Raw genomic sequence first — 56,124 nt, forward strand, 5'->3', positions numbered from 1 at the left:
ATGCCGCTCGTCGCACAGCAGGCACGCCGGCTTCGCAGGGCTTTCGCTCCGCTTGCCCGCATACCTTCTCTGCTCGATCCGGCCTGCCCGGACCCTGAACCGCCCGGCTTGCGCCGGTTCCTTTCGACCGCACCGAAGGACAGGACGGCAAGGGGCCGCACGCTTCGGACGAACCGAAAGGAAACCATTATGGCAAAGCCCGCAACCTCTTCCCGAAATGCTGCTCGCCCCTCCGCTCGTGTCGTGCAGCTCCGCAAGGGCGCCACGATCGAAATGGTCCGCCTGACATGCCCGGATGAAGCCCAGGCGCTGCGCATCGCCGAAAGCTTCGGGACCGCCATCCTCGACAGCGACGGCATCCGCGACATGCACGAACGCCTCATCGTCGAGACGGCCACCGGCCTAAGCGACGGCCTTGGCGAACGGGCGATGCAGATCCATCTCCAGCGCATTGTCGGAGCCTATGTCGGCTCGGCCCACGGCGCCGGCCAGTTCTACAGCAAGGCCGTCACGGAGGCGCGCGACGCCACCGCCAAGAGTGCCGCTGACGCCCGCGACGAGGATCTCGACGGACCCGTCGGATATGACAGCGCCGCCCAGCGAAAGCGCGAATTCGCAGCCGACATGGGCATTCAGGCGCACGCGCTCAGGATGGCCGCTGAAGGCGCCGTCGCCGCATACGAGCAGGTCGTCGGTGAGGCGTGGAAGCCGTTCGATCGCCCGGTCGACAATCCCGGCCAGACGCTCGACCGCAAGGCCGCCGCAGCGCAGATGTCGGCCTTCGACTGAAATCGATCAATCATGGCGGGGTTCCGGCCCCGCCTTCATTCCGTCCATACGAAGCCACTTCCACATGGGGGTGGCTTTTTCCCGTGTCGATGCCACGACGAAGTGACAGGTGGGGAAAAGAACGAGGAAAGCAAATCGGGACCGAGACAGCCGCAATCGCGGCCGTCCCGTTCGTCGGTCCTGCAGGAGCCGGCGGCAGACGCAACAGCTGCGCCGTCCTTCTCTCCGTTCCGGCCGTGCCGGTGCGTCTGTCCGCCCTGCTGCTCCTGCTTTTGGCCCTCCGCGACGGGGCCGCGATTGGCGCGGCCTCATGACAAGGAGGTTTGGAAATGAACAGGAAGAAAGAAGGCGAACGCGCCGACATCTACGCGCGGATCACCGACAGTATCATCGCGGATCTGGAAAAGGACGTGCGCCCGTGGGTTCAGCCATGGAGTCCCTCCAACGCGAATGACCGGATTACCCGGCCGCTACGCCATAGTGGCGAACCCTATACGGGGATGAACACCCTGCTTTTATGGTCGGAAGGTATTGCCCGGGGTTTTGCCTCGCCGATGTGGATGACATTCAGGCAGGCGTTGCAGCTGAATGCCTCGGTGCGCAAGGGCGAGAGCGGTGCCACTGTCGTTTTCGCCAGCCGTTTCACCAAGTCAGAGACCGACGGAAATGGCAGCGAGGTCGATCGGCAAATCCCGTTTCTGAAAGCGTATACAGTCTTTAACGTGGATCAAATAGACGGTCTGCCGGAGCTCTATTACCACCGGCCTGAACCTGTCATCGATCCGGTCGAGCGGATCGCCCATGCCGACCGGTTCTTTCGCAACACCGGTGCGGTCATTCGGCATGGCGGCGACAAGGCATTCTATTCGCCGGCGACCGACCACATTCAAATGCCTGCGTTTGAAAGCTTTCGGGACGCTGCGTCCTATGTTGCTGTTTTAGCACATGAAAGCGCCCATTGGACAGCGCATCCGAACAGGGTCGGCCGCGATCTCAGCCGCTATTCGAAGGATCGAACCGAACGCGCACGCGAGGAACTCGTCGCGGAAATTTCAGCAGCACTGGTTTGCGCAGACCTGAATATTACGCCGGAGCTGGAGCCGCGTCCAGACCACACCGCCTATATTCAGACGTGGCTATCGGTCCTTTCCAATGACCGCCGCGCCATCTTCCAGGCAGCGGCGCATGCGCAGCGGGCGGTCAATTATCTGCACAGCCTTCAGCCGCAGGCGGATGCCGGCGAGAAGTGACACCGCCTGTTCTTGTAATGGTCGCTCTGGTCCCTCGGGTTGCCCGCGACCGGGAGGGCCGGGAAGACCCACCTGCCGAAAGGGGCAGCGATCATCGATAGGCATCGCGCTTCGGGCGGTTCCAGAACAACATGTATGCATCTTCGCTTCCATTGGCTCGGATCGCATTGGTCGGAGCAGGGACCAGGATGGCCGCCAGCATTGCCGTGCGCAGAGGGATCCATCGCCGGGAACTGCTGGCATGAATACCGCCCCATCAGCTCGCAGATTGCCCATGACCGTCGTGAGGAAGCAAAAAGGCAGCGCATTCGGCCGGAAGTCGGCAGGCCTCCGGATGGAGAACGAGAGAGTGCGGACAGCGGCAGGGGTGTTTATCGTTGGACGGCAAATTCCACCGATAACCGATGGCCGCATTGCGAGATCATCCGTCTGAACACGGGCGCGGCCAACGCGGCCTCGATTTGACATGTCTGATCGAAGAACGGCTGCGCCTCGATCGTTTTTCCGCAACGGCCGTCCGCAACTTTCTTCCCCTGTCGGCTGCGCCGCCATTCCGCGCGGAACAAGAAAGTCGCTCCCGTCCGCCCTCCACTTTGTTCCGGCCCGACAAGCCACCCCATTGCGCAGGCGCAATGGAGACCCCGGGGGTGCGGCCCGATCGTCTCCGATCAATTCGACAGTCATCGAGGACGCGATGGTCGCGCCCCGATCAACCCGAAAGGATCTCGAAAATGGCAGTCATCGGCGAATTCACCACCAACGGCAACACCATCCTCGGCCACGTGCGCACTTTGACGGTCTCCATGAAGGCCCGCTTGAACCCGATCGAACGCACCTCCCGCGACGCTCCTGACTTCCGGATCATGTCCGGTGCAGCGGAAGTAGGCGCGGCATGGAGCCAGGTTTCGGGCGATGGCGAACCCTACATCTCCGTCAAGCTCGACGATCCGAGCTTCCCGGCTCCGATCAACGCGGCCCTGTGGCCGACCGAGAAGGACGGCGATTACACGCTGGTCTGGAACCGCCCGAAGCGCGATGCCTGATCGAAGACGGGCCCTGCCGGAAACGGCGGGGCTCTTCCCCTGTTGAAATCAAAGAAGGAACCGGCATCGAGCCCGCTTCCTTCTTCCGGTCGCGATACGGAGAGGTGGGGTCTGCTCAGAGTGACCAATCGTGCCGTGAGGAAATGCCGGCCTCAAGGACTTCGCGGCACCTCCAATTTTCAGGAGCCGCCCTGAAAGGCGCCACCGGAAAATCGGCTCCTCCGCTCGCCGCCTCAAGCGGTCGCTGTCGCGATCCTTGACCCCGTCATTTCCTCACGCCCCGCGGCGTCATCTTTTTCAAACGTCAAGGAGATGACGATGCTGCTGGAACAACACATCGAAGAACTGCGCCGCGAGATGAACCATTGCCATCCGGACGAGCGTCGCCAGGTTGCCGCGGAGCTGGAACTGGCTCAGGCTGAACTGGCGGTCATCATGGCCGAGCAGGACGGTTCCATCGACGCCGAGCCGCCCTTCTGAGGGCGGCAATCACCCGCACTGGCAACCGCCGCTATCCGGTCCGCATGATGGCGGGACGTTTCATCCCCTTGTCGAGGACGGTCATCGACTATCGGGGATCGTGCATCCCGCGCAGTCAGGCCGCAACCTTTCGCCACCGGAATGTTCCCCGCCGCAAGCGGCTCCTCGCGGTCCAAAATTCAGGTGTTCAAAAGGTCCTCCACTCTCGTTCCGGCCAGCCGGTGCAGCCTGCCTTTCCGGTCTGCATCCTCTCCCCGCGATAACCGCAATCGACAAGGAGAAACCGTATGAAACGCCTCGCTCAATTCCTCAGCGCCACCGGCCGCCGGCTCCGCATCCTCAGTAAGGTGATCTGTCACTTCTTCCGGGGTGGCAAGTTCGCCCTGAAGTTCGCAATCAAGATCCCGTTCTTCGTCGAGATCGAGATCAGTTTCGAGCGTGACGGTAAGCGGCGCCAATGACGCTCGGCAGGGAGCCGCTCCGGCGGCTCTTCGTGGCTATTCCGCCCACCCTGGCGCGGATCACTTGTTCAGTGCATCCTTCAGGGCTTTCGCAGGCTGGAAGGTCAGCTTCTTCGCAGCGGCCACGTTGATGGTGGCGCCTGTCGCCGGATTGCGAGCCTCGCGCTCCGGTGTGTCCTTGATTTTGAACTTGCCGAAGCCGGGGATCGACGTTTCCGCGCCAGAGGTGGCTGCCGCCGCGATCGATGCGAACACGGCCTCGACAATCTTCTTGGCTTGCGCCTTGGTCAGGCTCTGTTCGGATGCGATCTTGTCGGCGATTTCATTGGTGGTGGTCATGATGGTTTCCTCGTTAAAGACGGAAAACCTTCTCAGCCGATCTGGATATTGTCATGGGGCGATGTCCGCAGAATGGCGCTGCTGTTGGGGTTTCCACAGCTTCTTGCTGGTCTGTAGCCCCTTTTTCGCTTCTGCAGCACCAGTTCGAGAAAGCGCGAGACAGCATCCTTCTCCGCACTGAAGACCTCGGTCATCTCCCCGCCCGCCTTGCCGATACGTCCCCATGCCCGCACCACGGCTGTTTCCCCGAAGAGAGTGGGCTGGATCGCAAGCATGTAGTAGCGCGCCATGTTTCTCTTGGCGTCGATCTTCTGGCAATAGAACTGGTAGTGGTAATTACCCATGCCGCATCGTCGCCGATGTTCATAATATGGTCCAACGACACTTATGAATCGAAGGGCAGCTTCCGATTCATTTCTGTGATGGGTATCAGTGACTGGCCGAGAGATGTGCGGGCGAGACAGCTTCGCCGCACGGCTCTATGCGCAAGCGCACCGGACCCGCTGATCGCAGTTTCGTTCCAGTCGGATGACGATCCTCTCGCTGGTGTTGGGGAAAGGAGACATCTTATAACACAGCGCAAGATCAAGTACATCGACGGTGGCAGCCCGGAATACCCGTGATCACGTACTGACCGTCGCGCTGGCAGCAGGAGCATCGTTCCCCTCTTCCCGTCGCCTGCGCTTGCCGGTCGTCGAGCGAATCCGGTTGAGCAGGGGCGGCAGGAACGGCACATCTTCCCAGACGACATCGCCTTCGAAAAGCGTTTCCGTGTTGCGGTTACGCCATCTGACCTCTTCCCTGGTCACGAATGGCGGGGCGATCTCAGCGAGGGTCGCCAACGGCACAAACGCAGCCGTACAGATCAAAGCAACGATCCTCAGCAACAAATCCGCATGCTGCGGGAATACGTCGAGGCTGATGATCGCTTCGACAAGGATGATAGGCGTGATGGCCATGAACGCGGCCCAGATGATCAGCGGTCCCCTCAGGGAATACCAGTCTTTTTTCCAATGCATTCTTTGTTGCCCCTTTCGAACTTGTGAACGGCGGGGAGTGTCGAAGTGATCCCCACGCCACGTTACGTCAACTATTCTTTCAGATGAAACCTGTTCTGTCCGACACAGGCCTTCATGTCGTCACGCCGGAACCAGATGGCGCGCCCGCATCTGAGCGGCGGATTGCCTGCCGTGAAGACGATCTGTTCGTCACCGCGCATGCGCAGGACCTCGTGCGGCATGATCAGCGGCCGACGGCTGAGTTGCTTCGATCGTGAGCGCGATGATCCCTTCATTCCCGTGGAGCGGTTTGTCTGGTCAACCTCGACCGTGGTGTCGCCGCAGCGCTTCGAGATGTAGTCCGCCGTATCCGGGTCATTGATCGCCGCGAACGATATCCATGATGCGGACTCGAACCATTTGCTTGTCGCGTCACGGCCGCCATAGGCTTCGCGCGTCTGGCCGATCGACTGGAAGATCATGGTGAGCGTGATGCCGTATTTCCGGCCGGCGTCGCGGGCGGTCTCAAGGATGCGCAGATAACCGAGGCGGGCGACCTCATCGAGCAGGAAGAGCGTGCGTCCCTTGACCTTGCCATTGCGATTGTAGATCGCGTTCAGCAGCGAGCCGATGACGACGCGCGCCAGACCCGGATGCGCTTCCAGTACCTTGAGATCGAGCGCTATAAACACGTCCGCGTCGCCTTCCGCGAGATCGTCGGTCGAGAAACTGTCGCCCGACACGAGCGCCGCATAGTTCGGATAGGACAGCCAGTGCGTTTCCTTCACCGCATTGGCGTAGACGCCGGAAAAGGTCTCCGGCGTCATGTTGACGAAGACGGCAACATTCTCTTTCACGAAGTCGGACTCGGACTGTTCATAGATCCGCGTCAGCCGCTCGCGCAGCTTCGGCTCCGGTTCGGAGAGATTGGCTCGAACGCGGCGCAAGGTCTGGTCTTTCTCGTCCGTGTGCCCGGACAGGCAGACGTCGGCGATCAACGCCGTCAGGAGCTGCATGGCCGATGCCCGGAAGAAGTCGTCGCGGGCCGACGCGGTGCGCGCATTGTCGGTCATGATCCACGTCGCCACCGCGACGATGTCCTCTTCCTTCGTGTTGCCGTGGCGGCCGATCCAGTCGAGCGCGTTGAAGCCGATCGCGGGCGTGGCGGGATCGAGCACGATCACGTTTCGGCCGGCCTTGCGCCGATGATCGATGACCATCGGCGCGACCTCGCTCGACGGATCGAGCACCACCATCCCGCCGCCCCATTTGAGCGCCGTCGGGACCGTCACGGATGTGGTCTTGAAACCGCCGGAACCGGCAAAGACGATACCGTGCGACGAACCGAACGAGCCGTCGAAACACAACAATGGAGACCTGCCGCCGGCGCCCCAGCTCTTCGTCTCACCGGCGCGAAAAGACAGGCCCGCCACGCCGTCCTTGTCGACGCGATACCGTTCGCCGATCACGATGCCGCCGGTATGGGGAAACAGCTTGGCAGCGTCGGCCATCTTCATCCAGTCGGCCTCGCCGTGCACGGCCCGCTTCCCCGCGATCCGCCGTGGCGCTGATTTCGCGAAGGCGGCATTTCCCCTGATCGCGACTCGCAGTGCGAAGATGCCGGCAAGGACGGCGGCGCATGCGCCAAGCATCGCCGACGGGTCCGTGTAGGCGAACACCGACTGGCTGTGAGGCACCCGGTCGGCAAGAGCATACAGCCGCCACCCTTCGCGTGCGATCGCTGCGATGCAGGCGACTGAAGCACCAGCCAATACGCTTAGACCGGCAGCCTTGATGTTTGCCGCGCCCGCCGTCGCGAACAGGAAGATAACGCCGATCGCCGCCGCCGCGGTGTAGGGCAGGGCGAGGCCGACCCGTCCGAGCAACAGCTTCGCCTGAGGCGACGTTCCAAAACCCGAGAGCCAGTTCTCGATGCCTGATATCGCCAACATGGTGGCGATCATGAATGCCGCGGGCAGGATTGTGAGGAGGAGCCTATTCATTGTCGCGACCGAACGCCTCCACGCCGATTGCGGTCAGGCGCGAGCGCTCCGTTTCGTCACCACGGAGACGTCCGGCGGCATCGATCAACAGGCCGAGCAGCAGCGCCCTTTTTTCATAGCGCAGGCCGGCCTTCACGATCAGGCCGCCAAGTTCGATCTTCTCGCGCGTGTCTTTCTTGCGGGCATCGGTCGATGTGGTTCGCCGCATCCGCTCAAGCCTCGCCAGCGCCGCCCGCATCCGCGCCAGGCGCGAGCGCCGCGGATGTCTCGCCGCCGGTCCTGCCGTCACCGGCATTCTTCTTTCCGGTCGTCTGCCCCTTGCCTCCGCGAAACCGCCCGGCGATGTCCTCGAACGCCGCCTGAAGTGCGGCTTCCTCGATCTCGATTTCGCCGAGACCGGCCTTGAGCGCGATCCGGCCGATGCGCTCGGCCTCGCGCGTCTCGGCTGCTTTGAGCTGATCCTGGAGCCTGGCGATTTCTTCCCTGATCTTCGACGACGGTTTCTTCATTCCGGTGGCACTCCTTTGTGGTTTTGGCGCTGCAGGTGCGACGCCAAAACTCCTCCGGATGCATGCTCAAGGAAATGTGCAGATTTGCACGTCGGCAAAGCCGACACTTTGGAGGATCATCCCGGCCGTTCCGAAGGAGCGGTTCCAAGGGCGCAATTATACGTCGCTGATGCGACGCCTTGCGTAGAGGCCCTGGCAAGGGGCCGGGTTGGCCTGCCGCTCCCGACGAACGAGGTTCGAACCAGGAGCTTTTGTCGCCGTGGCCATCGCCCATTTCTCAGCCAGCATCGTCAGCCGCGGCGACGGCCGCAGTACGGTGCTGTCCGCGGCCTACCGGCACTGCGCGAGGATGGAATATGAGCGCGAGGCCCGCACCATCGACTAGGTGAGGACGCCGTCGCGCTGCAGCAGGGCGTAATCGTCGACCCGCATGCCATTGGCATACATGTACTGGCCGATCACATAGGGCTTGCGGATAAACTCGCGCACCCGCTCGAAATGCCCCGTCATCCAGAGGATGGCGAAGAATGGCACGACCAGTGCCACCTTCGGCAGCCGGTTGGGCCGCGAGATCGCGAATTGCACGACGAGCAGGATGGTGACGACGGTGATGACGGCGATCTGGAGGAACTTGGTCTGCCAGTCGACGAATTCCAGTGTCGCCAACGAAACGCCGAGATTGTCCTTCATCGCGTCGGGAACGGAGGTGTAGTACCACCAGCCGGCGACGGGCACGAACGGGGCAAAGGCCAGCGTCCATAAACCCACGGCCCGCAGCGCATCGTGTCGGAAGCCATCTTGTCTCTTCGTGAAGAAGAGGATCAGGAACACCGCGATGATGCCGGCCATGGCGGCGGCAAGCGGCGTGCGGAACGCGAGTTGGGGGACGTAGAGCGGGTTCATTACGCCCGTCCAGAAGCTGCGGTCCGTCATCCAGTTACCTGGATCCATCATGAAGCCGAGGATCGCGACGATGATCGCCATTGTCACCCAGGAGGCGAACGCTAACGCAAAGCCGAGCCGGATGTGCCGCTTCTTCGCTTCCGGGCCTTGGCTGCTCCACTTCTTCCAGGTCAGAGTGTAGGCGAGGATCAGGCAGACCTCGGTGACGAACACCAGCCATTCGGTGAACCAGGCCCAGAAAAAGACGCGGATCAGGCTGGCGATAGAATAGGGATTAACCAGCGAGACCGAGAACCAGATGCCGACGCCGGTAAGCGCGCCGACCGTCGTGGTGATCAGGAAGCAGAAAAACAGAATTTTATAGGCGAGCCTGTCCCAGCGCGGATCTTGTTTCTTGTGTCCGTACCACTCCATGGCGGCGACGAGCGGCATCATGCCGACGGCTAGGCCGTGATTGATCAGCACATGCAGGATGGCGATCGTGGCGATCAGCCAGCGATTGCCGAAGAAATCTAGATGAAAGACCGGAAAATCCATCAGGCGGTCTCCACCGTTTTGGCTGAGGTCCCGACAAGGTCGGCGCCGGCAATGGCGAGCATGGCCACCTCGGTCCCGAACAGGGTCAAGCCAAGAACATAACCAAGGCTCAGTGGTTCGCTGCTGGTGACGAGGTAGAGGCCGACTACAGCGAGACCGAGGGCAAGAATGCCGGGTATCCAGATCAGCGCGATCTGGTACAAATTGGCGCCAGCCCAGGACCGAACGGTCAAGCTGATCGCGCGAACGAGGAAATAGGCACCTGCGATCGCGACGGCACAGCCGCCCACCACCTTGAACAGACCGGCACTACCGGCCATCGCGAGCACTCCAGTCAACATCAGAATATTGATGACTGTAGTTCGATGATTCTTGGCGCTAAGCCAACGTGATATAGCATTCATTTTACCTCACCAGCCGAACAGTGGAATTTTCCACTTTTGATAGTCGGCATGGTGCCCGATAGGGGATTGGACAATCGGTCCAAGGCCACGACGGCCTTCAGGTAGCTATGACGATGTCGGGCACTCAAATCCTTGATACTCGCTGGCGCAATCGGCTCGACGGCCGCTTTCGCACACGCCACGCTGGCGAACCAGCAGGCGCCGGTCTCGTTGAGCTATAGGGCCGTCTTCCGCGTCGGCCATAATTGCGATGGCAAGCCGACGATCAAGGTGCGGGTACAGCTCCCCGAAAGCGCATCTCCGTGAAACCGCAGCCGAAGGCCAGTTGGATGCTGGAGAAGGTCAATTGCAGCGACACAAGCGCGAGAATTACCACGGCCAGCTGACTTCGCAGAGACGAGATGGCACGGCTGCGTCGGCGGTTGTCCTTCGGCGTCAAACGGCCATAGAAACGCCAAGGTCAGGACGAAGTTGAAGGTACCATTGGCCGAACAGCCGCCTCGGATTTGGCCGAGACGACTTCCTTTGTAGCCTCATCTCCAAAGTCAGGCGGAGACGTCGTCCAGCCATTTTTCGACGCTGCGTGGTGATAGACCGAGAAGCCGCTGTGCGCTCGTTTCTTCAACGATCACATTTTTATCGAGCTTTGAGAGGGCTTGATAGAAGGCCGCAACATTGGCGGCGGCTGGGCCAAACATTGGTTCCAGCAATTTGCGGAATTCTTCCGGCGACTGTGCTTCGAATTGAACTGGCCGGTTGAACCGCGCCGAGAACCCATCAGCCAGTGCCGCACCGTTCATTCCGGGCAGGTGTCCGACACCGACGATACCGGTGACCGTATGGTCCGCCAGTAGTCTTTCGACAACTTCCGCGATGTCCAGATGGGAGCTCCAGGATACCGGGAGGTCCGCGCGGATCGGATATAACAGAACACCGTCTTGTTTTACCCTGCCCACCACCATGGGCAACAGCAGATTTTCCAAGTATAGGCGAGGGGCCACGACGGCGTAGGATATCTTGCTGTCGCTGATGCCGCGCACAAGCATTCCCATGGCACTGTCTTCGGACACCTGAACTGATGATCCGGGCTGATCAATGACGGCGCCGCTGGTCGAAAGCACCACACGCTTGGGTTTTGCTATCTTGATCGCTTCCAAGAAGTTGAGGGCATATTCCACCCGTACAGGCTCCGGGGTCTGCGGTAGATGAAAGAAGACCCCGTCCGAGCCATTGTAGGCGGATATCAGGGAATCCAGGGAACTGTTGTCGACAGCGATACATGGTTTCCCATCGGACTTGGCCGGATCGCGAACCGCTGCGAGTACAGCTTCCCCTTTGGATAGCAGGAGATCAAAAAGCGGGCCGCCTTGTGCCCCCGTCGCGCCGTGAATGATGAAAGACATAAACTGCTCCATTTCCGTTGAAGGTCGGAACCCATTGGTGCATGATGTGCATCAGTTACGTCAAATGCACTAATGGAAGAAAATTCAGTGACCGTAAAAAAACTGCCGTGCTGCGGGGTCGAGCGATTTCTGCTTCTTCTCGACGGCCCCTGGGCTACATTGATCGTCCGTGAGCTGCTGGGCGGGCCGCGTCGCTTTACCGAATTGCGCGGCAGGCTGCCTGGGATCAGCGCACACACACTGACCTATCGCCTCAGGCGTTTTGAAGAGCACGGTTTGGTGACGCGCATGGCATACGCCGAAACGCCTCCGCGTGTAGTCTACGAACTGACCGAACTTGGACTGTCTTTGCACGACATTTTATATGCCATGAAAGACTGGGGTGATGCGCTTCCAGATGAGATCCTCAAGCACAGCACTATCTCATCCGTCGACCAACAGCGCGGAGAGCTTGGTCGTTGACTTGACGAAACGAAGCTTCCCCTGGGGCGGGTCAACCGGCAAAGGAGCACAATCTTCATATGAAAGGCTAATCCCTTGGCATTCCTGCAGCCACCGAAGGCTTCGTGCCTCCGCGAAAGTCACAGCTATGCCCGGAATCGCTGGCGATATGCTCCCGACGTCAAGTCGACAATTGGTGACGAGCGCATCGCGATAGTGGAAGGGATACGTTCTGGCAGTATAGACGCGATCAAGAGGATCGGGCAACGCCGCCGACGGTCGTTCGGCCATCGCCGCCCCGCAGCAGGTGCTCGCCGCCGGTCGCGTCGCAAGGACTTCGCGGGAGCTGGCCGGGGCTGCCAATGGGTGCGCAGAACGAGCAGCGCCAGCAGATTCTCCGGCAGGCGGAACAGGAGCGCCAGTGCAGCAATGATCGCGATGGCGCGGAGCGGTAAGCTAGGTCCTATTCTTCCATCAGGCTATCGAAGACGGGCGCCATAGCGATCCATAGTTGTCGCTGGTTAGCGACCGCGCCGATTCGGCTCAATCCACCAGCGCATCTAGGCCTCCCTGCCTTCGCCAGGAGAAGGTAAACGTGAACCTATTTTCGGCGTCAGGACGCTCTTCTTGATTTCCCCAAACACGAAATTCGTCTCCCAGGATCCGATACCCGGCAGCTCTGAGAGTTTGTTGCGCACGAATTCCTCATAACTATCCAATGAGGCGGTGAACACCTGAAGTAGATAATCCTGCCGTCCCGACATGAGATAACAGGCGGTGATTTCGGATGTTCGGCGAATACCCAGCTCGAATTCTGCCATGGCGTTTTTGCTCTGCGCCGCGAGCCGGACAAGAATGAAGGCGATGATCGGCATTCCGAGAGCCCTATGGCTGAGCCGCGCACCATAACCTTCGATCACACCGGCTTCTTCCAAAAGCCGGACGCGCCTGTGGCACGGGGAGGGTGACAGATTCACGCGTTCGCTTAACTCTTGATTGGTAAGCCGGCCGTCTTTTTGCAGCTCGATGAGTATCTTGAAATCAATCTCGTCCATTTCGTCGTTCCTTAGTGGAATCTGCCACTGATTCGCAGCATCAGCTAGAACATTAGTAAGAATTGTAGCAGCTTGTAGATTAAACTGCTTTCAACGCAACGATGTCCAGCGCAATCCACTCACGTTTCCTGGTTAGTCTCCAATGCACCACGATTTCGACCGCCTGATTTCCCGTCTCGATAGCAATGCGTCCGCAGTGGAAGGATATGAGAAATATCTCTTCCCGCAGGGTACCGTGCCGGTCGTGCTCGATCGGCCGAAAGAGGAGATCATCCAGATGTGGGTGGCCGATATGCAGTTCGCTGCCCCGCAAGCCGCACTGGATGCCATGTCGGATCGGTTGAAGCATCCGATCTTCGGCTATACGATGAACTACGATGACCACCTTTATGATGTCTTCCACGCCTGGTGTCAGCGCCGGCACGGTTGGAGCTTCCCGCGCGAGCAGCTGGTCCTGTCGCTCGGTGTCATTCCTGCACTGTTCGGCCTCGTCAACTATCTCTGCGGACCGCATGACAAGGTGCTGACTCTCAGCCCGTCCTACGGTTATTTCAAGCACGCTACGGTGAAGAGCGGCCGAACATTGGTCACATCGCCACTCATCAACAATGACGGCTACTACGAAGTCGATTTCAAAGATTTCGAAGAAAAGGCGGCGGACGGCTCGGTCAAGGTCTTCTTCCTATGTCACCCACACAATCCCACCGGGCGGCTGTGGAGCGAAGCCGAGTTGCGGCGCCTCGCGGAAGTCTGCTTCAAACACGGCGTGAAGATCATTTCCGACGAAATCCATTGCGACCTGCTTCGCAGCGGGCTCAAACACACGCCACTCGCCAAGCTTTTCCCGGAAAGCCGCGATGTCGTCACATGCATGGCGGTGAGTAAGACCTTCAATCTCGCCGGCATGATGATTGCCACAATCGTCATCCCCGATGAGGCGCTAAGAGCGGTTTGGAACGAACTGCACTATCCGTTCATCAATCCGATCAGCCTTGCGGCTGCCATCGGTTCCTATCGCGGGGGCGAAGCTTGGTTGGACGACCTACGGGTCTACCTGGATGGGAACTTTGCGCTCGCAGATGAGTTTGTGCGGACGCATCTCCCGGATGCAAGGTTGCGTATTCCCGAGGCGACCTATCTTGCCTGGATCGACATGCGCGCCTATTTCTCAGGTTCGATCGACCTGACGCGCTTCTTCCTCGAACGGGCCGGTGTTGTCATCGAGGGTGGCGAAATGTTCGTAGACAGCGGCGAGGGCCATATCCGGCTGAACCTTGCTTGCCCCCGTTCCGTCTTGCAGGAAGGACTCGACCGGATTCGAAACGCAATTTCAGCTAATCGATAGTTCGGGGTCGGTTTGGTAGCGCGCTAACCGGGAAAATCCGCAGTTGAAGTCTTAGGTCACGCGAGGAGTGTTGCATGCATTGCGCGGTTGTTCACCGCGTAGTACGCGAATGACCTCCTCGCAAGCTCGTGTGCGCAGTTCCACCATTGCAGCAGTCGATGCGTAAGCGACATGCGGTGTGATGATCACATCCGTTCGGTTGAGGAGCGATTGCGGGGGAGAGGGCTCGCCATCAACGACGTCGAGGGCGGCACCTCTGATCATCCCGGCGTCGAGCGCCACGGCAAGAGCTGCGTTGTCCACCAGCCCGCCTCGGCTCACATTTATAAGCAGCGGGCGCTTTGCGCATTTCGACAGGAAACGTGTGTCGATCATCCCGGACGTCTCGGCGTTCAAGGGCGCGTGCAGGATAATCACATCTGCCAATCTAGCGAAATTATCTGGGTCGACCGGCTCCGCCAAGCTGCTGTCGTGGCTTCCAGTGCGTGCCATGGCGATGACCCGGCACCCAAACGCCTTCAGCTTGCGTGCGGTCTCCGATCCGATCCTTCCAAGACCGACGATGCCGACGGTTAGATCCGAGACACGTTGCAAGCCGGCCCCATCAGAGCGCCAGCCGGTTCGCTTCACCTCGGCATCGAGTCGGACGATGCCGCGACAATGGGCCAGCATAAGCGCGACCGCGTGGTCGGACACTTCCCCGACGCAATAGTCCGGGACGTTGGTTACCCAAATTCCGCGATCGGTGGCAGCTTCGACGGCCACGTTGTCCACGCCAGCGCCAAGCCGGGCGATAACCCTGAGCTTTTCTGCTTCATGGATCATACCAGGCGAGATTAATGCCCAACAGGTAATGATGGCCGCCGGCTCGACGGAGGCTAGAAGTCGGGCAAGGGTCTCTTCCTCGGCCGGCGCGCGAATAAACTCCAACCCGGCGCTGCGAAAGATATTTTCCTCCAGTTCCGTATCAACCCAAGGAGCATCGGTCAGCAGCACACATGTATCTGAGCTTAGCGTCATTGGCATCCGGTTCCGTCAAGTTGGCATGCGAGGCCCGTGGTCGCCGCCACGTCCAGCAAGCTACCAAGGGCGGCGTCGAGTCCAGCCTTTACCCCCTCATATGGCATGAATCCACGCGCTATCATCTTATACCGCGTTTCACTCTGCTTCAGGAGCAGTGCGGGAAAGCCCTGTACGCCAACATCGCTCACCCATCGAACACCATTTAAGACGGTGGACAGAGTTGCCTTATCCACTAGCAGAGACTTGAACTGTTCAAAGTCGATCGTCTTCATGCAGTCGAGCGCACGGTAGCTTTCGGGTAGAAGAAGGTCGAGTCCGTCGTCGTAGTGGGCGCGCTGCATCTGCGAGGAAACCGCCAGTGAATCTGTTACGCCGAGCATTTGCATTACTGCCATCGCCCTTGCGGGAACGAGCGAATTCAACTTGCGCTTCGAGGTTGCATGATTGCGGATATGTTCGAGATAAGGTTCACCGAAATCCTGACCGGACACCTCGCTCACACGCTGATGCAGGCCGATAGGATCCGGAAAGCGTCCGAAGAATTCTCCGAGCTGCATCTCCTGCGGAATCATGCAGCCGTTGACCAGCCGCAAGTCGACGCGGTCGGCATATTCCGTAGCTATACGATCGATTGTTCTTCTGAAGCCATAGCACCAGAGGCAGTAGATATCGGTAACGTAATACAGTTCGGATTTCATGGATTTATACCGCTCGGTTGAGTTTTGGTGACGAACATGAATTGGTGTGCCGGCGAGGAGGGGCTCCCCGCCGGCCACGATCGGTCAAACCAGACGCGCTGCAATCTTGACCGGATTGGCCAGCGTGTCGTGGATCGGGGAATTGTTCGGCAGTTCGCGTACCAACTCCTCGAGCTGCTCGCGGTTTGCCGCGTCGCTGGTTAGCTTGACGTCGACATTGATCGCCTGCGCACCCTTGCGGACCGTCTCGTCAAGACCCAGGAAGCCGTTGAGATCGATATCGAAGCCCAGGTCGAGTTCGAGTCCGCTGAGATCGATCCCTTTGCTGGCAGCCATGGAGGCCAGGGTTACGATATAGCAGCCGGCAAGTGCCTGAAGGACGTATTCAGCGGGGCTGACACCGGTGTCGGTGCCCAGCAGTGCCACAGGCTCATCGCCAATAAGAGAAAACTTTCCGTCACGCGTATTGTCTGCCAGCCCGTTTTGAATGAGGGGACCGGTCTGCGAAGCGATTGCAAGACCGCCGTTGGACCTGCCTTTGACTTTGAACGTGACTTTTCCGAGTTCCGGCTGGTTGCGGACGACGTCCTGCGTTTCACGGATCGCCTTGATGTCGGCGAAGGGCTTCTTCGTAGCAGTCAATTGAGCCTCCTTGGAGTCATTGGTCGATGTTCCGCAGACGGATCTTTCCAGCCTGGGACGTAAGGCCTGCGTTCCGCCTTCTGATGAAAGGTGCGGACGATTGCGATCAATACGTGATTGACAACCTAACACTCTACTAGTAGATAGGCAAGTAATATCGGCATCCAATTTAGTTCTGGGAGGAATGCGGGATGAAGATCGAACGGGTGGAGACGCTTGCCTGTGACGCGGGCTGGCGAAATTACAACTTCCTGAAAATAACGACGGATACAGGGCTCGTCGGCTGGAGCGAGTACGATGAAGCTTACGGTCCGCCGGGATTAACCGATGTGATCCGCCGGTTTGGACAGCGTGTCATCGGCAGTTCGGTCACCGATCACGAGCGGATCTATGGGGTTCTCGCTGCGTCGATCAGGCCCGCACCATACGGTCTGGCGGCAGAAGCACTCGGAGCCATCGAGAATGCTCTCTTGGATATTAAGGCCAAGGATTTCGGGGTTCCGTGCTATGAGCTTCTTGGCGGCAAGCACCGTGACGCCATCCCAATTTACTGGTCGCATTGCGCGACCTGGCGCATTTCACATCCATCGTTTTATTCGCCGAAGATCGATACGCTGGACGATGTGAAGCAAGCGGGGCTTGATGCGCGCAACAGCGGTATCGGTGCGGCCAAGACGAACCTGTTTCTTCACGGAGAGGGGCGACCCAAACAATGGCATGCGGGTTTCGGCGCGCCCTATAAACCCGAACTCAATATCGACAAGACGCTGATCCGCAACGTGCGCGCTCACCTCGAAGCGCTCAAGGATGGTCTCGGTCCCGATGTTGAGCTGCTTGTCGATTTCAATTTCAACGCCAGAACGGAGGGGTATGTCCGCTTGATCCGCGCACTGTCGGATTTCGATTTCCTCTGGTGCGAGTTGGACATCTACAATCCTGAGGCTCTCGCCTACATTCGCCAGCAAAGCCATGCCCCCATCAGTTCCCTCGAAACCCTGTTCGGGGTGCGGCAGTACTTGCCTTACTTCCAGTCACAGGCTGTCGACGTTGCGATCATTGATGTCGTCTGGAACGGTGTTTGGCAGTCGATGAAGATTGCCAATACGGCCGAAGCCTTCGATGTGAACGTGGCACCGCACAATTTCTATAGCCATCTCGCAACGATGATGAACGTCCACTTCGCGGCGGCGGTGCCGAATCTGCGGATTATGGAACATGACGTCGATCGTCTCGCCTGGGACGACGCGCTCTTCACCAACGCACCGATCATCGAGAACGGCGCGATCGTCGTACCGGACCGGCCAGGTTGGGGCTGCGAGCCGATCGAGACGGCACTTGCCGCGCATCCGGCCAAGGAGCGGGGGGGCTATCTCGGCCTGTAACCCTGGGCCGCCATCAGTTCATCAACAATTCGACTCTGGGAGGAAGTAGAATGACATCGTACGATTCCGCGGCGACGGCCTTGCCATCGACAGACACTGACAATCTCTACAAACGGGTAGCATGGAAAATTTTGCCACTGCTGTTCGTAAGCTACATCGTGGCCTATCTGGATCGCGTTAATATCGGCTTTGCTGCGTTGCGCATGCAGCAGGATCTCAGTTTCAGCGATGCTGTCTACGGCTTGGGCGCTGGAATTTTCTTCGCAGGCTATGTCCTGTTCGAAGTCCCGAGCAACCTGCTCCTGACTAAGATCGGAGCGCGTAAGACGATCATGCGGATTATGATCTGCTGGGGTCTGGTCTCCTCCGCCATGATGTTCGTGCAGACGCCGATGCAGTTTTACATCGCGCGCTTCCTGCTCGGCGCTTTTGAAGCGGGCTTCTTCCCCGGCATCATCCTGTACCTCACCTATTGGTTTCCAGCACGCATGCGTGGTGGTATCATCGCCATCTTCATGTCCGCAATCGCCATTGCCGGTGTCGTCGGCGGTCCATTGTCTGGCTGGATCATGAGCCACATGGAGGGCGTGAACGGGTGGCATGGTTGGCAATGGATGTTTCTCATCGAAGGCCTTCCGGCCGTGGTGTTGGGTATCGTTGCGGGTCTGATGCTTATTGACGGGCCGTCGAAGGCAAGCTGGTTGTCCGACCGGGAACGCACGCAAATCACCGAAGACATCAAGAGCCCGACCGATCAATCCGGCCGGCACTCGATGAAAGATGCCATTCGTGATCCGCGGATCTACGCGCTTGCGGCCGTCTACTTCGCCGTGGCGTCCGGTATCTATGTCCTCGGTTTCTGGTTGCCAGGTATGGTGAAGGGCTATGGCATTGCCGACCCGTTCCATATCGGCCTCCTAACAGCAATCCCCTATCTTGCGAGCACTATAGGCATGGTCGTCATTAGCCGGCGTTCTGATGCGACTGGCGAGCGGCGTTGGCATCTCGCGACATGCATGGTGATCAGCGCGACCGCGCTTGTCGCCAGCACGTTCTTTACGACAAATCTGATCATTGGGCTTGCGTGCCTTACGGTCGCCGCGGTTGGTGTTTTCGCGGCGATGCCGGTATTCTGGACCATTCCCACGCGTTATTTGTCTGGGACCGCGGCGGCGGGTGGCATCGCTCTGATTAACTCGCTCGCTCTGATCGGCGGTTTCGTTAGCCCGACGGTGATCGGTGCGATCAAGGCGCAGACGGGAAGCACTGACATCGGCTTGTATGTTTTTGCCGGGGTTCTAATTGCCGGAGCGGCACTTCTGCTGTTGGCGATGCCAGCACGTCTTATTCAAGCGAAGTGCTGAAGCAAGATTCCTAGAGCCGCCAAAAAGGCTTCGCGGATCGGCTGCTAACGCGGCCGATCCTTTCTATAAGATATCAGAATCAAGGATGAACGTTGATGAGCATGACCCGCCAAAGGCTGCGAGACGATTTCCCGCATTTTCCTCTCCTCGATGGTCCAACCCCGATTCAACGGCTACGCAGGCTTGAGAAGGCACTCGGCACAAGCGTTCGGATCTATGTCAAACGCGACGACCTCATAGGGATCGGCATGGGGGGAAACAAGCTGAGGAAGCTTGAGTTTTTGATCGGTGATGCTCTGAAAAATGGATGCGACACGATCATTACGACCGGCGGACTGCAATCAAATCACGCACGTATTACCGCTGCCGCAGCTGCAAAAGCAGGCTTGGCATGTGAACTGATGCTCTCGACCCTGGTACCGAACGAAACACAAGCCTACCAGTCGAATGGCAACCAGTTGCTCAACAAACTGTTTGGCGCAACGGTTCACACCTTCTCAAAGGATACGGACACGTTGGCCATGGCGCACGAACGTGCCCGGGTGTTGCAACGCCAGGGGCGTAAAGCGTACTCTGTCGGCCTTGGAGGCTCGTCTCCTTGCGGCAGCCTTGGATATGTCGATTGCGCCGGCGAAATACTAGAGCAGGAACGATCGAACGACATTAGATTTGATCGGATCTTTACCGCAACGGGCAGCAGCGGCACGCATGCCGGCCTGCTTGCAGGTTTCCGGGCACTCAGCGGCAACAACCGAAATGTCGTTGGATACTGCGTCTTTGATTCTGCGGCGGCGACTGAAGCTCGAACGTTAGATTTGACAGACAGACTACTATCGATGCTCGGTTTCGAGGAGGGTATCCCGCAGGCGGAAATCCACGTTGATGACAGCCAACTCGGAGATAGCTACGGTGTCATGTCGAAGCATGGGAGGGACGCGATCAGCACTCTCGCGCAGACCGAGGGCTTGCTCGTCGATCCCGTTTATACCGGCAAGGCTTTCGCAGGCATGCTTCACGCGATTCGCTCCGGAGTAGTGAAGGACAACGAGAATGTACTTTTCCTTATGACGGGCGGGGCGCCGGGATTGTTCGCTTATCGAGAGTCGTTTGAGTAACTAATCCCTGCGGCTACAGGCGCCCGCGGTTGAGCGGCTCCATATAACCGACGTTTTCGTTGCAATTCGTCGTCCGGTTGCCTATCTACTTATCGATAGCTTGCTTGGAAAGGAGATACGGCGTGTCTGAAATGCGCGATGAACTGCTGAGACATGCAGAAAACCTTGTACGCCGCAGGGGGTATTCCGGCTTCAGCTATGCAGACGTATCAGAACGGGTGGGAATTCGGAAGGCGAGTATTCATTATCATTTCCCGACAAAAGAAATAATGGTCTCTACGGTTCTTGATAGTTACAGGCAGCGTTACAAAAATGCCCTGACAAGAATAGAGGCACATTCGGACAACGCACTGGATCGAATAGATGCCTATGGTCGGCTTTATCTTACCGGAGTGGACAAAGGTTTGGGTTGCCTCTGTGCGGCCCTTACAGCCGAACTCGAGATTTTGCCAGAAGAGTTGCGGGCAGGGACTGAAGCATTTTTCCGTGAACATCTTGAGTGGGTACAAAAAGTATACGAAGAGGGTTTGCGAAATCGTCAGGTGAACAGCAATCTTGAAGGCCGCGCTGCAGCGCGCCTTGTTGTCACCTCACTTGAGGGGGCACTCATGATGGAGCGAATGCTGGATGGTGCATCCGGATTCGAATTGACACTTTCCAGTCTGCGGTCAAGCTTGGGGACCGGGGCAAACCCTACGAGCTGATCGGCGTGAGTTCTCGCAAAAGGCCGATCGATCGTGATGAGAATCAGACTGGTCGTTGACTATATTTATTCACCCAATCGCTTCCCCTTGAGCTATATGCTCAAGCAGCAACAGTCGACGAGGGTGCCCCGGTGTCTTCGCCAAGTCTGCCGGAGCGCAGTACCGATCGAGCGAGATCCCGCTGGTATCCCCTGGACTTCTAGTAACGATAGCCAAACGACCCCTGCTCGGTTGTCCATCGCCTGCGGCGGACATCTCCTGTCAGCAATTCAACGTGTCGATACTCGTTAGACATAAGCCTATACCCAAGCCTGTGCTTGAGCCTTCTGCTTATGCCGACTGTCCGGTCGAAATGGGGTGCAGTTCAGGTGGGCACAATGTTGCCCAAAATCGGACAACGGTGACGCCCTCTTTACCTAATACGTAGGTCTGAAAATTGTCGTCATCGGTAGCGGGAATGTTGTTCACCTGTTTAATCCGCCCTATTGAGAGCTTAGCTGCTTCTGCAAATTGCGAGAGCAAGAAAGCGTTCTGCATCAACTGCGGCAATGGCGCCCTGATCGGCCCCAGTGGCTGCTTGTCGGGAAACGTCGTCTATCACGTCGCCTGCTGAAGTCGTGCTAGGCGTTAATCGCCTCTGGAGGAAAGTTCAATGGCAGGTCACTCCGCAAGTGATCAGCTAGAACTTCCCGCATGACGGTCACCACGTCATCTTTTCGATGATCTCGCCCGTGTAGACTGATCGTCGCCAGCGGGAGCGCCTCCAGATCGTGCATTCGTCGAGATGGCCGTAATCCCGCCCCCAAGCACGAAGCTCCCAGCACGCTGATCCCTAAGCCAGAAATCACTGCGCTGCGGACGGACTGAACACTGTTTCCGGTCATGACTTCACGGTGGTTTGTATTCGTTCGCAACAGCGCTTCAAGCGCCGCCTGACGATAGATGCAAGGTGCCTGCATGAGACAAAGATCCAGGGGCTCCTCTGTACTCGTATAGATTTGTTGCCGAAGCTCACTTTGTTGATTTCCACTGAGAACTGACCCGGTATTTCCACCGAGATTTGACCCGCCTTTTAGATATGTTTCGGGTCTGGTGTAGAGGTCAAGTTCCTGTTTTTCTCCTTCGTGTTTTTCGGTTCATGAGCTGAGCTATTCTTGAAGCGGAAGCTGTCGTTTCCGGTTTCGAGGATGTGGCAGTGGTGGGTCAGGCGGTCGAGCAGCGCCGTGGTCATCTTGGCATCGCCAAAGACGCTGGCCCATTCGCTGAAGCTCAGGTTGGTGGTGATGACGACACTGGTACGTTCGTAGAGCCTGCTCAGGAGATGGAACAGCAAAGCTCCTCCCGACGCGCTGAACGGCAGGTAGCCCAATTCGTCGAGGATGACGAGATCGGAATGGACAAGCCGATTGGCGATCTGCCCTGAGCGACCTTGCGTCTTCTCCTGTTCAAGCGCGTTGACCAGTTCGACTGTTGAGAAGAACCGGACGCGTTTGTGATGATGCTCGATTGCCTGGATACCGAGAGCGGTGGCAATATGGGTTTTGCCTGTCCCAGGTCCGCCGACCAGCACGATGTTGTTGGCATCATCGAGGAAGTCGCAGCGATGGAGTTGGCGCACGAGCGCCTCGTTGATCTCGCTGCTGGAGAAGTCGAAGCCGTTGAGATCGCGATAGGCCGGGAAGCGGGCAATTTTGAGCTGATAGGCGGTTGATCTAACCTCCCGCTCTGCCGTTTCCGCTTTGAGCAGTTGCGACAGAATAGGAATGGCAGCCTCAAAAGCTGGCGATCCTTGTTCGGTGAGCTCACCGATTGCCTGAGCCATGCCGTGCATCTTCAGTTGGCGCAGCATGATAACGATCGCTCCGCTGGCTGGGTTATGACGCATGGCGGACCTCCGCAGTCTTCCTCAGGGTATCGTAGCGTTCGACATTGGCCTTGGGCTCGTTGGCAAGTGTAAGAGCTTGCGGCGCGTCGATCGTAGGTGGTGTCGAGGATTTGCCATCGACGAGGCGATGCAACAGGTTTAGCACATGGGTTTTGGTCGGAACTCCGGACGTCAAAGCCATATCGACTGCCGATAGCACTGCCTGTTCGTCGTGCTGGAGAACAAGCGCCAGAATATCGACCATCTCTCGATCGCCACCCGGCTTTTTGAGCAGGTGCTGCTGCAGCGTTCTGAAGGCTTCGGGAAGATCGACGAACGGCGCACCATTGCGAAGAGCGCCAGGTTTGCGTTGCACGACCGCGAGATAGTGCCGCCAATCGTAAATCGTCTGCCCAGGTCCGTCATGCGACCGGCTGATGACGCGAAGATGCTCGCATATGATCAGACCCTCCGCTGCAACAACGATACGGTCTGGATAAACTCGAATGCTGACGGGTCGGTTGGCAAAGGATGCCGGAACGCTGTAGCGATTGCGATCGAAGTGAACCAGGCAGGTTGGGGACACCCGTTTGCTATGCTCGACAAAACCATCGAAGACACGCGCCGTTGGCATCAGAGTTTTTGTTTCCTCGGCCAGGAGGTCAGCGATAGTGCCACGCATCTTTCCATGCGGGGTCTGCTGCCAAACCTCCTTGCATCGAAGCTCCAGCCAGTCGTTCAGGGCTTCCAACGATGGAAAGCGTGGTGTCGGTTGAAAGAACCGATGGCGCGAATCCTGAACATTCTTCTCGACCTGGCCTTTCTCCCAACCAGACGCCGGATTGCAGAACTCCGGCTCATAGAGGTAGTGGCTGGCCATTGCCATAAAGCGGATGTTGACGTCGCGCTCCTTGCCGCGTCCAATCTTATCGATTGCCGTGCGCATGTTGTCGTAGATGCCGCGCCGCGGCACCCCGCCGAAGACACGGAACGCGTGGTTATGGGCATCGAACAGCATCTCGTGCGTCTGCAGAAGATACGCCCGGACGATGAACGCCCTGGAATAGCTAAGCTTTGTATGGGCCACCTGCAGTTTGGTGCGCTCATTGCCGATGATTGCCCAGTCTTCCGACCAGTCGAACTGGAAGGCCTCACCCGGATCAAAGGCCAGCGGAACGAACGTCCCACGTCCCGATGTCTGCAGCTCCCTTTGCAGATCAGCTTTCCATTCCCGAGCAAAAGCAGCAACCCGACCATACGATCCCTCGTAGCCAAGGCTCACCAGATCGGCATGTAATTGCTTCAGGTTGCGCCGCTGCTTCCGGTTCTTTTTGGCTTCCGTCCGCAGCCACGCTGACAGCCGGTCGGCAAAAGGATCAAGCTTGCTCGGCCGCTCCGGCACCTTGAACGATGGTTCCACGCCATCAAGCCGGAGATATTTGCGGATGGTATTCCGGGATAGGCCGGTCCTGCGGCAAATGTCCCGGATCGATATGTGGTCTCGAAAATGCCAGCGTCGGATCACGCTCAGTAACGCCATGTCGATCACTCCGTAGCCCCCGCTGAAAACACGCAGGGCAAGGTTCAAACATGGGTCAATTCTCGATGGAAATATCCTGGGCTACCGGGTCAGTTCTCAGTGGAAATCAACAACGAAACGGCTGAAAGCGAACGAGAAAGCCGAAAACAGCGTGAATTCGACAATGTGTCACCGGCCCGGACGCGCCCATGCCGACCAGCGGGCGTAATCGGAGGCTGGAGCCGACCGCATAGCCGATGATCCCGAAGTTGCCAATGAGGAATGCCGAGCGACCTCGGCACCCGGCCGCACCCTGTCGCGCCGCGCCTCGAACGTTGTGAGGCGGTACGCTAGTGGGGCGTCTCCCTGGAAAGCTGACTCACGCTGAGGAGGAAGCACGCCGGACGGCTTGCGGCGGATGTCCAAAAATACGGATGAAGCTCTGGCGCATCCGGCTCGCATCTTTGAAACCGACCGAACGGGCGATCACTTCCAAGGGCTCTCGACCTTCCTCAATTTTGGGTCGAGCCACTTCGGCTCTCATTCGCTCGATTGCCTTGGCGGGCGTCACACCCGTTGCGGCACGGAAGGCTCGTCCAAACTGCCGCTCGCTCAAGTGGGCGACATCGGCCAGCCGCTCGATCGGCAAGGGGTCGCTGAGATGTGCTCGCATGTAGGCGAGCACCAAGCGGATTCTGTCGGAGTCTGGATCGAGGTCGAGCAGCGAGGAATACTGTTGCTGACCGCCCGCGCGGCGATGGTAAACCACCAACATTCGGGCGATCGCCAACGATGCCTCCCGCCCAAGGTCCTCTTCCACAAGCGCCAAGGCCATGTCGATACCGGCGGTGATCCCGGCCGAGGTCCACACATTGTCCGCCTTTATGAAGATCCGGTCTGCCTTGACGCACACGGCAGGGTGTGCGGCTTGGAGTCTCGCGGCATCCATCCAGTGCGTGGTGGCGCTGACCCCGTCCAGCACGCCCGCGGCCGCCAGGAGAAACGCCCCCGTGCAGACGCTCGTCGTTCGCCTGGCGAGAGAGGAGGCTTGACGGACATAATCGATCATGTCTGGCGCAAAAACCCCTCCAACCAAAGTCCCGCCAACAACAAGCAGTGTATCCAGCGGCTCCTGGACTAGGGGCCTGGTATTGATGGTCAGTGGAGACTCGCTTTCGACATCGCCACCATTCAAGGACATCACGGTGAGCTTATAAGCGCCAGGATTGTCGCGTGCGGCCCATCGGAACACTTCCAGCGGCCCACTCAGATCAAGCAGGTTGAAGCCGGAGAACACCAGAAAGCCTATGTGACGCGTCATGAACGAAAGCGGACCATTGTTGCGACTGTCAACTTCACCAAGCCACCTGCCGGCGCCCTCGTCAACCCGTTGAGGACTCGCTGAGCGGGTCGCCGGCGAGCCCTATGAAAACGACCATTATAAGAAGCGCCTCGCTCACCCCTCGAAGCCCGGATATTCCATGAAGAGTGCAACGTGCCTCGCGGCTTTTCGACCATATGTCTTGGAGATGTCGGTGAGCGCAATGTCGAGCGCGCGGGTCGCCTGATGTGCATCGAGCGGCGCAAGGGTGCGGTCGACCGACTTAGATTCACCCGTAACGAGGTCGGGGAGGACGACAAGGCCATGGGCCAGGCGGAGCGGAGCTTTGCTCGCCGCGATTGCGAGCGCTGTAGTAACGCCTGTGGTGCTATAAGCTTCCGCCGTCAGGGAAAGTGCAATCGCGTCATCGCCTTCTTTCACTGGAATGCCGATTGTTATTTCCGGTTTTGCATTGCCATCTGGCATGTCGGCGTTGTCGGGATCAGCTTTGAAGACGTCGCTATTGTGCCTTGAGTCCCAGTTGCCGATGCCGACATCACGGGCGACCTGAGCGGCTTTTTCTTCGCCCGCGATCGCTTCGACAAGTGCAATAGAGGTCGGCATGGAAGCGGTGACGCCCGCGCTGGAAACGAACTTGCCGTCTGCAACATAGCGGATGTTTTTCTGCCACTTCACTTTCGGGAAACGCTTCGCCCGCATCTCCTCATTGCTGTAGTGCGAGGTTGCCCGATGGCCATCAAACAGACCTGTGTTGGCGACCGGCAAAGCACCGTAACAAATGCTGATAATGGTGCCGCCCTTCTCGCTCTGCGCCTTGACCCACTGTAAGAGGTTAGCGTCATTGAAGTTCGATACCGCCGGTACAAACAGATAATCGGCTCCCTCGGGATAACGCTTGTCGAAATCGTCGATAGTCGATTGCAGTTCAAAGGTGAGAGGGTGCATCTTCACGGGACCGGGCTTTACCGAAACCGACACGACATCGGCTACGTCCGACCGCGCCATCACGCCAAACGGGATACAAAAGTCGCTGATCACGGTGCCCTCGTTGAGGCCGACCACCGCTACTAACGGCTTTGTACGGCCGAACCGCGCTTGATAAGGCGCAATTTTTTCAAGGTTCGGGTTACGAGAAGCGTCAAATGCCGGCGAGGCCTTCGAGGCTTCCTGCGCGGTAACCGCTCCGGCGCCGAGCGCAAGCCCGCCAACCGCCCCGATCCCGGAAATGATTACCGTCCGCCGAGTCACATATTGCATGGGAAACCCTCTCGCCACTGTTCAATGCAAGGACTTATTTTCCATCCCGTCGATGTCGTAAAGGACGTAAATCGGCGTTTTTCGGACACGCCAACGCTTGTGTGGCCTTGAAAACCGCCATGGAGGTTCGCTTCCCAGGTCTCGGCATGGGCGTGGCACTCGACATCGGCTCGAAGGTAGCCAAGGGCGAAATGAAGTGGGGCTGAGATGAGGGCCGTACGATCGGTCATCACGTACGCAATGGTGCAGAGAAGCTTGGGGAGCGGCGGAAATGCCCGGCGCTCCCACCAGAAGTGGCTTAATCTGGATGCTTTTCAGGCATAGCTGAGGAATGATGGGACGAAATCAGCCATTTGTCGTCCTTGAACTCATAGGTGAAGGTGTAGCGCGCTGGAACCTTGCTGCCATCCTTCAAAGTGAAGGTGTAGATGCCCGTGTCGAGCGCTTCGTTACAGCCCAGTTTAATCGAACGGCTATCGATCTCGCCGTGCGGATGCTTCTTCAGGAAGTCCACGAAATATTCCTTCCGTTCCTCCTGCGTTAGCCGCGGCTTGTTCGACAGGGTCGGCAGGAGGACGGCGTCAGAAGCATAGTTGTCGACGACCTTTTCGGGATTCAGTGTCGCCAGCGAGGCGTTCCAGCGATCAAACAGCTGCTTCACCTGAGGCTTGGTGATCGGCGCGCATTCCTCTGCAACAGCCGGCGTCGCCAGAAGGGCAATCACGGAAGCGGCAAGTAGATGTCTTTTCATTTCAGTCTCCATCGACTTTGACATTGGCTTTCCGGCATCATTGGTGCCGGCCTGTCAGAGATGGTTCGTCGCGCGGCGCAGCGCGTCTGCCGAATGGCCGCAATCGTATCTGCCGAATGGCCTATGCATTTTAACGGGTGGCTTGCTATCTAGGATAAGACGAACTGCTGAAGGATCGGGAATGACAGACGCAGACGGCATAACATCGCCCATTCGCGAATTGCGGCGTCTCTATCGCGATGCGGAAGCCAAGGCCGCGCGTCTGCGACTGATCGTGGATGTGCGCACGACGCTCGACCGCGACCCCTTGGATGCCGCCATGTACGCCGCACTTTCCGCCATTGCCGGCTTTGCCGGAGCGACCACGGCCACCATCCGCTCGGAAGCCAACGCGGGTTGGCAGTTTCCTGCTCGGGGCGCGGCTGGCGACGTCACGACCGAGACAACCAACCAGCTATTCGTCGGCAAGGCATGGATGGGCGGGGAGCTGCTGGAACTCCACTTGTCACGCCTTGCCTTCCCTATCAATGACGAGGATTGTGAGACGATCCAGATCGCGGCGGATCAACTCGCGACTTTTCTGGCGGCGGAGAAACAACGCACTCTTAGCGAGCGGCTGACGCTCGACCTCAAGGCACGCGAGCGCGAACTGGCCCGTTTGGTCGCGGCGATGATCGGCGCGCAGGAGCAGGAGCGACGTAGGGTCGCCTACGATCTCCACGACGGCGTGGCGCAGTCCTTGGCGAGTCTGCTATTTCGCTTGGAAGCCGCGAGTGTTGCGATCGAGGATACGCGATCGACCAGAGAGGCGATCGAGGGCAGCACCGAGATTGTTCGGATGTCGATTGCAGAGGTCAGAGGCGCGATTGCTGCGCTTCGGCCGGCGGAACTGGACGATCTCGGCCTCGAAGCCGCACTTCGTGCACGTCTCGACGATATCCAATCGGTGCAGCTTCACTTTGATTCGGATCTGAACGGCCGACGCTTGCCCGGCGCGCTGGAGGTGACCTTTTATAGGGTTGCGCAGGAGGCCTTGGCAAATGCCGTGAAGCATTCCGGATGTAGCCGGATCGACCTGCGGCTTGCATTAGACGACGCGCAGTTTGTTACCCTCTCTGTTACGGACAACGGCCGGGGCATTGCTGACGCGCCTATCGTTCACAAAAGAGGACAGGGCGTCGGAATGTCGGCGATGCGCGAACGAATGGCCCTGATCGGCGGTTCGATATCGATTCGCTCCGCGGCCGGCGAAGGAACCGTCGTCACCGCTCGAGCGCCGATTTCCATATTATGAGGGAACCCTATTGAAACACTGCCGAATATTGATTGCAGACGATCATGAGCTTGCTCGATCGGGTCTTATCGCCGTGCTTGCGAGCGCAAGCGATCTGGAGATCGTGGCGGAGGCGGCCGATGGCGGGTCCGCAGTGATCCTCAGCGAGCGCCTGCGACCGGACGTTGCCCTTCTCGATATACGAATGGGTGACATGGACGGCCTGGAGGCCGCGGCGCAGATCAGGATCCGATCACCCGAAACCCGAATCATCATGCTGACGATGCACGATAGCGTCGACTATCTCGAAGCCGCTATCAAGGCAGGCGCCAGCGGCTATGCCTTAAAAGACATCCGGCGCGACGAACTCCTGCAGATGATCGCCAACGTCGCCGCAGGGCAATCCTTCTTCAACCTTGACCTGATGCGTCGCCTGCTTCGTCGGGTCTCTCCGGAAGCATCCGGAGATTTGGTCATCGAGCGGCTGACCGCGCGCGAGCGGGAAATCCTCGCGCGATTGACCACCGGCGAGACGAACAAGGAGATAGCCAAGACGCTTGCGATTTCACCCGGTACCGTAAAGGTGCACGTCGAACGCATTCTTTACAAATTGGGTGTGGCCGATCGAACGCAAGCGGCCGTCATGGCTGTCAGGGCCGGGCTTGTGGATCGGGAACGCCTATGATCGTCTCGCGCCTTTTCGCCCCCTTGTCAAAGCGGTTTCTGGACCAGCCGCTTGCCCGTAAGGGCTTGATCGTGATCGCCGTGCCGCTGATCTGCTTCCTGATCGCGTTGGCTTCGGTTTTTCTCGCCGACCGCGAGAGCCGTCGGGCGGAAAATTACGTACGCGTGACCTTGGCTATCCAATCCGATATTCTCGAGTTGCACGCACTGCTCGCCGAAGCGGCCTCCGGCGTGCGGGGATTTCTGTTGACGGGTAACGAGGCCTTCCTTGCGCCCTTCAACAAGGCGAGCGCGGAGCTTCCCAGTGTGTTTTCCAGCATGCGCCCGCTGATCAGAGATAACGCCCAGCGTGTGCGACTTGACGAGATGGAGCCGCTGGTAAACCAAAAGCTGCGCGGCCTTAGCGCCTTGCGTGACGCCAGTGGCCGGTCTGGACAACCAGACCCGGGCGGCATTCGGAAGACTATGGTGGACAACAAAGCGCTGCTGGACACGCTTCGAACGAAGATCGACGAGATGCGCGCACGGGAAGATTTTCTTCTGGCCGTGCGCACCGACGAGGCAGACGTCATCCGCGACCGTTCCCAATGGATCACGTTGTTCGGCGCCGTATTCGGCCTGCTCGGAGGCATCAGCGCCAGCGTGCTGATGTCGAATGGCATTGTTCGGCGCGTCGGTACGCTACAGAAAGCGGCGCAGAACTTGGCCGCGGGCCAGGAGCTTAGGTCGTTTCCTGCCGCACGCGATGAACTCGGCGAGCTTGCAGCAGCTCTGCAGGAGGCAAGCCGTCTGCTGAAGGCGCGTGAGGACGCCCTGCGCGAAAGTGAGGAACGCTTCCGCCTGCTCGTCGACGGTGTACATGACTACGGCATTTTCGGTTTGGACGAAACCGGGCTCGTTGTTAGCTGGAATGTTGGCGCTGAACGGATCACCGGCTATACGGCAGACGAGGTCGTAGGCGCACATTTTTCCAGATTCTATCCCGAGGATACGCGGCAAACGCATCCCGCGCGGGAACTGGCCCAGGCGGTTTCCTTCGGCCCGGTCGAAGATGAGGGATGGCGTATTCGCAAGGACGGCGGCCGCTTCTGGGCCAATGTCATCGTCACGGCGTTGAAGGATGAACACGGCAATTCACGCGGCTTCTCCAAAATCACCCGGGACATGACCGACCGGAAGAAAGCTGAGGAAACCCTGCTGGCGGCGCGGCGGGAGGCCGAACGGGCAAGTCACGCCAAAAGCGAGTTCCTATCGCGCATGAGCCACGAGTTGCGTACGCCGCTCAATTCGATCCTCGGCTTCGGCCAGATCCTCGAAATGGACATGGACGATCCGGATGCACAGTTCTCTGTCAGGCAGATTCTGACAGCCGGCCGCCACCTGCTGAGCCTGATCGACGAAATCCTCGATATTGCGAGGATCGAAGCTGGACGGATGGAGCTTACGCGCGAATCGATCGATATCGGCGGCGTGTTGCAGGAGGCTCTGGCGCTCGCCCGCCCTTTGGCGGAGGAGCGGGACATCGACCTGAAATTCGACGACAAGCAAATTGGAAAGATATTCACCGATGCCGATCGCCGGCGGCTGCTGCAAGTTTTTTTGAATCTTCTATCGAACGCAATCAAGTTCAACCACGCCGGCGGTGAGGTCAGGATCACTGGAGGCACGGACGGGCCTGATATGTTGAGGATCGATATCTGCGATACCGGATCAGGTATTTCGCCTGATGGCATCGAGCGCCTGTTTCGGCCATTCGAGCGATTTGGAAAAGACCGCAACGCAATAGAAGGCACTGGGCTGGGACTTGCCTTGTCCAAACACCTGACAGAAGCGATGGGCGGAGGGTTGGAACTTGTGGAAACATCGCCTGAAGGCACCAAGTTTTCGGTGCTCCTGCCCATCGGTGTTCACAAAGAAGCTTTAGACGAAATAGCGCCGATGCAGGCGATAAAATCGGGTCCAAGCGACAGCAAGCTCACCAAAGTGCTGTGCATCGAAGACAATTCGCAAAGTCTCAGTCTGATCGAGAATGTAATGACGCGCCATTTTGGCTGCGACGTGATATCGGCGATGCTTGGCGAATTGGGCTTGGCCTTGGCGGTGCAGCACAAGCCTGACCTCATCCTTCTTGACCTCGATCTGCCCGACATGAGCGGTCTTGACGTCCTTCAGATGCTACGAAGTGATCCCAAGACCCGGGCGATTTCTGTCGTCGTCCTCAGTGCTGACGCCACGGAGGCGACCCGCCAGAAGGCCATGGCGACCGAGGCGACAACCTATCTCACCAAGCCGCTTGACCTGCGCCTCTTCGTAAAGACCGTGGAAGACATAGCATGCTGAACACGACCATCGACATTCCTCCCGACGCGAGATTTCTGATCATCGATGACGAGCCTGCCAACATTGCGCTTTTGACGCGGCTTCTGCAACGAGAGGGCTTTGAGCGGATCTGTTCGACGACTGATCCTCGTAACGCGCTCGAAATATTTCGCGATTTGAAGCCCGATATCGTACTGCTAGACCTTATGATGCCGCACATCGATGGCTTTCAACTACTGGAGGCGTTTTCCCGTCTTATCGGTCCGCGCGGCTTCGTTCCTATCGTGGTGTTGACGGCGGACATTTCCATTACAACGCGCCGCCGAGCATTGTCGTTGGGGGCCAAGGATTTTCTCGTCAAGCCGTTGGATGCCGTTGAAACCGTGCTTCGCATCGTCAACCTGCTTGAGACGCGTTTTCTCTTCCTCGAGTTGCAGCGATTGACAGGAAATGCCGCTAGTACCTCTGCGAAGAGGATTGACGGGTTCGATGGGTTTTAGCTGGCTGCCGGGATCGACAAGCAGTTCGATGTTCTGCGCGAGGCCTGGCTGCCTGCCGGCGAACCAGCCTAACACCGCTTTCGAAACGCATCGCCAAGGTCAGCCATGGGCGGCCGATCGGCTGCCGGGTTTCCTCGCCAACAACGAAGACATCGGCCTTGGTATGATCGATCTGCACGACTTCCAAGGAACGGGACGCGCCGAACGCTCCGGGAACTGCCGGTGTCGTCTTCACGACCTTCTGTTCACTGCGGCGCCTGGCGCGCTTTTGGAGGTCGATGTCCTCGAGGCGAGCGACGATCATTCTGCGATGCGGCCGCCAACTGTGCAACTTCTGCGGCCGTCGCACCGTTAGAGTTGCGCTCCAGAAAACCACGGATCGCATCTGCACGACGGCACGCTTCATCAGTCTAAGATTCGATTCGGTTCAAGAGCAGCAAAGGGAACGATGATGCCTTGGCTGCTTCAGATAAAACTTCTGGCGAGAACGGCAGTCTCGGTATACTTCCTGGATTATCTGTCGCGTGGAAAATGCCAGGATCATGGAGATCTACCAGCTCAGGACGTTCCTTGCCGTCGCACGGTGTCAGCATCTGACGCGTGCATCGGAACAGCTTCACCTCAGCCAACCTGCCGTCTCAAAGCACATAAAGGCGCTGGAGGAGGAATTAGGGCTTTCCCTCTTCGAACGAACCCCGACCGGTGTATTGCTGACCAAGAGTGGCAGGGACATCTTGTCGCTAGCCGAAGTAACCCTGAGTTCGGCTGTTGCGTTAACCAACAAAGCGGCGCAACTTCGGGGCGAAGTGGCCGGTATCGTGCGGTTGGGGACGATCATAGACCCGGATTCTTTGCGCCTGGGTGATTTTCTGGCTCGCATGCTTCGATGGCATCCGATGATCGACATCAGGCTTCAGCATGGAATTTCCGGGGACATCCTGCACCAGGTACGATCGGGAGAGCTGGAGGCCGGATACTATCTTGGAAAAGTGGAAGATCCCTCAATCGCGGCCGTCGAGCTTCGGCAGGTTGTCTATGTCGTCATAGCGCCGCCGACTTGGGCATCGAAGCTGGTCGGTGCAACGGTCCACGACCTGGCGAGCCTGCCCTGGATCGGACCGCATGTTCATAGTTCCCAACACCGTATCTTTCACAAGATCTTCGGCGATGCCGGTATCGCGCCGCCCGCAGTGGCCATCGAGGTCGATCAGGAAGCTTCTATGGTTAGCCTCGTCAAGAGCGGCGTGGGGCTTTGCCTGATGCGTGAGGAAGTAATCCGGGCTGCAGCAAGGGACGGTGAACTGATTTTTTGGGACGGTGCTGTTCCGCTCTGTCCGCTGTCTTTCATCTACCCTGAAAACCGCCGGGAGGACGGAGCTACTGCCGCCATGCTGCATGTTCTGGCGAGTATGGTGGGGGATCCTCCTATCCTCGGCGCTGAAACAGGCGCAAAATAAACCCCCTTTTAAATCAGCAATATATCAAATAAAGCAACGTCATTCCCTTTGCGAATTGCCTCAATTCCGAAAAACGATTGGCGCGCAGTTCACTCCGTTGTTACGCACCAGATATCGACGGGCTGCCTTAGCCCCGATGCATATCTGGGAGGATATCATGCAAAGAGAAACCGCTTTTGCGGCGGAAAGTTCGCTGCCGTTTGATCGTGCGGTCAAAGCCAGTGCTGTTTACAACAAGGTGTTTTGGCGCCTCGTTCCCTTGCTCTTCATTTGTTACGTCGCCTCATACCTCGATCGCGTCAATGTAGGCTTTGCCAAGCTGCAGATGATGTCCGATCTTTCGCTGAGTGATACGGTGTACGGTATCGGCGCGGGCATTTTCTTCATCGGCTATTTCATATTCGAAGTTCCCAGCAATATCATCCTGTCGCGGGTCGGCGCCAAAGTCTGGATCGCCCGTATCATGGTGACATGGGGTGTGATCTCCGCAGCCATGATGTTCGTCACATCGGCAGAGATGTTCTATGTCCTGCGCTTCCTGCTGGGGGTCGCAGAAGCTGGGTTCTTTCCCGGCGTCATTCTCTATCTCACCTACTGGTTTCCAGCGGATCGCCGGGCGCGTATCGTCGCCACGTTTATGACCGGCATCGCTTTTGCCGGTGTCATCGGCGGACCGCTGTCGGGCTGGATCATGCAGGATTTTGCCGGCCTGAACGGCTGGTCCGGTTGGCAATGGATGTTCCTGCTGGAAGGCATTCCCAGCGTTCTGCTCGGCATCTTTGTGTTATTCTATCTCGACGACAGCGTTCGTGGTGCAAAATGGCTCTCTGACGACGAGAAGTCCCTGATCGAGGCCGACCTCGCCAATGACGACAGCAAGAAGCGGACCATGACAATCGGTTCCGTCTTTACCAACGGCAAGGTCTGGCTGCTTTCGGCAATCTATTTCTGCTGCATCATGGGCCTCTACGGTATCAGCTTCTGGCTGCCGCAACTCATCAAGAATGCCGGTGCGAAAGACGTCATGGAGGTAGGTCTGCTAACGGCAATTCCGTACGCGACCGCTGCTGTAGGTATGATCCTAATCAGCCGCAACTCCGATCTCAGTGGCGAACGCCGCTGGCACATCGCAATCTGCGCCGTGATCGGAGCTTTTGGTCTCCTGCTTTCCACGCTGGTGTTGACGAGTATTCCCCTGTCGCTTGTGGCGCTTTCCCTGGCAACACTCGGCATTCTGACGACGCTGCCCCTGTTCTGGACTTTACCGACCGGATATCTAGGCGGTGTGGCAGCGGCGGCGGGCATCGCCATCATCAACTCCATCGGCAATCTCGCCGGTTTCGCCAGCCCCTATCTCATTGGTGCAATCCGCGATGCGACCGGCAGCACCAACGCAGGGATGTACGCGCTTGCCATGAGCCTGTGCATCGGCGCGGTTTGCGTCACCGCATTCATCCCGAAAACCATGCAGCGTTGACTATGCTTCTGCCCGCGCCCGCAGAATTTTGTGGCACGGGCAGATCACATGGCTATCCGTCGATGTCGGCAAATTCCCGGAGAACGAGATGAATAGCACAGTGTCGAATGCTCAGTTCGCAAAGAGCCAGATCCTCATGTCAGCCCCCATTTCACCCGAAGAATGTCTGACGGCAGTGTTTGCTGCCGCTCTGAAAGCCGTTGACCCTCTGGTCGTCGTGCCGCCGTTTCTACCGACCCCGCCGCAGAACGGGCGCACGGTGGTGGTGGGCGCGGGCAAGGCCGCGGCCCGCATGGCCCAGGCCGTGGAGGAAAACTGGCGCGGCGCGCTGCAGGGTCTGGTCGTGACGCGGTACGGCCACGGCGCCGATTGCCACCAGATCGAGGTCGTTGAGGCTGGGCACCCGGTCCCCGACGAAGCTGGCGCGGATGCGGCACGCCGGATTCTCGACCTCGTTTCCGGGCTTGGACCAAACGATATGGTCCTTTGCCTCATCTCCGGAGGCGGTTCTTCGCTTCTGACCATGCCGGCGCCCTGCGTCACCCTGGAGGAAAAGCGTGCGATAAACAGGGCGCTTCTTTTAAGCGGGGCGCCGATTTCCGAAATGAACTGCGTTCGTAGGCATCTCTCGGCCATCAAAGGCGGCAGGCTGGCCGACGCTTGTGGTGGAGCCCGCATCGTCACCCTGGTGATTTCCGATGTTCCCGGCGACGATCCTGCGGTAGTCGCCTCCGGCCCGACCATACCCGACGCCAGCACTTCCGCCGAAGCGATCGCCATTCTTGATCGTTACGGCATCCCCGTTCCTGAGCATGTGCGCACTTTGCTATGCGACCCTTACCAACGCGATGTGACCATATCCAACCCCGCCAACCGCGTGGCGATAGTTGCTTCGGCCCAGCATGCGCTGGAAGCAGCAGCAAACAAGGCCATCGATCTCGGCCTCACGCCTCTGATCCTCAGCAATCGCATCGAAGGGGAAGCACGGGACGTGGCTACGTTCCACGCCGCAATCACGCGGCAGATCCGTGACTTCGGCCAGCCGGTTGCTGGGCCTGCCCTGCTACTATCCGGCGGAGAAACCACGGTCAGGGTGCGTGGCAACGGCCGTGGTGGGCGCAATGTCGAGTTTCTGCTATCACTGGCGGTCTCTCTTGAAGGCACTTCCAGCACTTATGCTCTCGCCTGCGACACCGACGGCATCGACGGATCGGAAGACAATGCCGGTGCGATCCTACGGCCAGACACACTGGCGCGCGCGCAGGCAATGGGTTTGAACGCGGCTGAGTATCTCGCCAACAACGATGCATACAGTTTTTTCGAGCGCTTGGACGATCTCATAGTCACCGGGCCGACCCGAACAAACGTCAATGATTTCCGGGCCGTGCTCATAGCCACTGGCGATTGAGCGGTAGGTCTTTCAATGAAACAGGAAATGAAACTAATGCACAATTTTCGCCGTGCAAAAATCGTGGCAACCGTGGGCCCGGCAAGTGCGTCGCCAAAGATGCTGGCAGCGCTGCATCAGGCGGGCGTCGATACTTTCCGGCTGAATTTCAGCCATGGGACGCAAGAGGATCACGCCAGCGTTCATGCCGCCATCCGAGCACTGGAAATGCAGATCGGTCATCCCATTGGCATTCTGCAGGATCTGCAGGGACCGAAAATTCGCGTCGGAACCGTCGCCAATGGCCGCATTGAGGTCAGCAACGGCGATCGGATCGGCTTCGTGCTCGAAGGCAAGGATGGCGACGCCTTAACGATACCGCTGCCGCACAGAGAAATCTTCGATGCGGTGGCACACGGCCAACACCTGTTGATTGACGACGGCCGTGTTCGCGTGCAGGTGACCGGCGTCGACACGCAAAGGATAGAAGCTGAGGTCGTGACAGGTGGCGTGATTTCCAATCGCAAGGGTGTAAACCTGCCGGGCACGGCTCTCGAAATGTCGCCGCTCACCCCCAAGGACCTCGCCGATCTGGAGTTCGGGTTGTCGCTCGGCATGGATTGGGTGGCTCTCTCTTTTGTCCAGAAGGCATCGGATCTTATCGAGGCGCATGCGCTCATACAAGGTCGAGCAGGACTGGTCGCCAAGATTGAAAAGCCGCAAGCGCTGGATCAGATCGATGACATCATCCAGCTCGCCGATGCGGTCATGGTCGCCCGTGGCGATCTGGGTGTCGAAATCCCGCACGAGGATGTGCCGGGATGGCAAAAGGAGCTTGTGCGCGCCTGCCGTCTGGCAGCGAAGCCGGTGATCGTCGCGACCCAGATGCTGGATTCGATGGTCGCTTCGCCAACGCCTACGCGCGCCGAAGCTTCGGACGTAGCGACCGCCATTTATGACGGCGCGGATGCAGTGATGCTTTCGGCAGAATCCGCCAGCGGCAAATATCCGCAGGAAGCCGTGGCGATGATGGATAGGATCATTCGCAGTACGGAGCAGCATCGGCTCTATCGGCCGCTCATCGACGCCGTACCGATGCGCGCGGAACCGTCGCCGCGGCACGCGGTTGCCGCCGCTTCCGCAAATCTGGCGCATTCAATCAACGCAGCCGCCATCGTCGGCTTCACCACCAGCGGCGCAACAGTGACGCGGATTTCCCGCGAGCGGCCGAAAACGCCGATCCTTGCCGTCACGCCGAACGAGAACATCGCCCGCAGACTATGTCTGATGTGGGGCGCAAGAAGTATGCTTTCGGAAGACGTCGGCTTCTACGAGGAGATGGTTGAAACGGCCACTCGGCTCGCCCACGATTCCGGTCTGGTCGAGCCTTGCGACACCATCGTCGTCGTCGCAGGCATTCCCTTCGGGCAAAGCGGTGCGACGAACAATTTGCGTGTCGTACGGCTGGGTTAAAGGTTTGCACAGGACAGGTTTCCACAGGAAGTAAGGCGCGCAACTGTTCAAGAGGTCCTCGGACTGTTGATTTGCGCTGAGAGCTGACCCGGCATTGGAGTGAGCCCCTCGGGCTGGACCATGGGGTACGAAAAAACTGATACGCTCTGTGGGCCTCAATCGGAGAAGGCTCATGAAGTCCCGAGGACCTTATCGACGGCATTCGACGCCGTTCAAGCTGCAGCTTTGCCAGGATATTCGAAACGGTGTCATTGGACGGCGCGTGTTGTCGCATCATAATGGAGACTGTCGATACAGATGGAAAAACTGACAAACGCAACAACCACGACCAGTGATGCGGCGACTAGTACGCGCGTCATGAGATTTGATTTTCGAAACATGTCAATCCCTTCAAACCAATGGGACCGGATCAAACCGCACCGTTGTTGACTACCATTGTGAAACAAGACATGGCCTCCGGGCGGTATAATCAACGCGCATCATGCGGTGTCGAGTTTTGTTTCAGAAGAAGTACAACCTCCTTGGCAACGGCTTGCGGTGCGCTTTTATTGAAAGCGTGCTGGTGAAAATCTCGAAGAGAGAGCGCTCAAAGGCTTGCCGGATACCTCGCCAATCAAAAGCTGTGCCGTGGACGGTCCTAACGTGAAGCCGTGATGGCCATGACCAAAGTTACACCAGATGCCGTCTACCCCAGGCAATTTGCCGATGACCGGCAACATGTCCGGCATGCAGGGTCGCCAGCCAGCCCAGGATTCACGGTCGATCGGGTTACCCACATCCAGCACTTCACGCGCTGCCTTCTCACCCCGTTCAAGTTGTTTTGATGTCTTGGGTGCATTCGGAAAACGGGCGATTTCAGCACCAGTTGTCAGCCGCAAGCCCTGTCTCATGGGGCAATAAAGAACCGCCGCCTGCACATCGAAAAGCGGTCGGGTGGGAAGAGAAGGTGCATCATAGTGGCGGTGGTAGCCACGCTTGTATATCATAGGGAAGACATGCCCGAAGCGGCGCAAAAATTGTGGCGACCAGCTCCCTAAAGCGACCACAACCTGTTCACCCTTAGCCACGCCTCCATCGCTCAACGTCACCTGCCAGCCTGCCCCCGACGAGGCGAGCGTTGCGGCATCTCCTTGTACGAGGCTGCCGCCCCGGCTCTGAAAGAGGTCCGCATAGGCCTGGATCAGAGCGGCAGGGTCGATGCAACTCCGGCTGGCACGCCAGTGGATAGCCCCGACGAAATCGCGTTGCAGCACCGGCTCCATTTTCTGTAAATTTGCGTTGTCGAGGATCATGGTCTGTGTACCATATTCGCGCGTTAAACGTTCAGCGTTTTGCACGTCTTTCTCGAAAGCCGCCTTGCCGCGATACATCTGGATGTATCCGTTGCGTCTGATCAGCCGCTCGGCTCCGGAGGCATGGATGAGTTGATCGTGTGTTGTTCCAGAGGGCTCGATGATGGTGCGGTAGACAGATGAAATCTCCCGATGCCGACGAGGTGCCGAGTTCAGAAAATACCCTGCCAGCGAACCGGCAGCAGCGGGAAGAGCAGCCAACTGGTAGTTTACGGAGTTATCCAGCCCGAAGGCCAGACGGATCAGGCTCAAGGGATCGCGTGGAAAGCCGTAGGGTTCTGTGGCTTCAACCTGGATAATTCCTGCGTTCCCGTAGCTGGCCTCACAGGCTGAGGGATTACGGTCCACTACAGTGACGTGATGCCCGCATTCCTGCAAAGCCAACGCGGTCGTCACGCCAACCATGCCCGCGCCGAGAACGATAAAGTCAGTCATGTGCGATCACAATTCCTGCGCCTGGGCGATAACCGTAATTTCGATCAGTGCATCAAGCACCAGATCAGTGACGATCGTGGTTCTTGTCGGTAGTTCACCTTCTGCGAAAAATGTCCGGTATGCCTGGTTGAAGCCTGCAAAATCATGTTTGTGAACCAGATAGCAGGCGCAAGAAACGATATCCCGGCGCGAAAGGCCAATGTTGGCAAGCGTGGTTTCTATCCGGTTCAGGGTGGTTTCTGTTTGCTGGACAATATCGCCGCCGATCTGGCCTGACGCGTCAAAGCCAAGCTCTCCCGACAGATAGACCGTATTGCCGACACGGCGGAGCGGCGAAAATGGCAGTGTTGATCTTGTCATTCTGATTTGTCTTTCTTGTCTATGTCTTCACGAAATCTGCCGTTGCGGTGACTTCGAACCGCGTTCAGATGTCATTACGTTCATGATAGCTGTGAAGGAACGCTTCCAGACGAGGGTCCGAAGGGTTTCTGAAAATCTCGGACGGACTTCCGGTGGCAACCATTTTTCCTGAGACCATGAAGGCCACCTGATCGGCGACATGCGAGGCGAAACCCATTTCATGGGTGACGACAACCATGGTCATACCTTCCGCTGCAAGTGTCTTCATCACCTGCAGAACTTCACCGATGAGTTCAGGGTCAAGCGCGGATGTAGGCTCATCAAACAGCATCAGCCGAGGCTGGATTGCAATGGCGCGTGCAATTGCCACCCGCTGCTGCTGTCCGCCCGACAGGCGGCTCGGATAGTTCTCACCTTTGTCTGAAAGGCCGACCTTGGTCAGGGCTTCCATGGCCTTATCCTTCGCATCGCGAAGCGACAGGCCGCGCACCTGAACAAGCGGTTCCGCAACATTCTGCAGCGCCGTCATATGCGGCCACAAATTGAATTGCTGGAAGACCATTCCGATCTTGCGGCGCATTTCGCGCAGCTTGGCAGCGGACATTTTCGGGCCGCCGGGGCTGTCATAGCCTATCAGTTCGCCATCGATACGCACTTCACCGGAGTCATATTGCTCCAGAAAATTGATACAGCGAAGCAACGTGGATTTGCCTGAGCCGGAGGGGCCGATGAGGCAGGTCACCTTGCCTGGCGGAACATGAAGCGAGACTTCATGCAGCGCCCTGAAGGTGCCGAAGCTTTTGGAAACCTTCAAAAGGTCAGCCGAAGACATGGACATAACGGTTCTCACTTGATCAGATAATGGGTGACACGGGTTTCGAGCATCCGCCCGAAACGCGATATGGCTTCAACGAAAATCCAGAAAAAGAGCGCCAGTGCGATGTTCGCTTCAACGAAGGCAAAGGTCTCTGCCGACATCGTCTGCACCTGGTACAGAAGTTCCGGCACGGTAACGACCGACAGGATGACGGTTTCCTTTGTGAGGATAATCGCAAAATTGGTCAAAGCCGGCAGTGTCGAAACCAGCAGGATAGGGATCATGATGCGGCGAACGATGCTGGCTTCCGAAAAGCTCATTGCCCTCGCTGCCTCGATCTGTCCGTGAGGGACCGACTGAAAACCGGCGCGGAATATTTCTGCGAAATATGGGCTTCCATAGATGATCAGGCCAACGAGACCGGATTCAAGGCTTCCAAGTCGCAGGCCCAGATGCGGGCCACCATAATATAGCAGAAAGAGCTGTACGAGAAATGGCGTGCCTCGAATAACCTCGATATAGGTCTGCAAGATTGCCCGAACAAAGCCGTTCGAGTAGCGTTGTATAATAGCGATCGTGAAGCCGACAATTGCGCCGCCAATGGTGCCGATTGCCCAACACAGGATCGTCATTCCGAAACCGGACAAGAGCGCCGGGCCGTATTCAATGAAGAGGTTGATATCCATCAGATCGCGCTCCTTTTTTCAAGAAAACGCCCAAGCAGCGCGAGGGAAAGATTGATAACGAGATAGACCGCGGCAGCCGAACTGAAGATTTCAAGAGGGCGATAGGTTGCCGAAGACAGGGCCTGGCTTGTTCGGGTCAACTCTGTGATGCCGACAAGCGAGACCAAGGACGATGCTTTCACCAGCAAGATTAGTTCATTGACGAGCGCCGGCAGCGAAATCCGAAAAGCCTGCGGTAGAATAATCCGTGTCCAGATCCGGGCTGGAGCAAACCCGAGCGTAACCGCCGCTTCGCGCTGTCCCGGCGGGATCGCGTTGATCGCGCCACGCAGATACTCTGCGACATAGGCTGATGAACACAAGCCGACCGTGCCGACGGCAGCCACCATTGCTGGAACGTTTAAACCGATGACCGGAAGCATATAGTAGAACAGAAGAAGCTGAACGAGCAGCGGTACGCCGCGGAAAAAGCTCGTGTAGATAGCGCTGGCCGTACGGATACTACTGATCGGCGATATTCTGGCCGCACAGAGAACAGCGCCAAGAACAAGCCCGATGGCCACTCCAAGGACTGAAACCAGAAGTGTCAGCCGCGCAGCCCAGAGCAACTGGGGTAGATTGTCAATGATGACCTGAAATGAGAACATTGTCGCCTCCCGACTGACGGGCAGCTATAAAGCTGCCCGTGACGAAGTCTCTATTACTTGACGTCCGGAAAAGTCTTCGGCAGCTCGATGACCTGTCCGAACCACTTCTTTTGAATCTCGCCAAGTCGTCCGTCGTCCTGCAGCTTGATCAGAATGGCGTTGATTTCCGTGACCAGAGTGGCGCTCTTTTCTCCCTTGCGTGCTGCCCAGGCGTAGTAGGATTTTTCACCGAACGGTGGGCTGACGGTTGAGAAAAGTTCAGGACGCTTGGAGGCGGCGTAAGCACCAAGCGGCGCGCCGTTGGCAACAGCATCAATCCGCCCTGCGGCTAGATCGGCATAGGCATCTTCGGTAGAGGCATATTCCTTGACCGTCACATCTTTGAGCTTGGCTGCAAACGCCTTCAACTCGCCAAGTTCTGCCGAGCCCTTCTGCGCAGCAATCGTCTTGCCTGTGATGTCTTCAGGCTTTTTGATCGTATCATCGCCAGTGCGCTTGACCAGCCCAACGGTCGCGTCGGAAATCGGAAGAGTAAAGGTATAGCGCTCCATACGCTCATGCGTGATCGTGACCGGAGCATTCGTCATGTCGAATTTGCCAGCTTCCAGGCCTGGAAGCACAGCCGTCCATGGAAGGTCCTGGTATTCAGGCTTAACACCCAGTTCTGAAGTTACGAGATCCGCCAGATCGCGGCAGAAGCCTTCGTACTTGCCATTCACAAGCATATCGAAAGGTGGGTAAAGCATTTCGGTTGCGAAATGGATTTTACCGCTCGCCTTGATGTCGGCGAGTTGGTCGGCATGCGCGGATGAAAAACCGATGGCGACCCCGGCAAGGCAGATTGCCGCAGTTTTCACGAATGTTGAAATGCCCATTATGGCGCTCCCTATTGTTGTGAGGGCACTGATGCATCACTTCGCGCGCCCTTATTCGCGAAATGGTCTTTCTCAAAAAAATCACTTTCCTTTTCCCAGAATGATTTTTTTGTTCACTGGCCAATTGATATTATGTATATACCTATTATTCTGTCAATGATGTATTTCTGACTTCGCAATTTTCCTCGGTACCCGGCAGGGGCGACCGCTTGAATGGCGAAACCAGATGTTGTGGCAGGCAAAACTCCTGCTTGGCATGGGAGTGCATCGGAATGAACAACCGGAACGTCATCTTGTGGAAGGTCCAGACATGTCACTAATCGAGGAAAATGCCCTCAAGTCCCGCCCGGAAGTCGCGGCACTTCCTGCATACAATGCCGGAATAACGGCATCTGTCGCCAGGCGGGTCAGCGGGCGGCAGGATGTTGCAGCACTTGCAAGCAATGAGAATCCATACGGTGTTTCACCTGCCGTCACGGCAGCGCTTAGTGGCATAGACCCTTCCCGCTACAGTGATTCAGCCGCATCGACATTGCGCCATGCCCTGTCAGATAAGCTGGGCGTCGGTATTGAGCGGATCACCTGCGGCAACGGGTCCGAGGAACTGATCGCAGCCCTCTGCCGCGCCTATCTGCAAAAGGGTGATGTCGTCCTGACCGTATCCCCCAGCTTCGGGCTTCATGAGATAGAGCCGATGGCAGCGGGTGCACGGGTCGTAAAAGTGCCTATGACGGATAAGCTTGAATTCAATATCGACGCTCTGGAAGAGCAGCTTGCCCGGCGACCGAAGATCGTCTTTATCTCTTCTCCCTCCAATCCTGTCGGTGTAGCCCTTGCACTGCCAGAACTTGAACGACTTCTAGACGCAACGTTGCCCGGAACCCTTTTCGTTCTGGACGAGGCTTACTTCGAACTCATCGATTCCGACTATCCCGATGGTCTGAAGGTGCTGCAAAACCGCACGGGCCTTTCCTGGGTCGTGCTGCGCACCTTCTCCAAGGCCTATGGTCTGGCCGGTCTGCGTGTGGGGTATGGTGTTGCCTCGGATGCCGGCATTGCCCGCGCCATGCGCTCGACACTCACGCCATTTAACGTCAACTCCGTTGCACAGGCGGCGGCGACTGCTGCCTTGCAGGATGAAGAGTGGATGCAAAATGTCACAGCAAGAATCAAGGCCGATAGGGTCATTCTCACAGAACGCTTGCGTAAAATGGGCGTTCGCGTCGTTCCATCCCAGACCAATTTCCTGTTTCTCGATCTAGAAAAAGACGCCGCAACCGTGGCGAAAGCCTTGCTTCAGAAGGGAATCATCGTCAAACCCTGGATGGAGGCGAATTACACCAACTTCCTGAGAGTCAGTATTGGGACGGCAAAAGACAATGACAGATTTGCTCAGGAACTCGAACTGCTCCTCACACTTACATAGTTACAACGGATGACAGTGTCGAAGAAGGATCCTATCTTGAAAAAACGTCCCCTTGGTCGCGCTGCGGCCATCGGGCTCACCCGGGAGCGGATAGTGGAGGAGGCCATCGCCCTCATCGATGATGAGGGCCTAACGGGCTTCTCCGTCCGTGCGCTGGCGCGCCGCCTGCAAGTTTATCCAACCGCTCTATATTGGCATGTCGGTGGCGCGAAGGCGGATCTTTTCGCTGAAATTTCCGGCTCACTTATCGCAACTCTGGTCATGCCGGACGAAATTTCGGACGACTGGCGTGAAACGATCAGGATACTGTTCAGGCGCTTTCGCGCGCGCATTCATGAGCACCCACGGGCAGCACCTCTATTGGGACCGCATATCCGCTCCAATGGAGCACCAAACGCTCCGTGGGTTGAGGTCATCCTGCACGCACTGACCAAAGCAGGTTTTGACGGACAGGGTCTGATCAACGCGTTCAACGCTATAGTCGGCGCGCTTGAAGGTTACGTCACCATCGAGCTCGCCGCAGACAGCGCAGTTCCGGGCTCGGAGTGGGTTACAGCCTTTGACAAGGGGCTGGAAGACCTCGACCGGAAGGAATTTCCGCTTGTTACGCAGCACCTGCCGCAGATGTACAACCGGGCATTCGTCATGCGCTGGCAAAATGGCGAAGCCGCCCCTCTCGATGATGGATATGACTTTTTGCTCGAAACCCTCATTCTGGGGCTTGAGGCACAAGTCATGAATAACCGGGAATAGCGGCCACGCATCCGGAGTCTGTGAGGTTCATAAAGAACCAGGCAGGCTCTGGCTTCTCGCGCTCAGACCGGGGTGATGCGGATCAGGAAGGAATCCACCGGCATATCGGAGGTGATCGTCATGGTGCCATCCAGTATGGCACAATCGAGCGCGCCAAGTTCCTCTGCATGACCTCCATGGTCGATCCGCAGATGGCCGAGAACGAGAAGCAGCGTGACACCACCATCGGCATAAAGATCATGCTGGCCCTCGAATGTCCGCCGCTCCACCTTATGCGTCCATTGTCCGCGCCGGGTCATGATGTTGAGATCGGTGATGGTGCCCGCTACAAGGCGAGCGGATGTTGCAGCATCGGCGGGAAAGGCCAGTGGCTCCGATGCCCGGGTTAACACGACAGGCTGGCGCCCGGCAATATCGAGTTCCATCCCCTCGCCTTCAAGGATCGACAGGGTGCGATCTATCCCGGAAAATACAGAGAAAGGCCCGTCGCTTGCGACCGTTGCCATGCTGACGCGCCAGCCAAATTCAGACAGATCGGCATCCGGTGGAAAAACTGCGATCTCTGTTGTCTCACCGCCACCATTCTTCCATGGCATGCGTCGATGGTCATTGTTGCGCAGTATCTTCATGGTAGCGGCCCAAATGTTTTGACACGGTCGGCCGGGCTTCAAACCATAGCTCGAAGCCCGGGTTTTTGTTTACTTACCGAGAATGCCCGGCAGACGCAGGCCCTTTTCCTTCGCGCAATCGAGCGCGATATCATAGCCCGCATCGGCATGGCGCATGACGCCGGTTGCTGGGTCGTTCCAGAGAACGCGGTCGAGACGGCGCGCTGCATCATCCGTGCCATCGGCGCAGATGACAACACCGGAATGCTGACTGAAGCCCATGCCGACACCGCCGCCGTGATGCAACGAAACCCATGTTGCGCCGGATGCTGTGTTGAGTAGCGCATTTAGCAATGGCCAGTCGGACACGGCATCAGAGCCGTCCTTCATCGCCTCGGTTTCGCGGTTCGGCGAGGCGACAGACCCGCTATCGAGATGGTCACGACCGATGACGACCGGAGCAGAGAGCTCACCACTCCTGACCATTTCGTTGAAGGCCAGGCCGAGGCGGTGACGATCGCCGAGACCGACCCAGCAAATGCGTGCCGGAAGACCCTGAAACGCAATGCGTTCCGCAGCCATGTCAAGCCAGTTGTGAAGATGCTTGTTGCCCGGTGTCAGTTCCTTCACCTTGGCATCTGTCTTGCGGATATCTTCCGGATCGCCAGACAGCGCCGCCCAGCGGAATGGACCGATGCCACGGCAAAACAGCGGACGGATATAGGCTGGCACGAAGCCAGGGAATGCAAAGGCGTTTTCGAGACCTTCTTCCTTGGCGACTTGGCGGATGTTGTTGCCATAATCGAAGGTGGGGATGCCCATGTCCTGGAAGGCGATCATCGCCTCGACATGTTCGCGCATCGAGGCGCGGGCAGCCTTTTCGACAGCTTTCGGATCGCTTACGCGCTTTTCTTTCCACTCGGCCATTGTCCAGCCCTTTGGCAGGTAGCCGTTGATCGGGTCGTGCGCCGAGGTCTGGTCGGTGACCATATCGGGGCGAATACCACGGCGAACCATTTCGGGAAGGATTTCTGCAGCATTGCCCAGCAGACCAACGGATTTGGCTTCACCAGCCTTAGTCCAGCGGTCGATCATCGCCAGCGCTTCATCGAGCGTTTCGGCCTTTTCGTCGATGTAGCGGGTGCGCAGACGGAAATCGATCGAATCCGGGTTGCACTCGATGGCAAGGCATGAAGCCCCAGCCATGACGGCTGCGAGTGGCTGTGCGCCTCCCATTCCGCCGAGGCCACCGGTCACCACCCATTTGCCCTTGAGGTCGCCGTTATAATGCTGGCGGCCGGCCTCGACGAAGGTTTCGTAGGTGCCCTGCACGATGCCCTGGCTGCCGATATAGATCCACGAGCCGGCGGTCATCTGGCCATACATTGCCAGACCCTTCTTATCCAGTTCGTTGAAATGGTCCCAGGTTGCCCAGTGTGGCACGAGGTTGGAATTGGCGATCAGCACGCGTGGTGCATCCTTGTGGGTGCGGAACACGCCGACAGGCTTGCCGGACTGCACCATCAAGGTTTCGTCTTCGTTGAGGTCGCGCAGCGTTTCGACGATCTTGTCGAAATCCGCCCATGTGCGGGCAGCGCGGCCAATGCCGCCGTAGACCACCAGCTCATGCGGGTTTTCTGCGACCTCCGGATCGAGATTGTTCATCAGCATCCGAAGCGGTGCTTCGGTCATCCAGGATTTTGCGGTCAGTTCTGTCCCGCGAGCGGCGCGGACGTCGCGGATATTGTGACGAGGATTGGTCATTTTGTTCCCTTTTTCGTATTTGCCAATGTCAGCGCTGCTGTTTCGATGCGCGTGAGAATGTCTTTGAGGTGAATGCGAAGCTGTTCCGCCTTGCTTTCGTCGTACGCGAAGGGCGGTGTCTCAGTGATCAGATGGGTGGCTTGCGCCAGTTCCATCTGGATTGCATGAACTCTGGTTTCGGGCTGACCATAATGCCGCGTCGTCCAGCCGCCCTTGAAGCGGCCGTTCAGAATGCTGGTATATCCCTGTGCATTCGAAACGACATCGATAGTTGCATCCTGAATTGTGAGGTCGCAGGTTTTGCCCGAATCTGTGCCAATGTTGAAATCGGGCAATGTGCCTTCGAACAGGAACGGGATGCCCGACCGGATCGAATGGCAATCATAGAGCACCGCAACGCCGTGGATTGCCTTCACCCGCTCGATCTCGGCAGCAAGTGCTGCGTGATAAGGCGCATGGAACCCGGCCAGGCGGGATGCGATGTCCGTTTCGGTCGGCTCCTCGCCATCCTTCCAGATTGCCAGGCCATCGAAATCCGTATCAGGAACAAGCCCGGTGGTATTCTGACCGGGATAAAGACTGTTCCCTGCCGGGTCACGATTGGCATCGATGACATAGCGATGGAAGGTGGCGCGCACCGTCGTCACATCCGGCGACAGGCCGTCGTAGAGATGATGGATATGCCAGTCGGTGTCGGCGAGAACCCGTCCGTTGTCGTTCAGCCGCTCCCATATCGCGGGCGGAACATCCGTGCCGGTGTGGGGAAAGCCAAGAATAACGGGGGAGCTACCCTGTCTGACTTCAAAGACGCTCACCTCACGCCTCCAGAACCGGAAGAATACCGCCGGAAACCGCAGCGTTCAGAGCACCGGTCGCAACAAGCTCGCTCGCCGCCTTGAGGTCGGTTGCCATGTAGCGGTCGACGTCCAGTGTCGGAACGACCTTGCGGATCGCTGCGATGGCATTGGACAGTTCCGGGCTTGTGGTGAGGGGGCTGCGGAAATCTATGCCCTGGGCGGCGGTCAGCGCCTCGATGCCGATAATCGCAAACAGGTTGTCGGTCATCTGCAAGAGGCGACGTGCACCGTGGCAGGCCATGGAGACGTGGTCTTCCTGGTTGGCCGAAGTCGGGGTCGAGTCAACCGAGGCAGGATGCGACATCTGCTTGTTTTCCGACATCAGCGCCGCAGATGTCACTTCTGCGATCATCAGGCCAGAGTTGAGACCTGGTGTTTTGGCAAGGAATGCCGGCAGGCCGTAAGAAAGAGCCGGATCGACCAGCAACGCGATGCGCCGCTGCGCGATGGCACCGATTTCGCAGATGGCGAGCGCGATCTGGTCGGCCGCAAAAGCCACAGGCTCGGCGTGGAAGTTGCCGCCCGAGACCACCGAGTTATCGGACAGAACCAGCGGATTGTCTGTCACCGCATTGGCTTCGATTTCGAGTGTACGGGCCACAGAGCGCAGGAGATCGAGGCATGCGCCGTCAACCTGCGGCTGGCAGCGGATGCAATAAGGGTCCTGAACCCGCTCGTCGCCTTCGATATGGCTATCGCGGATTACCGATCCCTTGAGCAGGCCGCGGAGCGCCGATGCCGCATCGATCTGACCCTTATGGCCGCGCAGAGTGTGAATATCAGGATGGAACGGCGCCGAAGAACCCATGGCGGCATCCGTTGAAAGCGCACCGGTAACAAGCGCCGATTGTGCAGCACGATGAGCGCGGAACAGGCCAGCCAATGCGAGAGCTGTGGAGACCTGCGTACCGTTGATCAGTGCGAGTCCTTCCTTGGCTGCCAGCACGACCGGCTTCAGGCCAGCGCGTTCAAGGGCTGTACGTCCGTCAAGCTGTTCGCCGTTGAAGAAGGCTTCACCTTCGCCCATCATCACCGCTGCCATATGGGCCAGTGGCGCGAGGTCTCCCGAAGCACCAACGGAACCTTTTTCAGGGATAACCGGTATGACACCCTTTTCGAGCATGCTTTCAATCAGCCGGATGAGTTCGAGCCGCGTGCCCGATGCGCCACGACCGAGCGAAACAAGCTTCAGCGCCATGATCAGGCGAACGATGTTCTCGGCAAGCGGCTGGCCCACGCCACAGCAGTGCGAGAGGATAAGGTTACGCTGAAGGATGGCCACATCGGCGGCGTCAATCTTGATGCTCGCCAGTTTACCGAAGCCGGTATTGATGCCATAGACGGGCGCGTTTCCGGCGGCGATCTCGGCGATACGGGCCGCGGCCTTTTCGATGCCCTTGTCGAACGAGGGATCAAGCCGGGCCGGATCTCCGGTCCAGTAAATTGTTTCAAGGGTCGAAAGCGGGACAGAGCCCGGCTGAAGAATTAGCGTCATTTTGAAGTCCTCACCAATACACGGGATCTAGACCGTGTGCCTCAAATTCAGTGTCCGTTGCGTATGCGCGCATGCAGCGGGTTAAAGCCCATGCGGTAGACGAGTTCTGCCGGTCGCCCGATATTCCAGATGGCGAAGTCGGCCCGTTTTCCGGCCTCCAGCGTCCCCACTTCATCGACCAGACCCAATGCACGCGCCGCTTCCCGTGTCACGCCGGCAATACATTCGTTCACCGTCATGCCGAACAGGGTCGCCGCCATGTTCATGGTCAGCAGCAGCGAGGTCAGCGGTGAGGTGCCAGGATTGCTGTCTGTGGCAATTGCCATGGCAACGCCCGCCTTGCGGAACAGATCGACCGGCGGCTTCTTCGTTTCGCGAATGAAATAGAAAGCACCAGGCAGAATGACGGCAACTGTACCGCTCCTTGCCATCGCCTCTGCGCCTGCTTCATCGGTATATTCCAGATGATCCGCCGACAGTGCGCCATATTCTGCCGCAAGCGCTGCGCCATGCAGATTGGAAAGCTGGTCGGCATGCAGCTTGACCGGCAGACCGTGGGCTTTTGCAGCCTCAAACACCAGCCGCATCTCATCAGTCGAAAAAGCAATACCTTCACAGAAACCGTCAACCGCATCGGCCAGGCCTTCCGCCGCTATGGCGGGCATCATCTCGTTGATGACTTTGTCGATGTAACCTGCCTTGTCGCTCTTGAATTCAGGCGGCAAAGCGTGAGCGCCTAGGAAGGACGTGCGAACGGTAACGTCGCGCTCTTCACTCAATCGTCGCGCGGCGCGCAAGGCCTTGGCTTCGTTTTCAAGGTCAAGCCCATAGCCGGATTTGACTTCTACAGTGGTCACACCCTCAGCGATCAGTGCATCCAGCCGTGGCAGCGTCTGCGCTACCAGTTCGTCTTCGCTGGCTTCGCGAAGTGAGCGGACGGAAGAGACGATACCGCCTCCCGCGCGGGCAACCTCTTCATAGGTGGCACCGGCAAGGCGCATTTCAAACTCGTTGGCACGATTCCCGGCATGGACCAGATGCGTGTGGCAATCGATCAGACCAGGTGTGATCCAGCGTCCGCCGCAATCGATAATTTCCGCAGCGTTATCAATCGGGAAAGGCAGATATTCTTCAGCGCCGACATAGAGAATGCAACCGTCCCGAACGGCAATGACACCGTTTTCGATGAGGCCAAGCCCCGGCAAAGAAGGGTTTAGCGTTGCAAGCCGGGCGTTTCGCCACAGGCAATCACAGTCGCTTGATGGCTGGCTGTTCGGTGCCGAATTTATGGAAGACATCGTTTTCTGGCCTTTCCTTTTCGTGCCGTTATGTATAGACATAAAGAAAATGAGCGCAAGTGTTTTTTTAAGAGAAGCAGTCAGGAAGGGATGGGTCATGACCAGCATTCATGTGAAATCGGCTCTCACGCCAGCGGGATGGCAGAAGAATGTGCGGCTGAAGATTGAGGATGGCCGCATCGTTTCCGTCGAGGCGAGCACTGCGGCGCAGCCGGGTGACGAGCGCCATGATATCCTCGTGCCGGGCATGCCAAACCTGCATAGCCACGCATTTCAGCGCGGCATGGCAGGCCTTGCCGAAACCCGGGGTCCCGGTGCTGACAGCTTCTGGAGCTGGCGCAATGTGATGTACCGTTTTGCGCTATCGATGACGCCGGATCATGCCGAAGCCGTTGCCAGCCAGCTCTATATGGAAATGCTGGAAGCAGGTTTTTCGCGTGTTGGCGAATTCCATTATCTGCACCACGATATTGATGGCCGCCCTTACGCCGACATTTCTGAAATGGCTCAGCGGATTGCGGCAGCAGCGTCCCATACGGGGATCGGTCTCACACTGCTTCCGGTGTTCTATGCCCACTCGGCATTCGGCGGTGCGGCGCCTAACGATGGCCAGCGCCGGTTTATCAGTACCATCGACAGCTTTGCGCGCCTTCTGGATGATTGCCGTTCCGCGGTGAGGGATTTGCCTGATGGTCGTGTAGGCGTTGCGCCGCATAGTCTGCGAGCGGTCACGCCGCACGAGCTTGCTGCGGTGGTCGCCATGACGAAAGACGGACCAATCCACATCCACGTGGCCGAACAGGTCAAGGAAGTTGAGGATTGTATTGCCTGGTCGGGTGCGCGACCGGTCGAGTGGCTGCTCGACCATGCCGATCTGGACAGTCGGTGGTGCCTGGTTCATGCAACCCACATGACTGATGCCGAAACGCGGCGCATGGCTGAAAGCAAGGCAATTGCCGGCCTCTGCCCGATCACAGAAGCCAACCTCGGTGATGGCACATTCGAAGCGGTGAGGTTCAGCAGAGGTGGTGGCAAGTTTGGTGTAGGCTCAGATTCTAACGTACTGATCGGGCTGCCAGACGAGTTGCGTCAGCTCGAATATTCTCAACGCCTAGCGCATCGCTCGCGTAACGTGCTGGCTGCGGCTGGCCAGTCGACAGCTCGCGCTCTTTTTGACGGCGCGCTTGAAGGTGGGTCTATCGCATTGGCGATCGGCGCCGGCATCGCCGCTGGTCAGCCTGCTAATTTCCTCAGCCTGCGCGTACCGGATGGAGATCTCACCGACGACGCGGTTCTGGATTCCTGGCTATTTGCCAATGGTACGAAGCCAGACAGCGTGTGGGTAGCGGGTCGCAAATTGGTGGAAGGCGGTAGGCACCACAGGCGGGACGAAATATCCGCCCGGTTCCGCAGCGTTATGCATCAGCTTCTCTTATAACTTTCATTTTTTCCCGACGGAAGCTGCTGAATAGTGTCTATAGACAGAAGCGATTCGTAGGGGTGCTCATGTGGTGAAGTTTCAGAACGCTGATCAGGCTGTTGATATGCCACCCGCTGAAGGTACCAGCGGCCTGTCGCTGCACCAGCGTATTCTCGAAGATATAGAGCAACGCATCTTATCCGGCGAATGGCCACCTGGTTTTCGCATTCCCTTCGAAGTCGATTTAGCTGAGCAATATAAATGCTCACGAATGACAGTGAACAAGGCGTTGACACAGTTGGCGCAAACCGGGCTGATTGAGAGGCGGCGCAAGTCGGGCAGCTATGTGACACACCCACGGGCGCAATTGGCAGCGCTGGAAATTCGCGACATCAAACTTGAAGTTGAATCCCTGGGGCTACCCTATCACTATAAGCTCGCTGCTCGAGCAAGGCGCCGTAGCTCGTCCGAAGACCGACAGCGGCTTGGTCTTGAGGTGACGACGCCTGTTCTAGATGTTCGTTGCACGCATTTTGCCGGCAATAGGCCATTTTGCCTCGAGACGCGTCTGATAAACCTCGCGGCCGTGCCTGACGCCGCAGTGGAGACATTTGAAAAAGAAGCGCCTGGCCAATGGCTGCTGAATAGGATTCCCTGGAGTGCGGCGGAGCACAAAATCCGGGCCATTTCTGCTGACGATACAATTGCCGGTTTTTTGAGGATTGGCATCGGAACAGCGTGTCTTACAATCGAGAGGCGCACGTCGAGCAATGGTGACTATATCACCCATGTGCGGTTCATCTACCCCGGTGAACGGCATGCGCTCATAGCCAACTTTACCCCGTCTCAGTTAAAGTGAGAACCTCCAAGCATAGGAGTTAGTGGCAAACTGCGACGCGTATTCTCCTGGCCTGGCCGGCACTTCCCACAGTGAAAGTTGAGCAAATGGTGTACGACGATGGTCAAATGGAGCCCAGCAGAAGAGGCGCAACCTTTATCAACAGAGTATTTCCAAGCCCACGTAAGTCATTGAACAGCGCCCAGTATGTCGGATTTATATTGTAAATCTGACCTAACTTGGCTAGACGACTATAGGTGTCGAGCAGAATCAACGCTCAAAGCGAACTAGATTTGCAGTAGGAACGGAGTGTTCCCGCTAAAGCCCGCGAGTCGTCCTTGAAAGCGCTTCGTTCACTTCAAAAGAGCGAGTTCCGATTTTGTCGATGCCATAATCCTTCAAGCGGGCAGCGTGTTTTTCCGAGTACGCTTTAGCGTAATTTGCGTCCTCAAATAGATATACGCCGCCCGCGACGCCTCGGTCCGGAGCTTCGGTCCAGACCTTCCATTTTAGTCCAGGCTCGTTAGCGATTTCGAAAGCCAACTCCTTAAACGAATTCGCCATCTCCTGCCCCCAGGGCCCGCTGGATTCGAATTCAAATATAAGAAGCGTTGCCATTTGCGTCCTTTCCAGTTCGACAGTTATTTCGGTGTGACGTCTTACAAATCTGGTATCTGCATAGAGTTCTCGATGCCGCTTGCAACTACGAAAATCGCCACTGTGACGACATCGATACTGCCGTCGCGTTTCAGCGGGATTGACGTGCGCGAAAGCGACGGCTAGCGCACCTCACCAGCTTGGAGACTGCGATAAGACGCGGCAGCACCGTCAGCACACGCGGTAAAGACGTCTTTACCGAAAGCCTTCACTTCTTCCGCTAATTCAGGTCCCGCAAGTTCTGGAGTCCCCACCCCAAACACTGGTGTAGGATGATATTCGACATTTAGTTCTTGAAGCTTGGCCGCGTGCTCTCCCTTCAGGCGTGACAGGGCAACGATAGCAGCTTCGAATCCTCCCGTGGCGGGCCCAGCGGTGATAAGCTTGCCGTCCTCTACGACAGATCCACCTTCGACAACATCGCAATCGAATTCATTAAGCCGGTCGATACATTGGAAGTTCGTTGTCGCCCGCCTGCCTTTTAGTAACCCGGCGGCTCCGAGCATCAGTGCTCCTGCGCAAATGCCTATAAGGTAAGGATCATACTCAGCTTGCTCACGGAGGAATGCGTTGGTTTCGGGGTCAGAAAATACCTGCGGTGCCATGGCGCCCATGATAATTACATCTAAGGGAGGGCATTGCTGATACGTCGTTGTTGCCACAACCGTCAAACCTCCCCAAGCGTGGATCGGCTCCTCAGTCTTTCCGACGTGGTAGAGTTCGACCCCAGGTGACATACCGAACACAGCCTGCGCGCCTACAACGTCCATCATCAACACGCCCGGCTCGATGAGGATTCCCACCTTTAGTTTGCCACTGCCTAACACCGCTTCCATATTCGCTTCTCCATGAGCTATTGGTATTTCAACCTTAGATCCCATTCATGGTGGCGGGAATGACAATTACTTGACGATTAGCGCCAACCGCTATACCCCCTTGGTAATTTGGATAGGAGGAAAGGAAGCTGTGGCTGCCAAAAGACACATCCAGCTTATGGCATTCTCGCAAATGAGCTTTCTCGACCTTGCGGGGCCGTTCGATGTTTTCCGCACAGCCAACGAATTCTCAGAGGGAAACGCATATGAGGTTTCTGTCGTATCGCTTGATGGCCCAGTAGATATGGCTGGTGGCGTCTCCATGCAGGTTGCCGAAATCGATGGCCGAACGCCAATACCCCACACCTTGTTTGTTCCCGGCGGCCCCGGCATCATGTCGTTCTGCGATAGTATTAGTTTTCGACGTACATTTGTTCCGTTCGCAGGCCAGGCAGAAAGGGTCGCCTCAGTTTGCACTGGTGCTTACGCCTTGGCGACCGCAAACATGTTGGACCGAAAACATGCGACAACCCACTGGTCGGCCTATGATGACTTTGAAAAACGGTTTCCAACGGTGTTGCTCGAGCGCGGCCCGATATTTGTAAATGACGGACGGATTTGGACATCCGCCGGAGTCACCGCTGGAATAGATTTGGCGCTCGCGCTGATTGAACAGGACTTTGGACAGGCTCTGGCACTGAAAATTGCACGCCATCTCGTCATGTTTCTTAAAAGACCTGGTGATCAATCGCAGTTTAGCACTCCTCTTAATTTGCAGTCTGAAAGCGGTCATTTTGCTGATCTACACGCTTGGATAACGGCGAACCTCG

The 56,124-nt window shown here is 57.7% G+C and carries 58 protein-coding genes and 2 pseudogenes (1 of these 60 only partly in view); 27 read left to right on the forward strand and 33 right to left on the reverse strand.

Annotated features, from left to right (window positions below; genetic code table 11):
* Positions 1-189 precede the first annotated feature (189 nt).
* From QSV77_RS24995 to QSV77_RS25015, 5 genes are all read left to right on the forward strand, one after another.
* The gene (locus QSV77_RS24995; protein ID WP_080821266.1) at positions 190-789 is read left to right on the forward strand and encodes a hypothetical protein; all 600 of its coding nucleotides are present in this window, start codon (positions 190-192) and stop codon (positions 787-789) included.
* A 329-nt stretch (positions 790-1,118) separates the two neighbouring features.
* Positions 1,119-2,039 carry an ArdC family protein gene (locus tag QSV77_RS25000; protein WP_302735549.1) on the forward strand — a complete coding sequence of 307 codons (921 nt, stop codon included), beginning with the start codon at positions 1,119-1,121 and terminating at the stop codon, positions 2,037-2,039.
* 731 nt (positions 2,040-2,770) lie between these two features.
* The gene (locus QSV77_RS25005) at positions 2,771-3,082 is read left to right on the forward strand and encodes a DUF736 domain-containing protein (RefSeq protein WP_080821139.1); all 312 of its coding nucleotides are present in this window, start codon (positions 2,771-2,773) and stop codon (positions 3,080-3,082) included.
* Positions 3,083-3,400: 318 nt separating this feature from the next.
* The gene (locus QSV77_RS25010) at positions 3,401-3,562 is read left to right on the forward strand and encodes a hypothetical protein (protein ID WP_162856861.1); all 162 of its coding nucleotides are present in this window, start codon (positions 3,401-3,403) and stop codon (positions 3,560-3,562) included.
* A 287-nt stretch (positions 3,563-3,849) separates the two neighbouring features.
* Positions 3,850-4,023, forward strand: coding sequence for a hypothetical protein (locus QSV77_RS25015; protein WP_162856863.1), 174 nt, complete (start codon positions 3,850-3,852; stop codon positions 4,021-4,023).
* 60 nt (positions 4,024-4,083) lie between these two features.
* On the opposite strand, the gene QSV77_RS25020 is transcribed toward QSV77_RS25015, so the two are convergent.
* From QSV77_RS25020 to traC, 6 genes are all read right to left on the reverse strand, one after another.
* Complete coding sequence (locus tag QSV77_RS25020; RefSeq protein ID WP_080821140.1) at positions 4,084-4,362, reverse strand: HU family DNA-binding protein; 279 nt, start codon at positions 4,360-4,362, stop codon at positions 4,084-4,086.
* A 32-nt stretch (positions 4,363-4,394) separates the two neighbouring features.
* Positions 4,395-4,706: a WGR domain-containing protein gene (locus QSV77_RS25025; RefSeq protein WP_142845905.1), complete on the reverse strand. Its 312-nt coding sequence runs from the start codon at positions 4,704-4,706 to the stop codon at positions 4,395-4,397.
* Positions 4,707-4,985: 279 nt separating this feature from the next.
* Complete coding sequence (locus tag QSV77_RS25030; protein ID WP_080821143.1) at positions 4,986-5,381, reverse strand: hypothetical protein; 396 nt, start codon at positions 5,379-5,381, stop codon at positions 4,986-4,988.
* Positions 5,382-5,452: 71 nt separating this feature from the next.
* Positions 5,453-7,363 carry a Ti-type conjugative transfer system protein TraG gene (gene traG / locus QSV77_RS25035; protein WP_142845906.1) on the reverse strand — a complete coding sequence of 637 codons (1,911 nt, stop codon included), beginning with the start codon at positions 7,361-7,363 and terminating at the stop codon, positions 5,453-5,455.
* Positions 7,356-7,571: a type IV conjugative transfer system coupling protein TraD gene (gene traD / locus QSV77_RS25040; protein ID WP_161987970.1), complete on the reverse strand. Its 216-nt coding sequence runs from the start codon at positions 7,569-7,571 to the stop codon at positions 7,356-7,358. Before traD ends, traG begins: the two co-directional genes overlap by 8 nt.
* 4 nt (positions 7,572-7,575) lie before the next feature.
* Positions 7,576-7,872 (reverse strand): conjugal transfer protein TraC, encoded by a 297-nt coding sequence (traC, locus tag QSV77_RS25045; RefSeq protein ID WP_142845908.1) that lies wholly within the window; start codon positions 7,870-7,872, stop codon positions 7,576-7,578.
* Between the two features lie 259 nt (positions 7,873-8,131).
* Between traC and QSV77_RS25050 the strand changes: the two genes are divergently transcribed.
* Positions 8,132-8,257 (forward strand): hypothetical protein, encoded by a 126-nt coding sequence (locus tag QSV77_RS25050; RefSeq protein WP_302735550.1) that lies wholly within the window; start codon positions 8,132-8,134, stop codon positions 8,255-8,257.
* Here QSV77_RS25050 and QSV77_RS25055 read toward each other — a convergent pair.
* Together QSV77_RS25055 and QSV77_RS25060 are read right to left on the reverse strand one after the other, a co-directional pair.
* Complete coding sequence (locus QSV77_RS25055; RefSeq protein WP_302735551.1) at positions 8,254-9,312, reverse strand: hypothetical protein; 1,059 nt, start codon at positions 9,310-9,312, stop codon at positions 8,254-8,256. The two genes, QSV77_RS25050 and QSV77_RS25055, sit on opposite strands and share 4 nt — an antisense overlap.
* Complete coding sequence (locus QSV77_RS25060; protein ID WP_142845918.1) at positions 9,312-9,632, reverse strand: hypothetical protein; 321 nt, start codon at positions 9,630-9,632, stop codon at positions 9,312-9,314. The genes QSV77_RS25055 and QSV77_RS25060 overlap by 1 nt, the downstream gene beginning before the upstream one ends.
* A gap of 216 nt (positions 9,633-9,848) precedes the next feature.
* Here QSV77_RS25060 and QSV77_RS25065 point away from each other — a divergent pair, with 216 nt between their 5' ends.
* Positions 9,849-10,022, forward strand: a complete 174-nt coding sequence (locus QSV77_RS25065; protein WP_223565076.1) for a DUF1775 domain-containing protein — start codon at positions 9,849-9,851, stop codon at positions 10,020-10,022.
* Between the two features lie 239 nt (positions 10,023-10,261).
* Here QSV77_RS25065 and QSV77_RS25070 read toward each other — a convergent pair whose 3' ends face one another.
* On the reverse strand, positions 10,262-11,119 hold the full coding sequence (locus QSV77_RS25070; RefSeq protein WP_142845919.1) for an SDR family oxidoreductase: 858 nt from the start codon (positions 11,117-11,119) through the stop codon (positions 10,262-10,264).
* An 87-nt stretch (positions 11,120-11,206) separates the two neighbouring features.
* On the opposite strand from QSV77_RS25070, the gene QSV77_RS25075 reads away from it, so the two are divergent.
* On the forward strand, positions 11,207-11,581 hold the full coding sequence (locus QSV77_RS25075; protein ID WP_112402597.1) for a helix-turn-helix domain-containing protein: 375 nt from the start codon (positions 11,207-11,209) through the stop codon (positions 11,579-11,581).
* Positions 11,582-12,120: 539 nt separating this feature from the next.
* On the opposite strand, the gene QSV77_RS25080 is transcribed toward QSV77_RS25075, so the two are convergent.
* The gene (locus QSV77_RS25080) at positions 12,121-12,615 is read right to left on the reverse strand and encodes an Lrp/AsnC family transcriptional regulator (protein ID WP_112402596.1); all 495 of its coding nucleotides are present in this window, start codon (positions 12,613-12,615) and stop codon (positions 12,121-12,123) included.
* A gap of 142 nt (positions 12,616-12,757) precedes the next feature.
* Here QSV77_RS25080 and QSV77_RS25085 point away from each other — a divergent pair, with 142 nt between their 5' ends.
* Entirely contained in the window at positions 12,758-13,960 is a 1,203-nt protein-coding gene (locus QSV77_RS25085; protein ID WP_112402595.1) for a MalY/PatB family protein, read from the forward strand.
* Between the two features lie 51 nt (positions 13,961-14,011).
* On the opposite strand, the gene QSV77_RS25090 is transcribed toward QSV77_RS25085, so the two are convergent.
* From QSV77_RS25090 to QSV77_RS25100, 3 genes are all read right to left on the reverse strand, one after another.
* A complete protein-coding gene (locus QSV77_RS25090) occupies positions 14,012-14,956 on the reverse strand; it encodes a C-terminal binding protein (protein ID WP_205125167.1) in 945 nt (314 codons plus the stop codon).
* Between the two features lie 20 nt (positions 14,957-14,976).
* On the reverse strand, positions 14,977-15,681 hold the full coding sequence (locus tag QSV77_RS25095) for a hypothetical protein (protein WP_112402593.1): 705 nt from the start codon (positions 15,679-15,681) through the stop codon (positions 14,977-14,979).
* Between the two features lie 84 nt (positions 15,682-15,765).
* Complete coding sequence (locus QSV77_RS25100) at positions 15,766-16,323, reverse strand: OsmC family protein (RefSeq protein WP_112402592.1); 558 nt, start codon at positions 16,321-16,323, stop codon at positions 15,766-15,768.
* A 191-nt stretch (positions 16,324-16,514) separates the two neighbouring features.
* On the opposite strand from QSV77_RS25100, the gene QSV77_RS25105 reads away from it, so the two are divergent.
* From QSV77_RS25105 to QSV77_RS25120, 4 genes are all read left to right on the forward strand, one after another.
* Entirely contained in the window at positions 16,515-17,705 is a 1,191-nt protein-coding gene (locus QSV77_RS25105; protein WP_112402591.1) for a mandelate racemase/muconate lactonizing enzyme family protein, read from the forward strand.
* A 50-nt stretch (positions 17,706-17,755) separates the two neighbouring features.
* Positions 17,756-19,069 (forward strand): MFS transporter, encoded by a 1,314-nt coding sequence (locus QSV77_RS25110; protein WP_112402590.1) that lies wholly within the window; start codon positions 17,756-17,758, stop codon positions 19,067-19,069.
* A gap of 95 nt (positions 19,070-19,164) precedes the next feature.
* Positions 19,165-20,184 carry a D-cysteine desulfhydrase family protein gene (locus QSV77_RS25115; RefSeq protein ID WP_112402589.1) on the forward strand — a complete coding sequence of 340 codons (1,020 nt, stop codon included), beginning with the start codon at positions 19,165-19,167 and terminating at the stop codon, positions 20,182-20,184.
* A gap of 131 nt (positions 20,185-20,315) precedes the next feature.
* Positions 20,316-20,888 carry a TetR/AcrR family transcriptional regulator gene (locus tag QSV77_RS25120; RefSeq protein ID WP_112402588.1) on the forward strand — a complete coding sequence of 191 codons (573 nt, stop codon included), beginning with the start codon at positions 20,316-20,318 and terminating at the stop codon, positions 20,886-20,888.
* Positions 20,889-21,508: 620 nt separating this feature from the next.
* On the opposite strand, the gene QSV77_RS25870 is transcribed toward QSV77_RS25120, so the two are convergent.
* The 5 genes from QSV77_RS25870 to QSV77_RS25140 form a co-directional block, all read right to left on the reverse strand.
* Positions 21,509-21,847, reverse strand: a complete 339-nt coding sequence (locus tag QSV77_RS25870) for a hypothetical protein (protein ID WP_368045870.1) — start codon at positions 21,845-21,847, stop codon at positions 21,509-21,511.
* A 113-nt stretch (positions 21,848-21,960) separates the two neighbouring features.
* Positions 21,961-22,773 carry an IS21-like element helper ATPase IstB gene (gene istB, locus QSV77_RS25125; protein ID WP_111796911.1) on the reverse strand — a complete coding sequence of 271 codons (813 nt, stop codon included), beginning with the start codon at positions 22,771-22,773 and terminating at the stop codon, positions 21,961-21,963.
* Entirely contained in the window at positions 22,763-24,292 is a 1,530-nt protein-coding gene (gene istA, locus QSV77_RS25130) for an IS21 family transposase (protein ID WP_111796982.1), read from the reverse strand. Before istA ends, istB begins: the two co-directional genes overlap by 11 nt.
* A gap of 358 nt (positions 24,293-24,650) precedes the next feature.
* Positions 24,651-25,592, reverse strand: a complete 942-nt coding sequence (locus QSV77_RS25135) for a GlxA family transcriptional regulator (protein ID WP_142845828.1) — start codon at positions 25,590-25,592, stop codon at positions 24,651-24,653.
* A gap of 135 nt (positions 25,593-25,727) precedes the next feature.
* Entirely contained in the window at positions 25,728-26,870 is a 1,143-nt protein-coding gene (locus tag QSV77_RS25140; protein WP_142845829.1) for a DJ-1/PfpI family protein, read from the reverse strand.
* A gap of 104 nt (positions 26,871-26,974) precedes the next feature.
* Between QSV77_RS25140 and QSV77_RS25145 the strand changes: the two are divergent.
* Positions 26,975-27,076: pseudogene (locus QSV77_RS25145) on the forward strand (MBL fold metallo-hydrolase); the annotation flags it as partial.
* A gap of 92 nt (positions 27,077-27,168) precedes the next feature.
* Here QSV77_RS25145 and QSV77_RS25150 read toward each other — a convergent pair.
* Complete coding sequence (locus QSV77_RS25150) at positions 27,169-27,621, reverse strand: SgcJ/EcaC family oxidoreductase (RefSeq protein ID WP_302735552.1); 453 nt, start codon at positions 27,619-27,621, stop codon at positions 27,169-27,171.
* Between the two features lie 181 nt (positions 27,622-27,802).
* Here QSV77_RS25150 and QSV77_RS25155 point away from each other — a divergent pair, with 181 nt between their 5' ends.
* The 4 genes from QSV77_RS25155 to QSV77_RS25170 are packed head-to-tail and all read left to right on the forward strand — an operon-like array spanning position 27,803 to position 32,397.
* Positions 27,803-28,915: a sensor histidine kinase gene (locus tag QSV77_RS25155; protein WP_142845831.1), complete on the forward strand. Its 1,113-nt coding sequence runs from the start codon at positions 27,803-27,805 to the stop codon at positions 28,913-28,915.
* A gap of 10 nt (positions 28,916-28,925) precedes the next feature.
* Entirely contained in the window at positions 28,926-29,579 is a 654-nt protein-coding gene (locus QSV77_RS25160) for a response regulator transcription factor (RefSeq protein ID WP_142845832.1), read from the forward strand.
* Entirely contained in the window at positions 29,576-31,918 is a 2,343-nt protein-coding gene (locus tag QSV77_RS25165) for an ATP-binding protein (protein WP_142845833.1), read from the forward strand. Before QSV77_RS25160 ends, QSV77_RS25165 begins: the two co-directional genes overlap by 4 nt.
* The gene (locus QSV77_RS25170; RefSeq protein WP_193559583.1) at positions 31,912-32,397 is read left to right on the forward strand and encodes a response regulator; all 486 of its coding nucleotides are present in this window, start codon (positions 31,912-31,914) and stop codon (positions 32,395-32,397) included. Before QSV77_RS25165 ends, QSV77_RS25170 begins: the two co-directional genes overlap by 7 nt.
* Before the next feature lie 88 nt (positions 32,398-32,485).
* Here QSV77_RS25170 and QSV77_RS25175 read toward each other — a convergent pair.
* Positions 32,486-32,837 (reverse strand): annotated as a pseudogene (locus tag QSV77_RS25175) (hypothetical protein); the annotation flags it as partial.
* A gap of 102 nt (positions 32,838-32,939) precedes the next feature.
* Between QSV77_RS25175 and QSV77_RS25180 the strand changes: the two are divergent.
* The 4 genes from QSV77_RS25180 to pyk all read left to right on the forward strand — a co-directional run bounded on the left by QSV77_RS25180 (position 32,940) and on the right by pyk (position 38,191).
* Positions 32,940-33,854, forward strand: a complete 915-nt coding sequence (locus tag QSV77_RS25180; protein WP_142845834.1) for a LysR family transcriptional regulator — start codon at positions 32,940-32,942, stop codon at positions 33,852-33,854.
* A 157-nt stretch (positions 33,855-34,011) separates the two neighbouring features.
* Positions 34,012-35,331, forward strand: a complete 1,320-nt coding sequence (locus QSV77_RS25185; protein ID WP_142845880.1) for an MFS transporter — start codon at positions 34,012-34,014, stop codon at positions 35,329-35,331.
* An 88-nt stretch (positions 35,332-35,419) separates the two neighbouring features.
* Complete coding sequence (locus tag QSV77_RS25190) at positions 35,420-36,739, forward strand: glycerate kinase (protein ID WP_243017677.1); 1,320 nt, start codon at positions 35,420-35,422, stop codon at positions 36,737-36,739.
* Between the two features lie 36 nt (positions 36,740-36,775).
* Entirely contained in the window at positions 36,776-38,191 is a 1,416-nt protein-coding gene (pyk, locus tag QSV77_RS25195) for a pyruvate kinase (RefSeq protein WP_142845835.1), read from the forward strand.
* 545 nt (positions 38,192-38,736) lie between these two features.
* On the opposite strand, the gene QSV77_RS25200 is transcribed toward pyk, so the two are convergent.
* The 6 genes from QSV77_RS25200 to QSV77_RS25225 form a co-directional block, all read right to left on the reverse strand.
* Entirely contained in the window at positions 38,737-39,978 is a 1,242-nt protein-coding gene (locus QSV77_RS25200; protein WP_142845836.1) for an FAD-binding oxidoreductase, read from the reverse strand.
* 6 nt (positions 39,979-39,984) lie between these two features.
* A complete protein-coding gene (locus tag QSV77_RS25205) occupies positions 39,985-40,338 on the reverse strand; it encodes a RidA family protein (RefSeq protein WP_142845837.1) in 354 nt (117 codons plus the stop codon).
* 64 nt (positions 40,339-40,402) lie between these two features.
* Positions 40,403-41,176 (reverse strand): amino acid ABC transporter ATP-binding protein, encoded by a 774-nt coding sequence (locus QSV77_RS25210; RefSeq protein ID WP_142845838.1) that lies wholly within the window; start codon positions 41,174-41,176, stop codon positions 40,403-40,405.
* A gap of 8 nt (positions 41,177-41,184) precedes the next feature.
* Positions 41,185-41,841, reverse strand: coding sequence for an amino acid ABC transporter permease (locus QSV77_RS25215; protein ID WP_142845839.1), 657 nt, complete (start codon positions 41,839-41,841; stop codon positions 41,185-41,187).
* Positions 41,841-42,488 carry an amino acid ABC transporter permease gene (locus QSV77_RS25220; RefSeq protein ID WP_142845840.1) on the reverse strand — a complete coding sequence of 216 codons (648 nt, stop codon included), beginning with the start codon at positions 42,486-42,488 and terminating at the stop codon, positions 41,841-41,843. Before QSV77_RS25220 ends, QSV77_RS25215 begins: the two co-directional genes overlap by 1 nt.
* 53 nt (positions 42,489-42,541) lie before the next feature.
* Complete coding sequence (locus QSV77_RS25225) at positions 42,542-43,363, reverse strand: transporter substrate-binding domain-containing protein (RefSeq protein ID WP_112403151.1); 822 nt, start codon at positions 43,361-43,363, stop codon at positions 42,542-42,544.
* 226 nt (positions 43,364-43,589) lie between these two features.
* On the opposite strand from QSV77_RS25225, the gene hisC reads away from it, so the two are divergent.
* Together hisC and QSV77_RS25235 are read left to right on the forward strand one after the other, a co-directional pair.
* Entirely contained in the window at positions 43,590-44,789 is a 1,200-nt protein-coding gene (gene hisC / locus QSV77_RS25230; protein ID WP_223565032.1) for a histidinol-phosphate transaminase, read from the forward strand.
* Positions 44,790-44,825: 36 nt separating this feature from the next.
* On the forward strand, positions 44,826-45,542 hold the full coding sequence (locus QSV77_RS25235; protein WP_205125164.1) for a TetR/AcrR family transcriptional regulator C-terminal domain-containing protein: 717 nt from the start codon (positions 44,826-44,828) through the stop codon (positions 45,540-45,542).
* Between the two features lie 62 nt (positions 45,543-45,604).
* Here QSV77_RS25235 and QSV77_RS25240 read toward each other — a convergent pair whose 3' ends face one another.
* The 5 genes from QSV77_RS25240 to hutI all read right to left on the reverse strand — a co-directional run bounded on the left by QSV77_RS25240 (position 45,605) and on the right by hutI (position 51,564).
* Positions 45,605-46,171, reverse strand: a complete 567-nt coding sequence (locus QSV77_RS25240) for a HutD family protein (protein ID WP_112403155.1) — start codon at positions 46,169-46,171, stop codon at positions 45,605-45,607.
* Between the two features lie 69 nt (positions 46,172-46,240).
* Positions 46,241-47,914, reverse strand: coding sequence for a urocanate hydratase (gene hutU / locus QSV77_RS25245; RefSeq protein WP_142845842.1), 1,674 nt, complete (start codon positions 47,912-47,914; stop codon positions 46,241-46,243).
* Positions 47,911-48,729: an N-formylglutamate deformylase gene (gene hutG / locus QSV77_RS25250; RefSeq protein ID WP_223565031.1), complete on the reverse strand. Its 819-nt coding sequence runs from the start codon at positions 48,727-48,729 to the stop codon at positions 47,911-47,913. The genes hutU and hutG overlap by 4 nt, the downstream gene beginning before the upstream one ends.
* Before the next feature lies 1 nt (position 48,730).
* The gene (hutH, locus tag QSV77_RS25255; protein WP_142845844.1) at positions 48,731-50,266 is read right to left on the reverse strand and encodes a histidine ammonia-lyase; all 1,536 of its coding nucleotides are present in this window, start codon (positions 50,264-50,266) and stop codon (positions 48,731-48,733) included.
* 47 nt (positions 50,267-50,313) lie between these two features.
* Positions 50,314-51,564 (reverse strand): imidazolonepropionase, encoded by a 1,251-nt coding sequence (gene hutI / locus QSV77_RS25260; RefSeq protein ID WP_142845883.1) that lies wholly within the window; start codon positions 51,562-51,564, stop codon positions 50,314-50,316.
* Positions 51,565-51,661: 97 nt separating this feature from the next.
* On the opposite strand from hutI, the gene QSV77_RS25265 reads away from it, so the two are divergent.
* Together QSV77_RS25265 and hutC are read left to right on the forward strand one after the other, a co-directional pair.
* A complete protein-coding gene (locus QSV77_RS25265) occupies positions 51,662-53,002 on the forward strand; it encodes a formimidoylglutamate deiminase (protein ID WP_142845845.1) in 1,341 nt (446 codons plus the stop codon).
* A gap of 106 nt (positions 53,003-53,108) precedes the next feature.
* Positions 53,109-53,843, forward strand: coding sequence for a histidine utilization repressor (gene hutC / locus QSV77_RS25270; protein WP_142845884.1), 735 nt, complete (start codon positions 53,109-53,111; stop codon positions 53,841-53,843).
* Between the two features lie 297 nt (positions 53,844-54,140).
* On the opposite strand, the gene QSV77_RS25275 is transcribed toward hutC, so the two are convergent.
* Both QSV77_RS25275 and QSV77_RS25280 read right to left on the reverse strand, forming a co-directional pair.
* Complete coding sequence (locus QSV77_RS25275; protein WP_142845846.1) at positions 54,141-54,440, reverse strand: monooxygenase; 300 nt, start codon at positions 54,438-54,440, stop codon at positions 54,141-54,143.
* A gap of 161 nt (positions 54,441-54,601) precedes the next feature.
* Entirely contained in the window at positions 54,602-55,315 is a 714-nt protein-coding gene (locus QSV77_RS25280) for a DJ-1/PfpI family protein (RefSeq protein ID WP_142845847.1), read from the reverse strand.
* A gap of 70 nt (positions 55,316-55,385) precedes the next feature.
* Between QSV77_RS25280 and QSV77_RS25285 the strand changes: the two genes are divergently transcribed.
* Positions 55,386-56,124, forward strand: partial view of a GlxA family transcriptional regulator gene (locus tag QSV77_RS25285; RefSeq protein ID WP_302735553.1) — the 5' portion only. The gene runs 332 nt beyond the window's last position; the window shows 739 of its 1,071 coding nt (coding positions 1-739); its start codon is at positions 55,386-55,388; the stop codon falls past the right edge of the window.

It is taken from the genome of Agrobacterium sp. V1 (assembly GCF_030518355.1).
Classification (GTDB): Bacteria; Pseudomonadota; Alphaproteobacteria; order Rhizobiales; family Rhizobiaceae; genus Agrobacterium; species Agrobacterium cucumeris.

Excerpts from the sequence above, each read along its gene's own strand:
- QSV77_RS25280 (WP_142845847.1), bottom strand. The coding sequence starts at position 55,315 with ATGGAAGCGGTGTTAGGCAGTGGCAAACTAAAGGTGGGAATCCTCATC.
- istB (WP_111796911.1), bottom strand. The coding sequence starts at position 22,773 with ATGCGTCATAACCCAGCCAGCGGAGCGATCGTTATCATGCTGCGCCAA.
- QSV77_RS25225 (WP_112403151.1), bottom strand. The coding sequence starts at position 43,363 with ATGGGCATTTCAACATTCGTGAAAACTGCGGCAATCTGCCTTGCCGGG.
- QSV77_RS25060 (WP_142845918.1), bottom strand. The coding sequence starts at position 9,632 with ATGGCCGGTAGTGCCGGTCTGTTCAAGGTGGTGGGCGGCTGTGCCGTC.
- hutU (WP_142845842.1), bottom strand. The coding sequence starts at position 47,914 with ATGACCAATCCTCGTCACAATATCCGCGACGTCCGCGCCGCTCGCGGG.
- QSV77_RS25165 (WP_142845833.1), top strand. The coding sequence starts at position 29,576 with ATGATCGTCTCGCGCCTTTTCGCCCCCTTGTCAAAGCGGTTTCTGGAC.
- QSV77_RS25025 (WP_142845905.1), bottom strand. The coding sequence starts at position 4,706 with ATGGGTAATTACCACTACCAGTTCTATTGCCAGAAGATCGACGCCAAG.
- QSV77_RS25240 (WP_112403155.1), bottom strand. The coding sequence starts at position 46,171 with ATGAAGATACTGCGCAACAATGACCATCGACGCATGCCATGGAAGAAT.
- QSV77_RS25155 (WP_142845831.1), top strand. The coding sequence starts at position 27,803 with ATGACAGACGCAGACGGCATAACATCGCCCATTCGCGAATTGCGGCGT.
- QSV77_RS25135 (WP_142845828.1), bottom strand. The coding sequence starts at position 25,592 with ATGACGCGTCACATAGGCTTTCTGGTGTTCTCCGGCTTCAACCTGCTT.
- QSV77_RS25105 (WP_112402591.1), top strand. The coding sequence starts at position 16,515 with ATGAAGATCGAACGGGTGGAGACGCTTGCCTGTGACGCGGGCTGGCGA.
- hutC (WP_142845884.1), top strand. The coding sequence starts at position 53,109 with ATGCCACCCGCTGAAGGTACCAGCGGCCTGTCGCTGCACCAGCGTATT.
- QSV77_RS25095 (WP_112402593.1), bottom strand. The coding sequence starts at position 15,681 with ATGAAATCCGAACTGTATTACGTTACCGATATCTACTGCCTCTGGTGC.
- QSV77_RS25180 (WP_142845834.1), top strand. The coding sequence starts at position 32,940 with ATGGAGATCTACCAGCTCAGGACGTTCCTTGCCGTCGCACGGTGTCAG.
- QSV77_RS25210 (WP_142845838.1), bottom strand. The coding sequence starts at position 41,176 with ATGTCCATGTCTTCGGCTGACCTTTTGAAGGTTTCCAAAAGCTTCGGC.
- QSV77_RS25085 (WP_112402595.1), top strand. The coding sequence starts at position 12,758 with ATGCACCACGATTTCGACCGCCTGATTTCCCGTCTCGATAGCAATGCG.
- QSV77_RS25265 (WP_142845845.1), top strand. The coding sequence starts at position 51,662 with ATGACCAGCATTCATGTGAAATCGGCTCTCACGCCAGCGGGATGGCAG.
- QSV77_RS25140 (WP_142845829.1), bottom strand. The coding sequence starts at position 26,870 with ATGCAATATGTGACTCGGCGGACGGTAATCATTTCCGGGATCGGGGCG.
- QSV77_RS25185 (WP_142845880.1), top strand. The coding sequence starts at position 34,012 with ATGCAAAGAGAAACCGCTTTTGCGGCGGAAAGTTCGCTGCCGTTTGAT.
- QSV77_RS25120 (WP_112402588.1), top strand. The coding sequence starts at position 20,316 with ATGCGCGATGAACTGCTGAGACATGCAGAAAACCTTGTACGCCGCAGG.
- QSV77_RS25205 (WP_142845837.1), bottom strand. The coding sequence starts at position 40,338 with ATGACAAGATCAACACTGCCATTTTCGCCGCTCCGCCGTGTCGGCAAT.
- QSV77_RS25030 (WP_080821143.1), bottom strand. The coding sequence starts at position 5,381 with ATGCATTGGAAAAAAGACTGGTATTCCCTGAGGGGACCGCTGATCATC.
- traD (WP_161987970.1), bottom strand. The coding sequence starts at position 7,571 with ATGCGGCGAACCACATCGACCGATGCCCGCAAGAAAGACACGCGCGAG.
- hutH (WP_142845844.1), bottom strand. The coding sequence starts at position 50,266 with ATGACGCTAATTCTTCAGCCGGGCTCTGTCCCGCTTTCGACCCTTGAA.
- QSV77_RS25080 (WP_112402596.1), bottom strand. The coding sequence starts at position 12,615 with ATGGACGAGATTGATTTCAAGATACTCATCGAGCTGCAAAAAGACGGC.
- QSV77_RS25015 (WP_162856863.1), top strand. The coding sequence starts at position 3,850 with ATGAAACGCCTCGCTCAATTCCTCAGCGCCACCGGCCGCCGGCTCCGC.
- QSV77_RS24995 (WP_080821266.1), top strand. The coding sequence starts at position 190 with ATGGCAAAGCCCGCAACCTCTTCCCGAAATGCTGCTCGCCCCTCCGCT.
- QSV77_RS25055 (WP_302735551.1), bottom strand. The coding sequence starts at position 9,312 with ATGGATTTTCCGGTCTTTCATCTAGATTTCTTCGGCAATCGCTGGCTG.
- QSV77_RS25220 (WP_142845840.1), bottom strand. The coding sequence starts at position 42,488 with ATGTTCTCATTTCAGGTCATCATTGACAATCTACCCCAGTTGCTCTGG.
- QSV77_RS25150 (WP_302735552.1), bottom strand. The coding sequence starts at position 27,621 with ATGAAAAGACATCTACTTGCCGCTTCCGTGATTGCCCTTCTGGCGACG.
- QSV77_RS25005 (WP_080821139.1), top strand. The coding sequence starts at position 2,771 with ATGGCAGTCATCGGCGAATTCACCACCAACGGCAACACCATCCTCGGC.
- istA (WP_111796982.1), bottom strand. The coding sequence starts at position 24,292 with ATGGCGTTACTGAGCGTGATCCGACGCTGGCATTTTCGAGACCACATA.
- QSV77_RS25010 (WP_162856861.1), top strand. The coding sequence starts at position 3,401 with ATGCTGCTGGAACAACACATCGAAGAACTGCGCCGCGAGATGAACCAT.
- hisC (WP_223565032.1), top strand. The coding sequence starts at position 43,590 with ATGTTGTGGCAGGCAAAACTCCTGCTTGGCATGGGAGTGCATCGGAAT.
- QSV77_RS25115 (WP_112402589.1), top strand. The coding sequence starts at position 19,165 with ATGAGCATGACCCGCCAAAGGCTGCGAGACGATTTCCCGCATTTTCCT.
- QSV77_RS25215 (WP_142845839.1), bottom strand. The coding sequence starts at position 41,841 with ATGGATATCAACCTCTTCATTGAATACGGCCCGGCGCTCTTGTCCGGT.
- QSV77_RS25000 (WP_302735549.1), top strand. The coding sequence starts at position 1,119 with ATGAACAGGAAGAAAGAAGGCGAACGCGCCGACATCTACGCGCGGATC.
- QSV77_RS25110 (WP_112402590.1), top strand. The coding sequence starts at position 17,756 with ATGACATCGTACGATTCCGCGGCGACGGCCTTGCCATCGACAGACACT.
- traC (WP_142845908.1), bottom strand. The coding sequence starts at position 7,872 with ATGAAGAAACCGTCGTCGAAGATCAGGGAAGAAATCGCCAGGCTCCAG.
- QSV77_RS25020 (WP_080821140.1), bottom strand. The coding sequence starts at position 4,362 with ATGACCACCACCAATGAAATCGCCGACAAGATCGCATCCGAACAGAGC.
- QSV77_RS25190 (WP_243017677.1), top strand. The coding sequence starts at position 35,420 with ATGAATAGCACAGTGTCGAATGCTCAGTTCGCAAAGAGCCAGATCCTC.
- pyk (WP_142845835.1), top strand. The coding sequence starts at position 36,776 with ATGCACAATTTTCGCCGTGCAAAAATCGTGGCAACCGTGGGCCCGGCA.
- QSV77_RS25200 (WP_142845836.1), bottom strand. The coding sequence starts at position 39,978 with ATGACTGACTTTATCGTTCTCGGCGCGGGCATGGTTGGCGTGACGACC.
- hutI (WP_142845883.1), bottom strand. The coding sequence starts at position 51,564 with ATGTCTTCCATAAATTCGGCACCGAACAGCCAGCCATCAAGCGACTGT.
- QSV77_RS25170 (WP_193559583.1), top strand. The coding sequence starts at position 31,912 with ATGCTGAACACGACCATCGACATTCCTCCCGACGCGAGATTTCTGATC.
- traG (WP_142845906.1), bottom strand. The coding sequence starts at position 7,363 with ATGAATAGGCTCCTCCTCACAATCCTGCCCGCGGCATTCATGATCGCC.
- QSV77_RS25275 (WP_142845846.1), bottom strand. The coding sequence starts at position 54,440 with ATGGCAACGCTTCTTATATTTGAATTCGAATCCAGCGGGCCCTGGGGG.
- QSV77_RS25870 (WP_368045870.1), bottom strand. The coding sequence starts at position 21,847 with ATGCAGGCACCTTGCATCTATCGTCAGGCGGCGCTTGAAGCGCTGTTG.
- QSV77_RS25070 (WP_142845919.1), bottom strand. The coding sequence starts at position 11,119 with ATGTCTTTCATCATTCACGGCGCGACGGGGGCACAAGGCGGCCCGCTT.